Source organism: Albibacterium sp., from assembly GCF_035514885.1.
Classification (GTDB): domain Bacteria; phylum Bacteroidota; class Bacteroidia; order Sphingobacteriales; family Sphingobacteriaceae; genus Albibacterium.
Map to the genome: position 1 here is coordinate 691,241 of NZ_DATJCH010000012.1, position 57,671 is coordinate 748,911.

Here is a 57,671-nt window from a genome sequence, read left to right on the forward strand (position 1 = left end):
TCTGCATCAGAGAAAGCAATATCGGGAGTTACTTGTGTAATGGGTTGTTTGTCGAGGAAATCTTTCTTACAGGCTTGCAGGCTTAATAAAAGCACGGCTGCCATCCCTATATAGTTATTTAATTTAATTTTCATTTTCTTAAGATTTAAAATCCAACATTAATACCAATCATGAAGGTACGTGACTGTGGGTATGTACCATAATCTACACCCATAGAAGGACCGTTTGCACCGTACTGGTTAACTTCCGGATCAAAACCTGTATAGTCAGTAACTGTTAATAAATTATATCCGGTAGCGTATACCATCAATTTGCTAAGCTTAGTTTTAGCTAAGAATGAATCTCCGAAATTGTAAGACAGCGTTGCAGTTTTTAAACGCAGGTAAGAACCGTTTTCTACAAAACGACTGCTGGTTAGCGTGTTGTCTGTATTGTTAAGGTTAGCTCCCGGAATATTACTTATATCTCCTGCTTTTTTCCAACGATCTAAAACAGCTGTTGATTGGTTCTTAGAATCGTTCATGCTTTCTAAATCAATACGGGAAGCATTGAACATATCGTTTCCTTGAACTCCCTGGAAGAATAACGTTAGGCCCCAGTTCTTATAATTAAGGGTATTGTTGAATCCGTAAGTAAACTTAGGTTGTGCAGAACCAATGTATGTACGGTCATCGGCAGTAATGCCGGGTACACCATCGATATCTTTGTAAACAGCATTACCTGTTTCAGGATCAACACCTTCGAAAACATAACCGTAGAAAGATCCTAAAGGACGGCCTGCTTCAATTTTGATTGCAGAGGTACGTTCGTAAATTCCACCGAAATCTAATGATTTAGTGCTTGTTCCTAAACTGGTTACCTCGTTTTTATTGACGCTTAAGTTGATGTCAGAACTCCATGAGAAGTTATCACGTTGAATGTTACGTGTGCTTAACAAGAATTCAAATCCTTTGTTCTCCATAGATCCAACATTCAATGCTTGTGATGGGAAACCTGAAGATGGTGGCAATTGTACATTTACCAACAGGTTATCAGTTTTCTTAAGGTAAGCATCTGCAGTGAAGGATATACGGCCATCAAACATGGTTAGGTCTAAACCTAAGTTGCTTTGTGTTGTTTTTTCCCAGGTAAGATCAGGGTTGGCTAACTGTGCGAAAGAATAACTTCCTTGTGTAGTTAGGTTGTATAATGCTAAATATGCATAATCGCCAATTCCTTCATCGTTACCAACTTGTCCCCAGCTGGCACGTAATTTCAAATCGTCAAGATTGTCTAAATTCGACATAAAATCTTCACTTGATATACGCCATCCGGCTGATACTGACGGGAAATAACCGTAACGTTGGTCAGGTGCAAAACGTGATGAACCATCGGCTCTGAAGTTAGAGCTTAACAGGTATTTACCAAGGTAGTTATAAGTTACTCTTGCTAAGTAAGAACGTTTAGACCATTGTGCGCGTTGAGGCAAGGTTGGTACAACGGAAGTTCCTTCAGTTAATAATTCACCATTTTCGCCTAAAAAGCGGGTTACTTCTGTGTTTCTGTATTTCCAATCAGACTCTTGTAAAGACATACCTGCTGTAGCAGTAAAGGCATGGTCTCCAAAAGTTTTATTGTAATTTAATAGATTTTCGTTTAACCATACTTTATCGTCTGTATGGTTGGTACGGGCAATACCTTCTTGTTGTCTTCCATAATCGGTTGAGAATGGATTTAACCAGTAATCGTAATCATTTTTAGATTGGTTGATACTTATGCTTGATTTAAAAGAAAGGTCTTTTGTAAAATCGATTTCTGCAGAAAATGCTCCTAGGAAGCGTGTGTTTTTGTTAGAATTTTTAGCTGCAAATGCGTTGGCAATTGGGTTTTCCCAACCACCTTTGTAAGGATTTTGTGTATAGGTAATACCATCTTCTTCAAAGATTCCGATAGTTGGAGGAGTAGTTAAAGCAGAAAGGATGGTACCGCCACGTGCTACACCTGCGTTATCGCTTACATCTACTGAGTTGCTACGAGTAATAGCTACATTGGCTGTAAAACGTAACCAGTCTGTTGCACTTTGAGAACCGTTAAAGCTTGCTGTATAGCGGTTTAAAATGGAAGGTGCAACAATTCCTTTATCTTGTAAATAACCACCTGAAATATAGTAGTTACCACCTGTATTGGTAGCTCCGGAAACGGATGCCTGGTAGTTTTGCTGAACTCCGGTACCGAATGTTTCATCTTGCCAATCAACATTTTTAGAACCTAGATCGGTATAACCAAGTTCGGTCATTAAATCAAGGTACTGATCGCGGTTTAAAACATCTTGTTTTTTCCAAAGGTTAGAGATACCGGTGAAAGCGTTGAATGCTACTTGCGGTGTACCAACTGATTTACCTTTTTTGGTAGTGATCAGGATGACACCGTTGGCACCGCTTGATCCATAGATTGCAGCTGCTGAAGCGTCTTTTAAAACGGTGATCGTTTCGATGTCGTTTGGATTAAGGAAGCTTGCATCGCGAGAAGTAATTCCGTCAATAACATATAAAGGACTGTTGGATGCAGTTATGGATGTATTACCACGGATGCTCACTGCTACTCCTGAACCCGGTTTACCTGATTGAGAAGTAATTTGAACACCTGCAGCCTTACCTTGAATGGCTTGTAATGGATTGGTTACCGGTTGATTTTGAATTTCATCTGCAGAAATAGATGTTACAGCTGTAGTAATATCTTTTTTGGCCTGCGATCCATAACCGATAACGATTACATCGTTTAAGGTAGTGTTATCTTCGGTAAGGGTTACGTTAATAGTTTGCCTGTTATTTACAGGTTCTTCCAAGGTTTGGAATCCGATGAAAGAGAATACTAATGTAGCGTTTGAAGGAGCACTAATGCTGAAGTTACCATTGACATCGGCAGCGGTTCCTTGAGTGGAGTTTTTTACCTGTACGGAAACTCCGGGCAGGCTGAGTCCTGTTCCGTCTGTTACGGTTCCGGTAATGCTGATGTTTTGAGCATAGGTACTGGAAAATCCGTAACAGGAAAGGATCATCAATAAAGTTAAGATTCTTTTCATGTGTTTAAATAATTAATACTTCTTGTTTAATAATTGATATGCCTATGCAAAGCATGCATAGAACATATTTGTTTTTAATTGTTAAGTCAAAGTTATTTCAATTTTAATTCCTTAACAAGGATTTTGAGATATAAATTTTATGTAAACGACTGTATATTAGTTTGTTACAATAAAATTGATACGGTATAGGAACATAAATGATTCGAAGATTATTGGTTGATTATGAATGGGTTAAAGGGAGTTAGGAGAAAAAAAGGATTTGGTTTTAATACGGTTCAATATCTTTTTGTTTTAATTAATTTCAGAAGGGTTTTGTAGCCAAAAACGAGTTTCTGAAATTAATTAAAACTTATGGGGGCAAAAGGACTTTGAAAGTTTGTATTAAGGTGAAGGTAATTACTAGTAAAAAAAGAGTTTCTGAAAAGGATATTCTTCGTTTTGGACGCTCGAGTTTTCTGATTATTGTTTTCAGAACTTCGTTTTGTTTTGATAAAGCAACAACTCTCATATACTAATTTGATATTATTACTACGGTGAATGAAAAGGATATCCTTTGTTTTGGTCGCTTGGGTTTTCTGATTATTGTTTTCAGAACTTCGTTTTGTGTTGATAAAGCAATAACTCTCATATACTAATTCCAGCAAAACACCTCTGAAAACAATATCAGAAAACAACAACTAGAGAATATCCTTTTCAAGAACCAACTGGCTCCAACCATGCTTATCCGTTGATTTCAAAACCTTCCTTTCCTCCATTACTTTCTTAACACGCTTAGAAAAGGACCAGCAAGTGCTTTGGCGTATTGCAACAATCTCTGATAATTTATGCGAAGAGATTTTGCCTTTGGTAGTATATACCAGGAAGATCATATAGAATGATTTATTGATAGGGATACGCATATTGTGAAAAATGGTATAAGAGGTTACCGATTCATCGTAACCACATTTAGTACACCTCCTGCTATAGGGTGTACTTCCATTGAAATAATGCTCATTAGCACATTTACGGCAATGATAACCGTCTTTCCATTTAAGTTCAGCTAAGAATTCATAGCAAGTATCCGAATCGGGATAGGCTGCACTGAATTCCTCAAAATCAACGTCTGCAGAGAGTGCACGATCGCGGGAAATCTTTTTCACATTGGTGATTAATTCCTGCTTATCGTGTTTTAGCTCCTGATTATCAATCTGAAGGAGTTCATTCATGCGGGAAATCTCTTCAGATTGTTGTTGTAAAAGAATATTTGCTTCTTCAAGCTCTTGATTACGCTGCCTAACCTCACTTTTAAGTTCTCTGTTCAGAATATCTTTTAAGGCTACATTCTCGGTCATTTGTTTAAGAACTTGCTTTTGCATCTTCGCTTGTTCCCTCTTCAATATGCGCAGATTATCTCCAATAGCCAGTGAAAAGAAAATCATTTCAAATATGAAACAGAAGGTTAAGCTATAATAGCTGACAATTCCGAAGTTAAGGCTGGCTATTCCGAGCATAATAAACAGCTTAAAAATGAAGCCGATAAAAACAAAGCCATAACCAACGACAAAGAATCGCGCTGCGCGGTAGCCGCTAAAGTAAATATAAAGTCCGGCAAAGAAAGCGACACTTAAAGGAATAAACTCAATGAATTTATAATTGAAAAGGCTGCGATCAAAAAGCAGGCTGTAAAGAAAAAAAGCTACCCGGATAGCGATGGTATAAAGGATAAGTTTATCGATCCAAGGTGCCCGGTCTTTTAGGTTAAATAAAGCCCGTGTGAATAAAAGTACAAAGGTGCTGGCCGAGATTAATGTAAATGCAAAAGCGAGCTGGTTCCATTGTGGTGAATTAGGCCAAAGGTATTGATAAGCAATGCCATCAGAGCTCATTTCGTAGAGACTAACGCTCAGTAAATACAATACATAAAAGAGGTATTGCTTTTGCCGAACTGCTATAAAGAGTATGAGGTTGTATAAGCTAAAAACGAAAATCATTCCATAAAAAATTCCGAAAGAAAGATATTCGCTTAAAGCATAGGAGACAAAGTACTTGACCGATCGTAAAACAATAATGATGTCGGCGATTTGTGATGATTTGATCTTAAAATAATAGATACCATCGCTTGCATCGTGATTAAATTCAAGCGGTATTTCAAAGTTTTTGTGCTTAAAGAAACGTTTAGAAAATTCTTTGTGGTCCCCTATTTCAATTTTTCTGTAATTTCCGTCTGCTAAAGGAATGTAGGCTGTTATATCGTCAATTGTTTGATCAAAAAACTCCAGGATAAAGTTGTTCTCCAGTTCACTTGCCCTTTTTATACGAATCTTAAACCAGTAAGTTGTATTAAGTTCTAAGGTTTGAGGAGTACTGGAGACGCTGGGTTGAAATTTGGACTGAAAGGCATCATTCCTAATATCATCAAATGAATATTCTTCATTTGGGTCCATCAAGATTTCGATTTCATTATAGGAGAAGATATGTTGATCAAGATGATCCACAAGCTGCACAGGTTCTTGCGCCTTGCCTGAAAATGAAAGAAAAATTAAAATGGAAAGAAGTATGGGTTTAATGTAATTCAAGGTTGTTATGATTCAAACTTTCTAACTGTTTGGCTACTTTTGAAGAAACCGTAAACTTCTTTAAATGCTCTAAATGGCGATCATGATGAACATCGCTGCCGATATAATCAATTAGCCCTGCATCTAATAAACGAAAGGCAATGTCCTGTTCTCTTTTGCCATAATATCCGGTAAATGATAGTGCGTTACATTGTAAAAAGCACTTGCGATCAAGGAAGGCATTTAACTTTACTAAATTTCTATCAACATAGTGATAACGTTCAGGATGAGCTAATACTGGTTGATACCCATGTGTCTGCAACTGGAATAATATGTCTTCAATATTAGGTGGTAGTTCCAGAAACATTGTTTCAACCAGAAGGATGTTATTTTTGAGGGTTAACAAATTTCCTGTTTTGATTAAAGGCAAGAAATTCTCATCCATCATATATTCGGCCGCATAGGATATTGGAATGGTATAACCATTTCTATCAAGCTCTGCTTGTAATAGCTGCTTGGAAACATTAATTGTTTCTGGTGTATTGGGATGGATATCGCTTATAATATGAGGAGTAGCAATGAGTTTTTTATAACCCATTGCTATCATTCCGTCAATTAATCGCATAGAAGTTTCTACGTCGGGAGCACCGTCATCAATTCCCGGAAGAATATGCGAGTGCATATCAACTTGAAGGATTTCTCCTAAACGCAAACTCTCTTTTTTATTGAATATCGAGAACATCTTTATTGCTAATCCGGTATTAAATTACAAAAATAATTAGCAACAAAAGTATCGTTTTTATTAATGGTATAAAAATATTAAAAGACGAACTCCGGAACCTCCGAATCCCAATCATCGGTTATTTTAATATCAAAATCCATATTAGAATAGGGGGTAAATATTCTACCGGTTAACCTGGTACGCTTATTTGCCTGAAGGGTAACATCTGGAATATAACGTGTGGCGATTTCTTTACCTAGCTTGTCAAATGCTTTTAAAGTAACATTACTTATTTCTGCTTCGCTTCCTAATTCACTTTTTAGAATATAATAAACGGTAGCAGAATAGTCGGTACGACCAACATCTTCCGCTTGAATAATAATTGTTTTAAGGGTATTGTGTTGAATTGAATCATCGTTGGGGTCAAGATGATAACCTTTTTTAAGAAGTGGCATAAAATACTGTGCTGTATTCTCGACCGTGATTTCAATGCGAGATGCATTATGAGGTATTTCTTCCTTAAGGTCGATTTCTAAGCGGCCAACGAATCGTTTTAGCTGAATACTTTCAGTTTGAGGTTCAGCTCCTATGATATAGGAATTAGCAAAAGAGAAAGCATCTACAGGTCCAGGTAAGATTCTTAAACTGGTCTCCTGTTGGGAAGCACCATCTTTTCTTTTCACCTCAATATCACCATCAAGTTCAAGCATGGCTCCTGTAATAAAAACATTATAAGGAACAGAGGCACTAGGAGCAAAATAATTCTCATATTTGCCGAAATCGGAATCATCGCTAAATTGACGAACACTATCAACGACTGTACCCCTATAATATACTTTGAATTCTAAGGTGTTAATGTAATCACTTAAATTAATAGATGAAGAGGAAACCTGAGAAGAAAGAGAGGCATTCAAATGAGCTGCTTGGATCCGGTCGACAAATGGCAAGAGGTCTTGTGAAAATCCATCGACGGTAAATGATAGTAATTGTTTCTCTCCGTTGTTTTGATCTTCCGGAACAATAGCGTCTTTCGAACAAGCGGAAACCAGCAGCATAAAAATAAAAGCAGTAGTAAGTTTTTTTGACATAATATTTTATTTTAGTTCAAAACAAATATTGAGATTAGATCATTTATTTAACCAACTGCCAATCAGCTTCTAACGATCTTAGTAAATAAGCCGGTTCACAATTTTATTAACTGAATTAAATTGCGATTTTTGAAGGATGAAATTAGCTTATCGTAGTTTATTGCTGTTTATAGGAGTTCTTACGGCTTCACTATTTTCCTTGAATGCAAATGCCCAATTACTAAGAAACACGAATACTTTTACAAGGGCTGATTCCTTAAGGGGTTCTCTTAATAGTTTTCGAACAGCTTATGATATCCTTTACTACCACCTGGATGTAAAAGTTGATATTACGAATCGGTTTATCAGCGGCTCCAATCTGTTTCTATTTAAAGCAACAGAAGATTTTGACCGACTGCAATTTGATCTTTTTAGCAACTTGGAAGTCGAGAAGGTGGTTTATAATGGAAAAGAGTTGAGATTTGATCGTGAATTCAATGCTGTTTTTGTTGATTTCCCGACAGGAATACAAAAAGGAGCAATTGATTCTTTTCGTGTTTTCTATTCAGGGAACCCGATGATAGCAAAACGTGCACCATGGGATGGAGGCTTTGTCTTTTCAAAAGATTCTTTGGGCAAACCCTGGGTAGCAACCGCAAACCAGGGTTTAGGTGCCAGCAGTTGGTGGCCTAATAAGGATCATCAATCAGATGAACCCGATAGCGTTCTTATTAGTGTTCAAGTTCCAACCGGTTTAATGGATATATCCAATGGTCGTCTTCGAAATAGTGTCGATCTGAAAAATGGATACACACAATACGACTGGTTTGTTAGTCAGCCGATAAATAATTACAGCATATCTATGAATATCGGCGACTATGTACTTATTCGGGATAGCCTGCAAGGCGAAAAGGGTTTGTTGGATATCAGCTATTGGGTATTAAAACAAAACAAGGAGAAGGCCAAGAAACACTTCCCTCCTAATGTAAAATCTATGCTCAAGGCATTTGAATATTGGTTTGGTCCCTATCCATTTTACGAAGATGGTTATAAACTTATAGGTGCCCCTTATGTAGGAATGGAACATCAAAGTGCTGTTACCTATGGAAATAAATATGAAAATGGTTATTTGGGAAGAGATGCTTCGGGAACCGGATGGGGCTTAAAATGGGATTTTATTATAATTCATGAGAGCGGTCACGAATGGTTCGGAAATAACATAACGGCAAAAGACTTGGGAGATATGTGGATACATGAAGCCTTTACTAACTATTCAGAATCCCTTTATATAGAATATCTATATGGTAAAGAAGCCGGACAGGAATACATTCATGGAGATAGAAAGGGTATCTTAAATGACAGACCATTGCAAGGCCCTTATGGGGTAAATAAAGAAGGATCAGGCGATATGTATTTGAAAGGAGGCGTGTTTTTGAATATGATTAGAACCATCATAAATGATGATGAAAAATGGCGTGAGATATTAAGAGGGTTGAATAAAGAATTTTATCATAAAACGGTGGATTATCAGGATATCGAGAGTTATATATCTAAACAATCAGGCTTGGATTTCAGCAAAATATTTTCTCAATATATTCAACATAAGAATATCCCCATAGCGGAGTTTATCTGGGAGAACGGGAAACTTTACGGACGATGGATTTCAGATGTAGCGGGTTTTGATATGCCGATAAAGATTGGTTTGGTGGATAAAGAATATAAATTTATTAAACTGTCAACAGAATTTAAAGAAATAGAACTAAATGGCGTTAATTCAAGCAATTTCCGTGTGGATACATACAATTATTATGTAGGTTTGCTATTCGATTAAAACTATAATTTTGTATATTTGTTTTATGATACTAACTATTCTGAACATTATATTTTTTCTAAGTTTCCTGGTGTTTGGCTACTTAAATCTAAACGATAAAGACTCATGGCTTTGGGTGCCGATTTATCTAATAGCGGCGATATTGTGTGGCCTAGTTCCATTCGGAATGGTATACCCGACGGTCTATCTGATCGTGATGGCTTTTTATATTGTATATGCAATTATTCTATTTGTAGCTAAAGACGGAGTTTGGGATTGGATTACTAAATATAAAAGTCAGAGTCTTGTACAAAGTATGCAAGCTACAAAGCCGTATATTGAGCAAACTCGGGAGTTCTTCGGGCTTTTAATTGCTACAGGCGCTATAGCTATCAACTACTTTGCTGCCGTGTAATTTCTTATAATCTCAACAATCATGTTTAACTATAATTTTAATATTTTAAATAACCTATTTTTTTCCATCATTCAATCCAGTGTAGATTCTGAAACGCTTGCCTGGCTTCAGGAAAAGGCCGATTTAGCAAATGGAGATGAACCTTTTAGCAAGTTCATCATTGCGTTTTCTATTGTTTCCCGTAAAGTACCAAAGGTGGGAGTGGAAGTAAGTGATAAAGACGCTGCTGCAATCAATGAAGTAATACCTCATTTTTCAATTTCCAATTGGAGTCTTAAGAAGCTTTGTCGTGTTTGGCTTATTATGCAGATTGATGCAAGCGACCAGGCTTCTTACATCCGTAAGATTGATGAACTGTTTCGGGATGCCGATATGAATGAGCTGGCAACCCTTTATGCGGCTTTGCCTGTTTTGGCCTACTCAGGACATTGGGAAAAACAATGTGCAGTTGGTATTCGCAGCAACATAGGCTATGTGCTGGATGCTATTATTATGGATAATCCATATCCAGCAGAATACCTGAATGAAGATGCCTGGAATCAACTTATTCTGAAAGCTATCTTTACGGATAAAGATGTATCAAGAATCATTGGTTTAGAAAAGAGAGTAAACAAAGCCTTGGTAATAGCATTACGCGATTATGCTGATGAGCGGAATGCCGCAGGCCGGACAATAAATCCAAAACTTTGGGAGATTGTGGATTTATTTGAAAAAAAACATATTAACAACTAAAAAGGAAAGATTATGTGTTCTAATCATTCAATAGATAGAGATAAGAAGACTTATGGTGAGAATATACCATTGAGTTTAGAAGATATTAAAGGGATGCGTTTTTTTGATCCACATATCCATATGTCGTCACGTACTACGGATGACTACCAGGCAATGGTTGATGCGGGAATTGTTGCTGTTATTGAACCTGCCTTCTGGACAGGCCAGCCGCGTACAGGAATATCAAGCTACAGAGATTATTATAATAGTTTGATTGGTTGGGAGCGTTTTCGTTCGTCCCAATTCGGTATCAAGCATTATTGTACCATTGGACTGAACTCTCGTGAAGCCAACAACATAGAATTGGCAGAACGTGTGATGGAACTTCTTCCTTCTTTTATCTATAAAGAGGGTGTTGTGGGTATTGGTGAAATTGGTTTTGATGATCAAACACCTGCAGAAGACAAATACTATCGTGCGCAATTGGAATTAGCAAAAACAGCTTCTTTACCTGTGCAAGTCCACACTCCTCACCGTGATAAGAAACAAGGAACTACCCGAAGCATGGATATAGCCATAGAACATGGATTGGATCCTTATAGTGTTATTATTGACCATAACAACGAAGAAACCGTTAAAGAAGTTTTGGATCGTGGTTTTTGGGCAGCATTTACCATCTACCCCTTCACAAAAATGGGGAATGAACGTATGGTAGAAGTTGTAAGACAATATGGTTCTGAACGCATCATGATAAACTCGGCAGCAGACTGGGGTATCAGCGATCCTTTGGCAATACCTAAAACTGCAGCACTTATGAAAGCTATGGGAATTGATCAGAAAGATATTGAATTGGTATCTTACCGCAATGCAATTACAGCTTTTGCTCAAAGTGGACAAATTGACGAGAATGATTTTGCGGCAACAACAGAAATCGATCAGAGTCAGAAGTTTGCAGGAAATACCATTTTGAGGGGAGGACAACAGCCAAGGGTAGATAAATCTTCTATTATCATTAAATAAGAAAATTTAAACTCAGCACCTTGAAACGACTGCGTGTTTACTTACTGTTAATGCGTCCTGCTAATATTGTTACTTCGGTTGCAGATGTTTTAGCAGGAATAGCAATCTCAGGTATCTTTTTACAGGAAACCTTGGCTGATGGCACAATAGGAAATATAATATTATTATGCCTGGCAACCATTGGTTTATATGGCGGCGGCATTGTTTTTAATGATGTTTTCGACTATGAACTGGATCGTATTGAGCGACCGGAGCGAGTAATACCAAGCGGACAAATGTCTTTGAAGGGAGCGAGTGCTTTGGCTTCTTCCCTATTGGCTTTTGGAATCATCATGGCTTTATTAGTAAACATAACAGCTGCTTGGTTTGCTATTTTCATTTCCATTTCAGCACTTGTTTACAATAAATGGGGGAAGCATCATCCTTTATTAGGACCACCCAATATGGGACTGTGCAGAGGCTTAAATCTGCTACTAGGTGTGAGTATTTTGCCGGCAGCATTGGCTGGAATCTGGTATGTTGCCTTGGTTCCGATTCTTTATATATCAGCCATAACAATGATTAGTCGAGGTGAAGTTCACGGAAGTGGCAAAAGACCATTATATGGTGCACTTGCATTATACAGCCTTGTGATACTGATGATCCTGATTTTCGCATGGAATAAGGGTATGATAGCTTTTGTTGTTCCATTTTTAGCTGCATTTGCATGGATGATTTTTAATCCATTAATTAAAGCGATTGATACACCAACCGGACCTGCAATAGGAAAATCTGTTAAAGCAGGTGTAATGGCATTAATCTTAATGAATTCAGCCTGGGCCGCTTCAACAGGGGCTTGGAGCTTGGCGATATTTATTATATTTTTATTACCTCTATCTCTTTGGTTGTCTCGAAGATTTGCAGTGACCTAAAGAACGAATTTTTTATCATGAACTATATACAACAGCGTTTTAAAGTTAGTTTCGAATACAAAGTATTCTTTACAGAGGGGCTTTTCAGTTCTAAGAACCCGATTTTTAATGAGGTATTAAAAGAAGACCATCAGGAAAATTATTCTAAGAAAATATTATTCGTAATCGATGATAAAATCATCGAGAATTTCCCTGACCTGGATAAGCAGATCGATGATTATTTTGAAGGGAATGAATACGTACAATTAATCAAAGAAAAGATTGTTGTTGCTGGTGGAGAGGTCTCTAAGAACGATACGCAGTATTTGGAAAAGGTAGTTGATGCAGTGAACCGCAATCGCATTGACCGTCATTCATACATTGTTGGAATTGGCGGAGGGTCTGTACTTGACCTAACAGGTTATGCAGCAGCGATTTCTCATCGGGGAATTAAGGTTATCCGTATACCGACAACCGTTTTATCGCAAAATGATTCGGGTGTAGGGGTTAAAAATGGTGTCAACTACAAGGGCAAGAAGAACTTTTTAGGAACCTTCGCTCCTCCCTTTGCTGTATTTAACGATTATGAATTCTTAACAACGTTAGAAGACAGGGATTGGAGATCAGGCATTTCAGAAGCAGTGAAAGTGGCTCTTATTAAAGATAAAAACTTTTATCAGTGGCTGGAAGATCATGCGGAAGATTTAGTAAACCGCGACAAATCAAGTATGGAATATCTGATAAAAAGGTGTGCAGAGCTACACGTAGAGCATATCGGCGGTGGTGATCCTTTTGAATTTGGCTCTTCTAGACCGCTCGATTTCGGTCATTGGAGTGCTCATAAATTAGAGCAGCTAAGTAATTTTAGTGTACTACATGGTGAAGCAGTAGCGATGGGTATAGCGCTTGATAGTTTGTACTCTGCTTTAGCAGGTTTATTACCACAGCAAGATGCTGACAAAATTGTAAGACTTCTTTCAAAAATGGGCTTACCGGTTACACATGAATTAATGCACCTGGATGGGATAGATCATCCTATCTTTTTAGGATTGCAGGAATTTAGGGAGCATTTAGGCGGACAGCTAACCATTATGCTATTAAAAGAAATTGGAGTAGGTTTTGAAGTACATGAGCTTGATTTGGAATTAGTGATGAAGGCAGCACAAAAACTACAGAACTTTAATCAATCAGACCTAAAACTTTCTGCGCAATGTTAACAAGTGAAGGCCATCTGACTTATTGTACAAACATTCATGCGGGCAATGATTGGGCAGATCATTTTGCGAGCTTAAAAGAGAATTTTCCTCTAATTAAAAATGAAATCTCTCCAAATGCAGCAATGGCAATTGGGTTACGTTTATCCAATGAAGCTAGCTTAGCCTTAATCGACTCGCAAAAACTTGCAGAATTTGAACGTTGGTTAAGCAAAGAAGATGCATATGTTTTTACAATGAATGGGTTTCCATATGGAGAATTTCATAATACAGTTGTAAAAGATCAAGTACATACTCCAGACTGGACAACACCTGAGCGACTATCTTATACGTTAAGATTAGCAGATATTTTATTGAAACTTCTTCCGGAAGGCATGGACGGTGGAATATCAACCTCGCCTCTTAGTTATCGCTATTGGTTTGATACGGATGAAGCAAAGGAAAATGCGATAATCTCAGCTACCAAGAATGTTATTGCAGTGGTTGAGCATATGTATAAACAAAAGTTGGAAACAACGAAGGTTTTACACTTGGATATTGAGCCGGAACCAGATGGTATTTTAGAAACCGGACCGGAATTTATAAACTGGTATAATAAATACCTTTTACCTTTGGGTAAAGAATACTTTTCTAAGAGACTGGCTTTATCAAATGAGCAATCAGAAGCTATACTGAGAGATCATGTACGACTTTGTTATGATGTTTGTCATTTTGCATTGGGTTATGAAAACCACTTTGAAGTTGTAAAGCAACTAGAAGAAAATGATATAAAAATCGGTAAGTTTCAAATCAGCGCAGCTTTAAAAGCTGAAATGCCGGAAGAACCATCAGCCAGACTTTCTGTAAAAGATGCCTTTGCAGAATTTGACGAATCTACTTATTTACATCAGGTAATTGCACAAAAAAGTGATGGAAGCTTATTGCGCTACCGCGATTTACCTCCTGCCCTGGCAGATTCAAATGATTCGGACATAATAGAATGGCGCGCTCATTTTCATGTACCTATTTTTGAAAGTGATTTTGGCTTATTGCAGTCAACGCAACCAGATATACTTGAAGTCTTAAAGTTGCAGGAAGAACTAAATCTATGTGGGCACTTTGAGGTAGAAACTTACACCTGGGGAGTACTATCACCTGAATCAAAACTACCTATGCCTTCTTCTATCAGTCGTGAACTTTTATGGGTTCAACCTCTTTTAAATAAAGCCTTTTGAATTAAATAGCAGACTTGGGTTGGGAATAAAGAATTTAAATTAAAAAGAAATGCAGAAAACTGTTGTACTGAATATTGTTGGATTATCATCATCTTTAATTAGTGAGCATACTCCGTTTTTGACCTCTTATATCAAAAGACGAAAGTTACAAACTATTGAACCTATGCTTCCTGCAGTAACCACCGCAGTACAATCGACCTATTTAACAGGAAAGTGGCCGTCAGAACATGGTATTGTTGCAAACGGTTGGTATGATCGTGTTGATAATGAGGTTAAATTCTGGAAGCAATCTAATAAATTAGTATTAGCAGAAAGTATTTGGGATAAAGCAAAACGTGAAGATCCAAGTTTTACCGTGTCACAAATGTTCTGGTGGTATAATATGTATACCACAGCTGATTATACAGCTACTCCTCGTCCGAACTACTTGGCAGATGGCAGGAAAATTCCAGACTGCTATACTCGTCCGGGTGAGTTAAGAGATGAATTACAAGAGAAGTTGGGCCAGTTTCCGCTATTTCAATTTTGGGGCGCCGGGGCTAATATTAAATCATCGAAATGGATTGCAGAAGCATCTAAATTAACGGATGACAAATATGACCCTACTCTAACGTTGATCTATCTTCCTCACTTAGATTACTGCCAACAGCGTGTAGGTCCGGGACTTAGTGATATAGCGAGCGAATTAAACGAGATTGATGCAGTAGTAAAAGACTTGGTAGAGTTCTATGAGAAGAAAAATGCAAAGATCATCTTATTATCTGAATACGGTATTGCACCTGTAAGTAACCCCATCCATCTCAACCGTCTTTTCCGCAAAGAAGGTTTACTGCAAATCAGGATAGAGCGAGGGCTCGAGATTTTAGATCCGGGGGAATCCAAAGCATTTGTAGTTGCTGATCATCAGGTTGCACATGTTTATATTAACGACAAATCAGTTACGGAAAAAGTTAAACAACTATTAAAAGGTGTACCGGGCATTGAATTGATTTTGGATCGGGAAGAGCAAAAGAAGTATCATATCGATCATGAACGCTCGGGAGAACTGGTATTAATGGCTGATAAAGATAGTTGGTTTACTTACTATTTCTGGCTTGATGATGCAGTTGCACCAGATTACGCACGTTGTGTAGATATCCATAAAAAACCAGGATACGATCCAATGGAGGTTTTTATGACCTCAAAACTAAGAGCAGGATATAAACTTCTTAAAAAGAAATTAGGATTCCGATACGTATTAGACATTGTACCATTAGATGCCAAGCAAATTAAAGGTTCACATGGATGTATTAATACACCGACCGAATACCACCCTGTCCTAATTACAGAAAACGGATATGGAGAAAAGCCTGTTTCTGCGATAGAAATTCATGATATCATTTGGCAGCATTTGCACAGTTAAAACATTTATATATAATTATATATGGAAGCGATATTAGTACCAACCGATTTTTCAGATAATTCAAAACCGGGTCTCCGCTTTGCTATTCGTTTAGCAGCCAGGAATAAGGCCGCTCTTGTTTTCGCACATATTTTTCAACCAAAAAGGCCTTATACAGGAGATGCAGAAGCACTTAAAAAAGCGGATATTGCGAAAGCTCAATTGAAGCTAGAGGCATTTATAAGAAAAGTATACAATTCACTTAAAGTTGAGCCTGGCGAATATACTTGTAAAATACTGGAAGGATTTAAAGCTGATATCACCATACTTGACTATTGTCAGAATCATCCGGATATTAAACTAATCATCATTAGCACCCGTGGAGCCAGTTTCTCCAATAAGATATTAGGAACCAATACAGGTAATCTGATTACGAAATCTCCTATTCCGGTTATCGCAATACCAAAAGATTATCGCAATAAGCCTCTTCTCAATGTGTTATATGCCACCGATCTTGAAAATTTAGATGAAGAGTTTCAACGCGTATTAGATTTTGCGAAACCAAGAGGTTTATCGATTGAACTTCTTCATTTCTCCTCTCCTTCGACTCTTGCCTTGGAGAAAAATCTACGTAGGGATGTGCTTGAAAGTAAAACAGGATATCCGTTAACCATTCGGATAGAGAAAAACGACTCTCATCATCCTATGAGTAAAAATCTTCAACAGCAGATTGAAAAGATCAAACCTTCCTTAGTTGTTCTTTTTACTAATCAGAATCGGACTTTTTACGAACGTTTATTTTTATCCAGTATGTCGGAAGGCTTATCTTTTAAAAGCCAGACTCCGCTATTGGTATTTAAGAAATAAAGCTCTTTTAAACTATTTATCATCGAATTTTATATTTCCAAAGAATTCTGGTAAATGGAAATTTGGCTCAGGTGATGAAATGCGTGACCAGGAAATATAATGCGGTTCTGGAAGCAGATCGCCGCATTTATAGAAATTTGCAGAGCAGCCTAAGCCCTTAAATGATTGAAAGGTTTCATAGTTAAAAACCTCCAAAGGGATATATAGAGTTAAACTCCAGTTAACACCTTTCTTATCATTTGAGCTATTGATTCTCGAAAAGCTTTTTACATGTCCAACCAGATGATCAGGCAAACGCTTTCTTAAACTTCGCTCTGTAGTGCCATAGCCAATCAAACCAATACCTAGAGCATTAAATTCCAAGTTGTAATAATAGGAATCTTGAAAGGATATAAAAAACTCCACACAGCTATCTTCCCAAACACGGCCATTTGTCTGAAAAGTATTAATCCTAAGATGCGTTTCATTTACCTCAAACTTTAAGGCAATCGCTTGATCACTGTAAGCAATTTTAAAAGTTACACGCGGTTTATAGGGATAGTTTTTTTTCCATGAAACCTGATCAATGTGGTTAACCGGGCAATCTTCCAACAGAATATTAAGCTCCCTTTCATCAGCTTTTATATTCTTATAGTAAGGAATTAATAGCTCATCCTTTTTCATCGAATATCCATTAAATGCTTGGCAGCCATGGTATGGATAATATCATTCAGCTCCTCTCGGCGGTTTTCCACTTCAAAAGCTAGGCTTAATTGAGCACGAGTACGTTGCAGGTTGTGAGTCTTATGTTGAACTTTATAGTAAATATCTCCATCTAAATAATCTGTCAAGAAACGAACTGCCTGCATATAAGGAAATAGCAATACCCCTTCAATTAAAGATCTTATTTCATGAGTGCTTAGAAAGTGATGAGCATTCTCAAAGTATCCATCCGTATAGGCGGTGAACAAAGGAATATTTAATGTAATTTTACTCAAATCAGGTTCATCTTCAGCCGCATGGTTTATAATGGTTCGAATAGCATCTCCAAAGTCATAAGCCACATAGCCAGGCATAACAGTATCCAAATCAATAACACACAAGGCTTTATCGTTTTCATCTAATAGAATATTATTAAATTTTGTATCGTTGTGTGTAATTCTTAAAGGAATTTCTCCACGTTCTGCCATTTGTAAAATGGCACGCATTTGAGCTTCACGTTGGACGATATATTCAATTTCTTCTTGCACCTCATCTTTGCGCAATGCTTTATTTTGCTGAATTGCTTGATGGAAGTTTTCAAGCCGATAATCAATGTTACAGAAATTGGGAATAGTATACTTTAATTTATTACTGTCCAGATCGGTTAACTGTCCTTGAAACCTACCGAAAGCCCTTCCTCCTTCCTTGGCTTGGTGCTCTGTTTCCAAAACATCGTAGCTTTTTGTTGGCTCAATTAAAATATAAGCTCTCCAGTAATCCGTGTTTTCATCTCTATAATACAAGCTTCTATCGCGAGCCGGAATAACTGTAAGCACTCGCTTATCAACAACATCGGCCCCCTCTGCTATTAACTTAGTTCTTATATGCTCGGTTACAATCTGAATATTCTGCATTAAAGCTTCTACATCTTTGAAAACATAATGGTTAATCCTTTGCAATAAATAGTTAGGTTGATGAAGCTTATCGGTAAAAATCTGGAAGGTATCGTTAATGTGGCCTGATCCGACTGCTTTAAAAGCAACCGGATTTCCTTCTATAGAGAAATTCTCTGCTATTTTTAGTATTGAACTAACCTCTTTCTGATTCATAGCTTAATAACATTATTAAGATAAGCAATGTATGCAATATCTTAAATTGAAAGCTATTATTTATATCAAGAAGTAAAACAATCGATTGTTCAATTTTTTCTTAAATTAGGCAATCGATTGCGTGCCAATTAATAATATGTTTTTAATTAGGTTTGTTATACAGAGGACCAGTTAAGAAAAATCAATGGACAGAAGAAACTTTTTAAAAACAAGCTCTATTGCTGCAGTAGGTACTAGCATGCTGGATAGCAATAAATTATTCGCCAAAGAGAAAAGCGTGATTCGTTTAGGGTTTATTGGTGTAGGTATGCGGGGAAGAAATCACGTAGCGATTGCTTTAGAGCGTAATGACGTAGAGGTTGTCGCGATCTGCGATACCCAAGAAGACTCATTGGTACTCTGTCGTAAACAGTTTATAAATTCGAAGAAGAATGCACCAAAAGAATATACAGGAGGTGTAGACGCCTATAAAAGGATGTTAGATAAAGAGAAGCTGGATGCAGTAATTATTGCTACTCCATGGCAATTCCATCATTCTCAGGCTATAGATTCTATGAAATCTGGTGTATATGTTGGCTGTGAAGTAATAGCTGGCTTAACTCTGGAAGAACATTGGGACTTGGTAAAAACTTCAGAAAGTACGGGTATCCCATATATGTGTTTGGAAAACGTTGCTTATCGAAGAGATGTGATGGCTGTATTAAATATGGTTCGACAAGGGTTGTTGGGTGAGCTCGTTCATTTAGAAGGAGGCTACCAACACGATTTACGTGAAGTGCTATTTAATAATGGGAAGCAACCGTATGGAGGTGGTTTTGAATTTGGCGAAAAAGGATATAGTGAAGCCCAATGGAGAACACAGTTCAACATTGACTATGATGGAGATCTGTATCCAACACACGGTTTAGGCCCGTTGTTGAATTATGCTAATATCAACCATGGCAACAGGATAACCAATATTGTATCTTTTTCTACCAAGGCTGTCGGTTTATCAAACTACCTTAAAACAAAAGCTCCCGGGCATCCAAACACAAAGATAAATTTCAAAAATGGGGATGTTACCACTTCTCTTATGTCTTGCGCTAATGGAGAGGTTCTGGAAATTAAACACGATGTACATTTGCCACGCCCTTATTCAATCGGTCTTCGGGTGCAAGGAACGAATGGGATCTGGATGGATGTAAATAACGGCATGTATATAGAAGGTCAGTCAGCTAAAAGCCATCAATGGGATAAAGCCGACGAATGGATTAAAAAGTACGATCATCCGCTTTGGAAAAGGTATGAGGATAAGGCCACCGGGGCTGGTCATGGTGGTATGGATTGGTTTGTTGATAATGCCTTTTTTGAGTCAGTTAAAAAGGGCGTTCAAACTCCGATAGATGTCTATGATTCTGTTACGATGAGTGCTTTATTTCCACTATCTATTCAGTCCATTAAGGAAGGAAATAAAACTTTAGAGTTTCCTGACTTTACGAGTGGAAAATGGAAGATACAAAAACCAAAATTCGCCTTAGATGATAGTGTTTTTTAAGAAATAGCGTTAAGGCTTATCTGTTAGGAGATATCTAAATGGATAAGCCTTGAAGGGTATATAATGTGATCACCCTTATCTGTTTTTCCTTCTTTAATAAGATCAAAAAGAATTTCAGCAGCCTTTTCAGCTTGCTTACCAGGGAATTGCTCAATAGATGCCATGGGTTTATTCTCAATATGATTCCAGATAGGAAAGTTAGCGAAGCTGATAAAGAAAATGTCTTGATTAATTACCAGGCCTTTTTCCCGAACGATTTTCATCGCATCAAGAGTAACATAATCACTAAAGCAAATTACTGCCGACGGTCTGTCAACCAGAGCTATTAGCTCCTCTACTGCATTCAGATTACCCTTTTCTGAAAGGTTGGTGTGGAAGATATAATCTCTATTAACCTTAATATTATTTATTTTTAAGCCGTTAATAAAACTTTCTTCCCGCTGTTTACTTGCGAGCAAGCTTTTAGGCCCATTGATTAAAGCGATACGATTATGTCCGCAGCTCACAAAGGTATTAATTGCCTCTAACATACCGGTTTCCAGATCAGATACAATTCGGTAAACATCGCTTCTATCAGGAACACAGTCAAAAAATACAACCGGAATATTTGCCTTTTTAAAGGTCTCAATAAAGTCGAAATTGGTAGTTCTCTTACTTATGGAGATAATAACCCCATCTACCCGATGCTTTTTAAAAGATTCTAATATTCTTAACTCACGTGCCGCGTTATCTAAAGACTGCCCTAAAATTACGGTGTAATTATTGTCGGTAGCTATATTCTCAATAGCAGTAATGGCTGTAGAAAAGAAAGCTTCGGAAAGGCTGGGTAAAACAACACCAATTGTAAAAGTCTTTTGTTGCTTAAAAAAGATTGCTCGATTATCGGGTTCATAATTGAGTTCAGCAGCTAGCTTCTTAACCCGCATGGTAGTAACTAAGCCAATACTTGGATGGTCTTTTAATGCTCTGGAAACCGTAGAAGTAGATAATTTTAGCTGCTTGGCTATTTGTTTTAATGTTGGTATTTGCCCCTGTTTCATTTCCTTACTATTCACTTATAATCGGCTACAAGATAATAATTATTTAATGAAGGCTTAGGTTTGCTTATATGATGAGTTCCATCTTATCCTAAAAACTTGTAATATCCAGATAGCTGATACCTCTCTTCTCCCCTTCTTTGCGATCATTTTCATCCTTTCCAACTAAAGCCACTTCGCTAGCCGTTAAGTTATTCTCCTTAATAATATAATCTAAAGGGTCTATACCTGGTAACACTTTCAGTTCATCATAAAAATAAACTTTTAGTTTGCGGTCAAGGCCCTGCCAATCTAAATGCTTTAATTTATTTAACTGAATTAATGGATTCCCCTTTGTAAATATATAAACAGCTTTTTGGTTCTGAACTAGCTCATTTAGTAGTTCTAAGACTGTTGGGTACAGTAAAAGCCTAAGAGGCAATTGTGCAGTACTATGAAGTCTAGTAAAATTCTCCTCGTATTTGGCATCAATTCCGAAAACATCGGAAGCTTTTTTGAAAATACCTTCTGAACCATGTTGCAAATAAGATTTCTTTAAAAATTCAGTCAGTTCTGCTGCCGGAGGAAAGCTCTCTGTATATTCCAGGAAATTAGCAAAGAGGTAATAAACTTGTAAGATGTAGTCTTGTTGAGGATACAATACATCATCCAGTTCAAAAACAAAAACCTTTTTACTCGTATTGATATCTGAATAACTTAACATATCACTTCAATATCATATTCTTCAAACAAAAACTTTTCTGAAAGTACCATTTCAATTTCAGATTCTGACAGAAGCATCAAAGTGCTTGCATTCTTATCTAAACAGGCTTTTAAAAGCTCATGAATGAAAGTTTGAGCAGAAACCGGAGGTAGCTGAATAAATTTGCCTGAACTTAATAAAGGTTTCGGAACGGGTACAGAATCAGCAAAAAACACATTGCTACCAGAATACTCTTTAGCACGCTTTTGTGCAGCAGCACTCGTTCCCTGAGTTATGATAATGGTATTATTCGGTACTTGTTCCATCAGAAATATGCTCCGTTTGTTGTTCTCCATTGATAATCTTCCCATCCTTCATATGAATACTACGATCTGATATCAATGCGAGATCTTCGTTATGGGTAACGATAATAAAAGTTTGATTGAGCCTGTCTCTCAATTCTATAAATAACTGATTAAGTGCCTGTGCATTATCTGAATCTAAGTTACCTGATGGTTCATCAGCAAGAACAATAGATGGATTGTTAATTAATGCACGAGCCACAGCAACACGTTGCTGCTCACCTCCCGAAAGCTCGGAAGGTTTATGGTATAAACGATGTCTTAAACCAAGCATTTCCAACACTTCTTCTGCTTTCATCTCACTTTCCTTTTTTCCCTTTTTAGCAATGAATGCTGGCATGCATACATTCTCCAAGGCACTAAATTCAGGAAGCAAATGATGGAATTGGAATATAAAACCGATATTCTTATTTCGAAAATCGCTCAATTTCTTTGGCGATAAGTTATTGATTTCGATACCGTTAATCTCAACTGTACCCTGATCAGGTAAAGCAAGAGAACCGATAATATGAAGTAATGTACTCTTTCCGGCTCCGGAGACACCTACAATACTTACTATCTCTCCACGATTTACTTCCAGATCCACTCCTTTAAGAATTGGAAGCTTACCATAAGACTTATAAATATTTTTCGCACTTAACATCATGCGAAGATAATACTAATTTCTTTTTTGGTGGAAGATCATTTATTTTATATCTATAAATAGCATATCTCACACAAAATAAGCGTAAACAACGTTGATAAAACGGATTAAAAGAACTACTTTTACGGCAAATTTTTAAAGCATGAATATTCACGAATATCAAGGTAAAGCAATTTTAAAAAGTTTTGGAGTACGCATCCAAGAAGGTATTGTTGCCGACACTCCCGAACAAGCGGTAGAAGCAGCTAAACAATTAAAAGAGGATTTTAATTCTGATTGGGTTGTTGTAAAAGCTCAAATCCACGCCGGTGGTCGTGGAAAAGGTGGTGGTGTAAAATTGGCTAAGAACCTGGAAGAAGTTAAACAAAGAGCATCAGATATTATTGGGATGCAATTAGTTACTCCTCAAACTGGTCCTGAAGGAAAAAAAGTTGGCAAGGTTCTGATTGCTCAGGATGTTTACTATCCCGGAGAAAGTGAAACCAAGGAGATATACATGAGCGTGCTTTTAGATCGCGCTAAAGGACGTAACATCATTATGTATTCAACCGAAGGCGGGATGGATATTGAAGAGGTTGCTGAAAAAACACCCGAACTGATCTTTAAAGAAGAGATTGATCCTAAGGTTGGCCTGCAAGGTTTTCAAGCAAGAAAGATTGCTTTCAATTTAGGACTGACAGGTGAAGCAAATAAAGAAATGGTAAAATTCGTTGCGGCATTATACAAGGCCTACGATACAACCGACTCTTCCATGTTTGAAATTAATCCGGTCTTAAAAACATCTGACAATAAAATATTAGCGGTTGATGCTAAAGTTGATTTAGATGAAAACGCATTATATCGTCACAAAGACTATTTAGAAATGCGCGATTTCGCTGAAGAAGATCCAACAGAGGTTGAAGCAGGAAAATCTAATTTGAATTATGTAAAATTAGATGGTAACGTAGGATGTATGGTGAATGGTGCCGGATTAGCAATGGCAACCATGGATATCATTAAAATTGCCGGTGGTGAGCCTGCAAACTTCCTTGACGTAGGTGGTACTGCCAATGCTGAAACTGTTAAAGCGGGGTTCAATATCATCTTACAAGATCCAAATGTAAAAGCAATTTTGATTAATATCTTCGGAGGTATTGTTCGTTGTGACCGAGTGGCACAAGGTGTAATTGATGCCTACAAAGAAATTGGCAACATACCGGTTCCAATCATTGTTCGTTTACAGGGAACCAATGCTGAAGAAGCTAAAAAATTAATTGATGAATCTGGGCTTAAGGTTTACTCAGCTATTCAATTAAAAGAAGCTGCTGACCTAGTTACAAAAGTTCTTTCTTAAGCAACAGAAGTCAGCTTCTTAAATAAACATTTAAATAAACCTCCTACTCGGAGGTTTATTTGTTCTAAATAATACAACAATCTATTAAATCATGACACATACAAGAATAAAAGACCTATTAAACTCAACAGACTTTGGAAAGGAGTTTATTGCTAAAGGATGGATAAGAACATTTAGAAACAACCAGTTTCTTGCAATTAACGATGGTTCTTGCCTGGGTAATCTACAGGTTGTGATAGGAATTAATGTGTTTGATGAAAAAACAATAAAGAAGCTACATACAGGTGCATCCGTTGCTGTAAAAGGGGTTCTAATTGAATCACAAGGTAAAGGACAGCGTGTTGAACTGAAAGCAAGCGAACTGGAAGTCTTAGGAGAAAGCGATCCTGACAAGTTCCCTTTACAACCTAAAAAGCATAGTCTTGAATTCCTAAGAGAGATTGCTCATTTACGTTTCCGTACAAATACCTTCAATGCAATTTTCAAAGTAAGAAACGCATTGGCTTTCGCTGTTCATCAATTTTTTAATGAGCGTGGTTTTGTTTATATACATACTCCTATTATTACCGGATCAGATGCAGAAGGTGCAGGTGAAATGTTCCAGGTAACAAACCTCGATTTGGATAATTTGCCCAGAAATGAAGCCGGTCAAATTGATTATAAGGAAGATTTCTTTGGTAAAGCTACTAACCTAACTGTTTCAGGACAATTAGAGGGCGAGCTTGCTGCAATGGCTTTGGGCAATATTTATACCTTTGGACCTACTTTCAGAGCAGAGAATTCAAACACTACGCGTCACTTGGCAGAATTCTGGATGATTGAACCGGAAATGGCATTCTACGATATTCATGACAACATGGATTTAGCGGAAGAGCTGATGAAATATGTAATTCGTGTAGCTTTAGATCGTTGTCCGGAAGAAATTGAATTCCTAAGAAACAGACAGCTTGAAGAAGATAAACAAAAGCCTCAAGCTGAGCGATCTGAAATGGATTTGGTAGCGAAGCTTCAGTTTATATTAGAAAATGATTTCGAAAGGGTAACTTATACAGATGCCGTGGAAATCTTAAAACGCTCAAAACCAAATCAAAAGAAACAATTTAAGTATCTAATTGATGACTGGGGTGTTGATTTACAATCAGAGCATGAGCGTTATTTAGTAGAAAAACACTTTAAGAAACCTGTTATTCTAATTGACTATCCGGCAGATATTAAAGCCTTCTATATGCGTCAGAACGAAGTGGATGAGCATGGAAGAAGAACGGTTGCTGCCATGGATATTCTTTTCCCGGGCATTGGTGAAATTGTTGGTGGTTCACAACGTGAGGAGCGTTACGATGTTTTAACACAGCGTATGGCAGAGATGAACATCCCATCCAAGGAAATGGACTGGTTCTTAGATACCCGCAGATTTGGTACTGCACCGCATGCCGGATTTGGATTGGGTTTTGAAAGATTAGTGTTATTCGTAACCGGCATGGGAAATATTCGCGATGTGATTCCTTTCCCTCGCTATCCGAATAATGCTGAATTTTAAACACCCGATCTAAGATTTCATCTGTAATATTAATCACATTATTTATTACAGATGAAATCAAAATTGAGCAATCGCTGTTAATTATTAACGTAACAGTAAAAAGATAAAAAATGTTTATTAAGATTTACGAAGAGAATCCAAACCCCAAGAGCATATCTCAAGTGGTGGACATTTTAAGAAAAGGTGGAGTAATTATCTATCCGACAGATACTATCTATGGAATAGGATGCGATATTACAAACCCGAAAGCAATAGAACGCGTATGTCAGATTAGAGGATTGAAACCCGAAAAGGCAAACCTATCCTTTATTTGCAATGACTTAACTTCTATTTCATTATATACAAAGCCACTTGATAATACAACTTTTCGTCTTTTAAAGAAATCTTTACCTGGTCCATTTACTTTTATTTTCAATGCTAGTGGTCAGGTTCCTAAACTTTTGAGTTCAAAGAAAAAGACAGTAGGTATACGGGTACCAAACAATAACATTGCTCGGGAAATTGTAAGAGAATTAGGCAATCCAATCGTTTCTGCCTCCATACATGACGATGATGAATTGGTTGAATACTCAACAGATCCAGAATTAATTTACGAAAAATACAGTGAACTTGTCGATGTAGTTATCGATGGCGGTTATGGAGAAAACACACCCTCTACTGTAGTTGATTGTACAACCGGTGAATTCGAAATAATACGTCAGGGCGAGGGTGATCTTTCCCTTTACATATAAATAAAAAGAAGCAAAGGTAATTCACTTACCTTTGCTTCTTTTTATCCTTCTTTAATACTATTTATAAATTTAGGTATACGTTCTAGATAATCTTCATTTTCCAGCTGTCTCACAAATGCACTTCCAATGATAGCTGCATCTGCAGCCCCAGCCGCTTGCTTAAAGCTATCATGATTTGATATTCCAAAGCCAATAACAACAGGATTTTTTAAATTTAATGCCTTAATTCGCTGAAAATAACTCAAACGTTCTTCAGAAACCTTTAAATCTTTTCCAGTGGTCGCTGAAGAAGATAATAAATAAATAAAACCGGTACTCAGTGAATCAATTTTACGAATCCGCTCATCCGTAGTTTGAGGACTTACCAAAAAAATATTGCTGATGCAGTTATCTTTAAAAGTATCGGCATATAATTCCTCATATTCATACATCGGTAAATCTGGAATAATCGCACCGTCTACCCCTACTTCTGCACAAGATTTACAAAAACGCTCTACCCCATATTGCAAAACCGTATTGAAATAGCCCATCAAATAAACAGGAATGGAAACACGCTTACGAAGATCTTTCAATTGCTCAAAGAGAATTTCAAGAGTCATCCCATTTTGCAAAGCTACTTGAGAGCTATGTTGAATTACAGGACCATCAGCCAACGGATCTGAATATGGAAATCCGATTTCCAGAAAATCGGCTCCGGCTTTTTCAAGTTCCTCTGCGATATCCAATGTGCTTTCCAGGTGCGGATAACCCGCAGTGAAATAAATCGATAATATATCTTTATCTTTCTTATTACTAAATAATTGTGATAATCTATTCATGTTATTGTTAAACTAAAAATTAAAAAGAAAAGTATTTCATATAATTATCAAGGTCTTTATCTCCACGGCCAGAGAGACAAAGAATAACATCATCATCCTTCTCAAATTTCATTTTCTCCAGTTGCGCCAATGCATGTGCACTCTCAATAGCAGGAATAATACCTTCCAGGCGTGTTAGTAATAACCCCGCCTGCATAGCTTCATCATCAGTAATACTTACATATTTTACACGCTTATTTTCATGAAGAAAAGCATGTTGCGGGCCAATACCTGGGTAATCTAATCCTGCAGAAATAGAATAAGGCTCAATAACCTGTCCGTCGGGAGTTTGCATCAATATCGTACGACTTCCATGCAATACACCCTCCTTTCCTAAAACCGAAGTTGCTGCAGAATGACCACTATGAATTCCTTTACCTGCAGCCTCAGCAGCAATTAACTGAACGCTTTCATCATCCAGGAAATTATAAAACATACCAATAGCATTACTACCACCACCCACACATGCCATTACATAGTCGGGTAACTTACCTTTCTTATCTAATAATTGCTGTTTAGCTTCAGATGATATAATGGATTGAAATCGGGCTACCAGATCAGGATATGGATGAGGACCAACTACAGAACCGATTATATAATGAGTATCTACTGGATTATTAATCCAATCACGTAGAGCCTCATTCGTTGCATCTTTTAAAGTTTTACTCCCCGACTCTGCTGCAACAACCCTTGCACCCATCATCTTCATTCTTGCTACGTTAGGCGCTTGTCGTTCAATATCTACAGCACCCATATATACTACACATTCCAAACCTTTCAATGCACAAACGGTTGCTGTTGCCACTCCATGTTGTCCGGCACCAGTTTCAGCAATAATCCTTTTCTTTCCAAGACGCTGAGCCAAAATAATTTGCCCAATCGTATTATTAATTTTATGCGCACCCGTGTGGTTTAAGTCTTCCCTTTTAAGATAGATATTTGCACCGTACCGTTCAGATAGTCGTTCAGCCAAATACAAAGGAGAAGGCCGCCCTACATAATCACGCATTAACTGATCAAATTCAGCTTGAAAATCAGGACTATGCATAATCTTCAAATATTCTTGCCGCAACTCCTCAACATTTGGGTAAAGCATTTCAGGAATATAGGCTCCTCCAAATTTCCCATAGTACCCCTTTTCATTCACTTGGTATTTACTCATTATCTATTTTTTTAATGCTTGTTTTAACAATAATAAATTTTTAATTCCTGGTGCAGACTCAAAGCGTGAGTTTAAGTCGACTGCATACAATCGCTCATCTTTAAATGTATATGCATCTGAAAAATTATCCGGTCCGATACCACCACTTAAGAAATAAGGTTTATCGTATGAGTATTTTTTCAGCACATCCCAATTAAACACATTTCCAGAACCACCGTATATGGAAGTTTTCGTATCGAATAAAAAGTAATCTACATTCAATAAGTAAGCTTCTAATTGATTGAAATCAAATTCCGGATCAATTCCAAAAGCCTTAATAATCTCCAGGCCGGTACGTTCTTTTAAATCTTGACAAAATGCGGCACTTTCATTCCCATGCAATTGAATTGCATCAAATTGATATTTTTTAACGACTTCAACAATCGCGTCAACAGTTGCATTTACAAATACTGCCGTCTTTTTAACGTTCTTTAAACTTTTAATATATTCCTGATCTAGCTCCCCAACAAATCTTGAAGAAGATGGATAGAAAATAAAGCCTATATACTGAGGATTCAATGAAAGTACTTCATCAATATTAGCAGGTTTCATTAACCCACATATTTTTATTGCTGGCAAGGACCTCATAATTTCAACAAGGTTTTAAAGCTTTTTAAAGCCATTCCTCCAAACAAAGACTCCTCGGCCTCAAGGAAACACTCATGAAATGAAGCCTCTGGCTTAATGGTATTAATAGCGATGGCTGCATTGGCCAATACCACCCTATTTTGCACACCATTTCCTTCATTACTTAAAATTGTTTTAAATATAGCCGCAGCCTCTTCTACTGTATCACCACCTGCAATTTCTTTGGGATTAATTGCTTCAAAATCCAACTCCTTGAGTGTTCTTATTTGTTCTGCACTGTTGTTAATAATCTTAAAACTCCCGGTCAATGAAACCTCATCATAGCCATCCAATGCATGGATAATGCTAAATTGTTTATCTGTTTTCTGATAAATATAAGCGTATAAACGTGCTAGTTCTAAACTAAATACTCCGACAGACTGATAATGAGGATTTGCAGGGTTTATTAAAGGCCCTAACATATTAAAGAAGGTTTTTATACCTAATTCTCTCCGTATAGGGGCCACTGTTTTCATAGCTGGATGAAAAAGAGGTGCATGCAGAAAGCATATATTTGCTTCATCCAATGCGCGGTAAATTTCATCTTGATCATTACTAAATTGATAACCCAGATATTCCATTACATTAGAAGATCCGCATCCTGATGATACCCCATAATTACCGTGCTTCGCAACCTTATGTCCTGCACCTGCGACAATAAAGGAAGCAAGTGTTGAAATATTAAATGTGTTTTTACCATCACCACCCGTGCCACATAAATCAATCAATTTATAATCACGATAATCACGTTTTACACTTAAATCAAACATTGAGTCGCGAAAGCCTTCCAGTTCCTCTTCCCGAATCGCACGCATGCTGTAGGCCGTCATAAAAGATGCAATTTGCGAACTATTATACTTGCCGGTTGCAATATTTGTCAATATTTCATGAGCTTCTTTACGTGTAAAGCTTTTATGCTCAAAAAGGTGTGATAAGATTTTCTTCATTTCCATTTACGAAAAAAGGCTTGTCTTTATAGACAAGCCTCAATTATTATTTATAAATATTTTACATACGAGTCATGTCACAGAGGTTATCCTTTGTGCCACCACCAGCTGAAATATGATAATTTTCTATTCATTTATATGATTCCAAATATGAAGAATAATTTTTAAAAATACAAATGAGAAGAAATTTAGTATGTATCATTAATAGGTATCTATTAATTTATCCACAAAATGCATGATATATTGTATTATCACCTAAAAATGTGATATATTTATATATAAAATTTAGAAAGATGCATGCAGTAATAACCGGCGACATCATTAATTCGACTAAGGTAGATCCTAAAATCTGGCTTCCAGTCTTAAAAAATGTATTAAATCAAGTTGGCTCGTCTCCCAGAGAATGGGAAATATACAGAGGCGACAGCTTTCAGCTATTTATAAAAGACCCTTTACTTGCTTTAACCATTGCCATCCAAATTAAAGCAGCTATCAAAACCATCAAATCATTAGATGTACGAATGGCTATCGGCATTGGTAATATAGAGCATACTTCCAGCCAGGTTACCGAAGCCAACGGTCCAGCCTTTATTTATTCAGGAGAAAGATTTGAAAGTCTAAAAAAGGAAAAACTAAATCTTGTTGTTAAGTCTGAATGGCCTTCCTTCGACAGAGATATCAATCTGTTCTTAAAACTAGCTTTATTGATCATGGATCATTGGACAGAAAGTGCTGCCGAAATGATTAAAACCTCTTTAGAAAACCCCAATATGGCACAATCAGAGCTAGGCAGTATTATTGGAATAAAACAAAATGCCGTTAGCAGTCGGTTAAAAAGAGCTGCATTCGAAGAGATATCAGAAATGATTCAGGTGTATCAAATAAAATTAAAGGAACAGCTATGACTTTACTTCTCAAATTGATGCTTGCTCATCTTTTGGGCGATTTTCTATTCCAATCAAATAAATGGGTAAAAGCTAAAGAAATAGGAAAGATTAGAGCTTATCAGCTTTATTTACATGTTTTCATCCATTTCGCCTTAACCATGCTCCTAACCTGGGATTGGAGTTTCTGGCCATGGGCAACAGCTATTGGATCAAGCCATCTTCTTATCGATAGTATTAAGCTCTATTTACAACAGCAAAAGCACAAACGCATACTATTCTTTGCTGATCAGTTCTTACATATTCTGGTATTGTTGATTGTTTGGTATTTTCATGAAATCCATCCACTCCCTATAATTTCAATCAATCCAAACTACCTATTACTTTGGACTACCACCCTACTGTTGCTTACTAAACCATTATCCATCGCCATTAAAATATTTATATCCAAATGGACACCCAATACCGAAGACAAAGAGAATGACTCTTTAGAGGATGCCGGTCAATATATTGGCTACCTGGAGCGCCTGCTGGTATTTACGTTTATTATTACCAATCATTGGGAGGCCGTTGGCTTTCTAATAACTGCAAAATCTGTTTTTCGCTTTGGAGATTTAAAGGCTTCTAAAGAAAGAAAACTCACAGAATATGTACTTATTGGTACTCTTATCAGTTTTGGATCAGCTATTTGTGTAGCACTCCTCTTTCAGTTTATTTTACATTTAATTTAACCTTAATAACTTTTATTCAAATACAGTTCTATTAACTACCTTTGTCGAAATAATAACAGTCATATAATATTAAGTTAACTTTATCCCTCTATAACCCATTTAATATTTCAAGCTTCTCTGTAACACAAAATCACACCGAATGACTTTTATAATATTTCTTGTAGTTATCCTATTCATACTTGCTATTTCAGATTTAGTTGTCGGAGTAAGTAACGACGCCGTTAACTTCTTAAACTCTGCTATTGGTTCAAAGGCCGCACCTTACCGTGTAATTATTATAACCGCCATTGTTGGTATCTTATTAGGTTCTTTCTTTTCCAGTGGGATTATGGAAATTGCCCGAAAGGGAATATTTCATCCGGAATATTTCACATTCGATAAAATTATGTGGGTATTTTTAGCAGTTATGCTGACCGATATTATCCTATTAGATGTATTTAACTCTCTCGGCTTACCTACCTCTACCACCGTATCCATTGTTTTCGAACTCTTAGGCTCAGCTTGCGTAGTTGGTGTTCTATACTCGATTGAGAAAAATGATAATATTGCAGATGCTTTCAAATACATCAATTTCGAAAGTACCATATCTATAATAAGTGGGATATTTCTGTCAGTATTTATTGCATTTACCTGTGGGGTGGTCTTTCAATACCTCTTCAGACAGCTATTTACATTTGAATATACCAGTCGCCTGAAGCAATTCGGGGCACTTTTTGCAGGTTTTGGGATCACCTCAATCATTTATTTCCTATTAATAAAAGGACTAAAAGGCACAACTCTATTTAGTCCTAATAGCATTACATGGGTAAATAACAATATTACCACTCTACTTATTATTATATTCATCGTAATTGTTTTAATCTGTTTCCTGTTACAACATTATGCTAAAGTGAATCCGTTAAAGATTGTAGTTCTTGCCGGAACTTTTGCATTAGCAATGGCTTTTGCAGGTAACGACCTGGTGAATTTTATAGGGGTTCCTATTACAGGTTATTTAGCATTTCAAAACTGGGTGGCAAGCGGCGTTCCTGCCGGCGACCTCTACCAAACCTATTTAGCGAGCGATGATGTTATAGTGCCTAATTACATGTTGCTTACTGCCGGTATAATCATGTCTCTAACTATTTGGTTCAATGCAAAAGCAAGAAAAGTTACAGAAACAGAAGTAAATTTAGCTAGGCAAGACGAAGGCGAAGAACGATTTAAAGCAAACGCAGTTTCAAGGAGCATTGTGAAGTCATCTCTTATGCTTGGGAATTTAATTTCTGTTTTTCTGCCGCGTAATTCTTATAAAAACTACCGCTTAAATTTAGAGAAAAGTAAGATCCAAAAAGCAACCAATGTACAAGGTGAAGATTCTGCAGCTTTTGATTTAGTAAGAGCGTCCTCTAATTTAATTATCGCAAGTATCCTCATAGCATGGGCAACCTCCATGAAACTTCCTTTATCAACTACTTATGTAACCTTTATGGTAGCTATGGGTAGCTCACTTGCGGATCGTGCCTGGGGAAGAGAATCTGCAGTATATCGTGTTGCGGGTGTATTAAGTGTGATTGGTGGCTGGTTTATCACTGCTGTAATCGCATTTGTTGCTTCGGGTATATTCGCTTTTATACTTTACAAAGGGGAGGAAACCGGTACCATTATATTGATTTTAATTACCTTGGTTTACATTATATTCTCTCATATTAAGTTTGCACAGAAAGAGAAGAAAGCACAGAAATTAAAAGGTAAGTTTACAGCACTTGAAGCATCTGATTTAGATTTATTTGAGAGAAATAGAAGGATGGTAAACAATGTTTTGACTGAACTCTATCAAAATTATCATAGCACCATCACATCGCTTAATGCAAATAACACATCTCAACTGAAAAAAGTAAATGCAGATATGGATGAAATGGTGCAGTATGGTTTTAAAATACGCACAAAAAGTATAAAATACATTAAAGAACTGCAGACAACAGACAAAGAAACTGCTGAAGTAATTCTTTACAGTACAGATTTATTACAGGATATGATTCAATCTGCTAAGTTCTTAAGTGAAGAAAGCTTAGAATATATCAATAATCTACACCAGGCGCCACAAAAAAGTTTTATAAAAACAGTAGAGAAGTTAAACAATAAAATGGATGTCTTCTTTAAGCTAATTATAGAAAGTTTAAGTGACCCGAAGGCGATCGATTACGACGTTGTTAGAAAAAGTCGTGATGAACTTAGAGAATTTATCAACTCCCATTTAGATCGTCAGATCTCCGAAATTCAAAAGAGAAATCTAAGCACAAAACAAGCAATTTTACAAACAAATATCTTTTTACAAAGTCGTGATATCCTAGCAGTAATGCTTCGAATATCTAAAATGTATAGAAGATATCAAAAGTAATTATTACTATTTCTTAGAGGTTTTTGACTATTTTTTGATTAAAAACCGCCGAAAACCCTACTTTTTTGCATATTTTTCTTAAATTTGCGAATCTTCTATCAAGGACATTGATCCAATGATGCGTATACAACATAATGCGTCAGTCTAAAATTGGAATTTCAAAAGCCTGATTCTTTGCGTACATCACGCGTATTTTATCTTGCATTTTTGTTATCAAATTAACCTCTTGGTAGTTTTTTTTTAATTCCCTATGGGGAGCAAATTTATAAAATGATTGAAATAAAAGAATTTAATAAAACCAATCAATTAAGCACTTCAGAAAAACTTGAAATCTCATCATTTCTCTTTCACAATTTAGAAGAATACGGTGATCCGGAAACAGCCATCCAAAAGGCAATTGACTATGCCTTAGGAAAGAATGGCAGTTTGGGCGGTCATGTTTTTATTGCAAAAAATGAAAATGAATTAGTAGGTGCCACAGTTATCAATAAAACAGGGATGAACGATTATATCCCTGGAAATATATTAGTGTATATAGCTACACATAAAAAATTCAGAGGAAAAGGAATAGGAAAAAGTATAATGCAAAAAGCCATCGATCATGTTGAAGGTGATATAGCTCTCCATGTCGAAGCAAACAATCCGGCTAAGAAATTATACGAGCGATTAGGTTTCACAAACAAATACTTAGAAATGCGTTTAATAAAGGAGGTTATATAATGGCCTATCTAACTTTAAATAAAGAAAAACTTAAATACAATTATCAAAAGCTCGACAAATTCTTCACAGAGCATAACATATCCTGGTCTATAGTTGCAAAAGTTCTTTGTGGCAATAAGAAATACTTAGAACAAATTATTGACCTTGGAATCAAACAAATTTGTGATTCTCGTTTAAGTAACCTGGAGATGATCAAATCAATAGATCCGTCTGTAGAAACGATTTACATCAAACCTCCTGCAAAAGCAAATATTGCTCGAATCGTAGAATCTGCAGATATCAGCTTCAATACAGAATTTGAAACCATCAAATTACTATCCCTTGCTGCCAAAGAAATTAACAAAACGCATAAAATTGTTGTAATGGTAGAGCTTGGCGAGTTAAGAGAAGGTGTAATGCGTGAACAATTTGTAGACTTTTATTCCAAAGTCTTCACATTACCCAATATAGAGGTTGTAGGAATAGGTGCGAACCTTACGTGTATGTATGGTGTATTACCTAACCAAGATAAGCTCATTCAACTTTGTTTATATAAAGAACTGGTTGAAGCCAAATTCAAACGTAAGATATCTTATGTTTCCGGAGGAACCTCCGTAACAATTCCGCTTATAAAAGAAGGTTTATTACCTTCTGGAATTAACCATTTTCGTGTTGGAGAAACCTTTTACTTAGGCACAGATGTTTATCATAACACGGTACTGGAGTCGATGCAGAGCGATGTATTTAAGCTTTGTGCAGAAATTATTGAACTTACCGAAAAACCAATGATACCAACAGGGGAATTTGGACTAAACCTTATAGGTGAAACACCGGTTTTCGATCAGAAGAATGCAGGCGTAAGCTCTTACAGAGCTATTGTAGATGTCGGCCTTTTAGATATTGAAGTCAACCACCTTAATCCAATAGACTCTACAATGGAAATAGCAGGTGCTAGTTCTGATATGATTGTAATGGACCTAGGAAGCAATTCGAAACAATATAAAGTTGGAGACACCATTGAGTTTAGAGTAGATTATATGGGCCTTCTTCGATTAATGAATTCAACCTATATCGAGAAGATGTTTGAAGATGAAATTAAAGTTTTTGAACTTGCTTATCAAAACTAAAAAAGACTAATTTTCCCTATCTTTACGACGATAATTTAAACTCCTTTTACTATGGAAAAAGATCTTTCTTATCTTCATGATATCCGTAAAGAATATATTAAAGCAAATTTACACGAGGAGAACGTAGAAAAGAATCCTATCGATCAATTCTCTAATTGGTTTACAGATGCTATCAATGCCAAAGTAATGGAACCGAACGCAATGACTTTGGCTACTACTTCTGCCAATGGGCAAGCAAACGCCAGAACCGTATTGCTTAAAGATGTAGATGAAAGAGGATTTGTTTTCTTCACCAACTATACTAGTACGAAAGGGCAAGAAATAGCAAAAAATAACAAGATTGCCCTTTTGTTCTTTTGGCCTGAACTTGAAAGACAAGTACGTATCTTAGGAACAGCAGAAAAAACATCTTATCAGGAATCTGAAGAATATTTTCATTCAAGACCTGTTGGAAGTCAGTTAGGTGCTATAGTATCCCATCAAAGTGCTAGAATTGAAAATAGATCTATTATTGAAGAAAACCTGGAACGCTTAACAGAAGAATTTAAAGATACTGAAATTCCTTTACCTGATTATTGGGGAGGCTACCGATTAACACCACATTACTTGGAATTCTGGCAAGGTGGCGCTCAACGCTTGCACGATCGCATAGTGTATGAAAAAACGGACTCTTCCTGGGATATATACAGAATATCGCCCTAACGTTAATTCACCATAAATCCACTAATTGCACCTATTATTCCTCAAAGCTGCAAAATAGTCCTATATTCTGCAAAATAGTCTATTAATTTATACAGCAACGACGGTCTGTCATGGTTATACCCTTGCTTTACATAATAGCGGAGATAAGGAGTTGTTCCTGCGCTAGGTCTGCGTTTTTTTTGCTGAATTAACGTAGACGTAATGCAGAAATGGTTCAAAAATTTATCTGGTATATAAATCAAGCCCTTTTCCAATCCGAGAAATACTTAGATAAGGGAATCTAAAAACTTAGATCGACCCACTATTTAGTGAAAAGCAACATAAAAAAACTCAGTCAAAGAAAATAACTAGCGGAAAAATACTTTGGCACAGTTATTGACAATTGTCTAGTAGGTTTATAATTGGTTAGTAAAGGTTCCCATTCTCCCCGTTTGGGAGCCTTTCTTTTTTAACCCTACCCTATTAATAAAATCTCATGTAACAAAAAGACCTTTCCAATGTCAAAGTCATAGATAAATGGAGACCAAAGAAACCCGATTTAAGGAATTGTTTAATAAAAACTCAAAGATCATATATCATTTATGTTATGGATATACGGGTGACAGCGATTCTGCGAACGATTTAATGCAGGAGACATTTATTAAGGTTTGGCAAAATCTGGATGGATTTCGAAATCAATCGCAAATATCCACTTGGATTTATCGCATTGCTATTAATACCTGTTTGTCTTATTTACGGGTAGAAAAACGAAAGGCAACTGATGAGATTAGTGATTTCATATTAGAAAACACAGCAGAGCCCATATCGGAGAAAGAAGAACAGGTAGCATTACTATATAAGTGCATATCTCAATTAGAAGAAAACGAACGGATTATTATCACATTGGTTTTGGACGAAGTGCCCTACCCCGAAATAGCAGAAATATCTGGAATTTCAGAAGGAAACCTGCGTGTGAAAATTCACCGGATCAAACATAAGTTAACAGATATTTATAATCGGTATGAAAGACTTTGAGGCGATAAAACGACTGTGGCAAATACAACCCACCGAGCCAGTTAGTATCGAGGATGTATTTACAAAAATAAACGAGGAAAAACGAGGTTATGCCCGGAAGCTATTAAAACAAACGATAATAGTGGCTATAGCTTTGTTTCTTATATTTATGGTTTGGCTAACAGCTACTTTTATTACATGGACATCGCATTTAGCTGTCCTTATTGTTATGGGTTGTTTGATTTACTACTTCTCTATTCAGTTAGAGGATTATCTGAAGATAAATAAAACCGCATTTATCTTTAAAAAGCCTGATGAGTATATTGCTTACCTAAAAGACTATAAGAAATCGAGATTTAAATTAAACACTCAATCCTATCAAGTGTATATCACCTTCATTAGTATTGCGCTTGTTCTATTTGCATTCGAAATGTATTACGTTCTACCACTTTCATTATTATTGTTGTATTTAGCAATAAGCATAATCTGGATTTTACTGTGTCAATTTGTTTTCATGAAGCAGTTTAATAAAAAGGAAGAACAGCGACTGCAAGAAATCATTAACGATCTGGAAAGGTTAAGCCAGCAATTCTTGTAATAAGTCTGTAATATCTATGTAAGAAATGGTTTTTTACATAAACTCTTTTGCAAATACAAGAATGGATTGTATATTTGCGAAGTACATTCAAAAGATGTATTGATCATCACTCTTCAAGAGTCTTGATTTATAAAGAAGTGGCGAGAGACTGGCTCGATGAACCACTGGCAACCATCCGAAAAGAAAAGGTGCCAATTCCTGTCCCAAATTAATGGGAGTATATAAATTTTAAAGACATGCAAACACAAAACAACATCTACCAAACCGATCTTAGCATACAAGCTAAGTCTACATCGCTTTTAGCTTTCGTTATTCCTCGAATGCCTCAGATGTGCATATGCTCTGATGGCTGTTGTTGCTGTTAAGCCATCCCCAAGCAAATTCAAAAGGAAAGTTCTATACTAAAGATTTTTAGTAGGGATACCTTATAAAAAAACAAGCAATTTATTATTATTCATCTTTTAACTTATTATAAATTATTCAATCATTATGGCTACAGAATCATTAAAATTTGAGACTCTACAAGTTCATGCGGGACAAGTTCCTGACCCTACTACCGGATCAAGAGCTGTACCTATCTACCAAACAACTTCTTTCGTTTTCAATAGTGCAGAACATGGAGCTAATCTTTTTGCCCTAAAAGAATTCGGTAATATATATACCCGGATCATGAATCCGACTACAGATGTTTTTGAAAAGCGCGTTGCTGCTTTAGAAGGTGGTGTTGCTGCTTTAGCTGTTTCTTCAGGTATGGCTGCACAACTTATTGCATTAACCAATATCCTAGAAAGTGGAGATAACTTTGTGAGCAGTCCTAATTTATATGGTGGGTCGCACAATCAGTTCAGAGTAACTTTTAAAAGATTCGGCATTGAAGCTCGTTTTGCTAAAAATGATTCTCCTGAAAGCATTGAAGAAAAGATTAACGATAAAACAAAGGCTATTTTTTTAGAAACTATTGGTAATCCTAGTTTTAGTATTCCTGATTTTGAAGCAATTGCTGCTATTGCCAAAAAATATGATCTACCACTAATTGTTGATAATACTTTCGGAGCTGGCGGTTACTTATTCAGACCTTTAGAACATGGAGCAAACATCGTTTTACATGCAGCAACTAAATGGATTGGCGGACAAGGAAACAGCATTGGCGGTGTTATTGTAGATGGTGGAAATTACAATTGGGGAAATGGTAAGTTTAAACAATTCTCTGAACCATCTGAAGGTTATCATGGCTTGGTTTTCAGCGATGTATTTGGTGTAGATAGCAGTTTAGGCAATATTCAATTTATTATCCGTGCACGTGTTGAAGGTTTACGCGATTTAGGAACAGCTCTTTCACCTTTCAATGCATTCTTACTGATTCAAGGTTTAGAAACTTTATCTTTACGCGTTCAAAGACATGTCGATAATACCTTAGCTTTGGCAAAATGGTTGCAAAGCCACCCTCAGGTTGACAAGGTAAATTATCCAGGATTACCCGATAGCCCTTTCTATGCAAATGCAAAGAAATACTTAAAAAATGGCTTTGGAGGTGTTTTAAGTTTTGAAGTTAAAGGTGGAAAGGATAAAGCAACAGCATTTATTGATAATTTAAAACTAACAAGCCATTTGGCAAACGTAGGTGATACAAAAACATTAATTATTCAGCCTGCTGCAACCACACACCAACAATTGAGTGATGCAGATCAGCTTGCTGCTGGTATCAGCCCATCTATGCTTCGCGTATCTGTTGGAATTGAGCATATCGATGACATTAAAGCAGATTTTGAAAATGCATTTTCAAAAATATGAATTTAAAAAAGTTTCAATATAATAAGCCTTTTGTGCTGGAAAATGGGAAGCGTCTTGAAAACCTCGAGATTGCTTATACAACCTACGGTCGACTAAATGCTCAAAAGGATAATGTAGTTTGGGTATGCCATGCATTAACAGCCAATTCAAATGTAATGGAATGGTGGCCTGGCCTGTTTGGAGAAAATGATTATTTCAATCCTGAACAAAGTTTCATTATCTGTGCAAACACTTTGGGATCGCCTTATGGAACTACCAACCCATTGAGCATAAACCCTGCAACAAAGGAACCTTATTATTTGTCATTTCCACAATTTTCTACAAGGGACTTAGCAAGTGCTCATCAGCTATTAGCCGAGCACTTGCAAATTCCTAAAATATCCATTCTTATTGGTGGCTCTTTAGGTGGCCAACAAGCATTGGAATGGGCTGTTATGGAGCCCAACAGAATTGATAAGCTAATTGTTCTGGCTACGAATGCTCAGCATTCTCCTTGGGGGATTGCTTTTAACGAAAGCCAGCGTTTGGCTATTGCAAGCGATCGTACCTTTTATGCAAATACACCAAAAGGTGGATTAAAGGGATTGAAGACAGCGCGGTCCATTGCATTGTTATCTTATCGTGCTTATGAAACATACGGCTGTACGCAGCTTGAAACAGATGCTGATATAACAGATAATTATCGTGCCTCTTCCTATCAAAATTATCAAGGAGAGAAACTGATAAAAAGATTTAATGCCTATAGCTATTGGTTTCTAAGTAAAACGATGGATTCTCATCATTTGGGAAGAAAACGTAAAGGAATTATTGAGGCATTACAAACCATACAGGCCAAAACACTAGTAATTGGTATTCGGAGTGATATTTTATTTCCTCCGGAAGAACAGAAGTTTTTGGCTGAGCATATCCCCTATGCTCAATATGCTGAAATTGATTCTTTTTACGGTCACGATGGTTTTCTAATTGAAACCAAAGCGCTAACTGAGGTCATAAAAAAGTTTGTCAATAAGAATCATTCAACAACAAAACAATCAACGTCTATATTTATATAAATGGAAAAACGGTTAAGACTAGGTATCTTTGGTTTCGGTGTAGTCGGTCAAGGACTTTACGATATCATCAAAACAAAACAACTTAATCTCGAAATAAAGAAATTCGTTATTAAACATCCGGAAAAGAAAAGAACCCTGCCTCAGGAACTGTTTCATACCAATCCCAATGACATTCTTGAAGATCCGGAAATAAATACGGTTATCGAATTAATAGACGATGCAGAAGTAGCATTTGAGATTGTTTCTAAAGCTCTGAAAAACGGAAAGAACGTTGTCTCTGCCAATAAGAAGATGATTGGTACCCATTTGAAGGAATTAGTAGAACTGCAACAAGCAAACAATGTTTCTCTTCTATATGAAGGAGCAGTATGTGGCAGTATACCTATTATTCGTAATCTGGAAGAGTATTATGATAATGAACTACTCCATTCTATCAGTGGTATTTTCAATGGCTCTTCTAATTATATTCTTTCGAAAATATTTAATGAAAACCTGGAGTATGCTGTTGCTTTAAAACAAGCTCAGGACTTAGGTTTTGCTGAATCCAATCCGGTATTAGATGTAGGAGGTTTTGATGCAAAATATAAATTGGTAATTGCAGCTTCTCACGCCTATGGCTTATTTATTGATCCTGAAGAAGTTTTAAATATAGGAATTGAAACCTTAAATGATAAGGACGTTCGTTTCGCCAAAGAAAAGAACTTAAAGATCAAATTGGTTCCTACTGCTCGTAAAATTAATGATAAGCAAGTTATTTTGTATGTTCTTCCTAAATTGGTTGATAATGAGAATATTCTCTATCAGGTAGAAAATGAATATAACGGCGTGGTGGTTCAAGCAGCATTTGCGGATCAGCAGTTTTTCTATGGTAAGGGAGCGGGCGGCCATCCAACGGGCTCGGCAGTACTTTCAGATATTGCTGCATTGCGTTACGATTATCGTTACGAATATAAAAAGCATTTAACTACCGATGACTCTGATTTGGAAGGCTATAGCTCTAACTGGGATATAAATATATACCTGCGTTATGAAGATAATGACTTGATTGAAAAATTGAATTTTAAATCTATCAGTGAACGTTATGAAGCTGATAACTTTAAATATGTAATTGGTACAATCAATCTTTCAAAATTAATTGAAAATAAAGACCTTCTAAACCAAGAGGGTATATTTATCGCTGAGAAAGAATAACATAATGAGTTATCTTGAGCGTACTCTTTCTGGAGCTATGTTCAAGATAATTTATTCTTCTATTTTTTCTTCTTAGGCACCTTTGCTCCTTCCTCTCTGGCTTCTGATAGGCCAATTGCAATAGCTTGTTTCTTTGAAGTTACTTTATCTCCACTACCCGACTTCAATTTACCTTCTTTCATTTCGTGCATAGCTTTTTCCACTTTTTCGCTAGCCTTTTTTGAGTACTTTGCCATAGGTTTTATTTTTTATTTAGTAACAGTGCAATTCGATAGAATGTTTAATTATTCTTACATTTACGCTTAGATTTTTAAATTTTAAATTCAGAATGCAGCAATATCTTGATCTAATGAGAAAGGTGTACGAAGAGGGAACTGAAAAGCTTGATCGTACGGGAACGGGAACAAAGAGTATTTTTGGCTATCAAATGCGTTTCGATTTAAAAAAGGGGTTCCCCTTGGTTACTACTAAAAGGCTTCATTTAAGGTCTATTATCCACGAGCTTATCTGGTTTTTGAAGGGGGATACAAATATCAAGTATCTAAAAGATAACGATGTTCGCATTTGGGATGAATGGGCAGATGAGAATGGTGATTTAGGACCTGTTTATGGTTCTCAATGGCGCTCTTGGCCGAATCCTGATGGTGATAATATTGACCAGATTACACAAGTAATCAAACAATTAAAAACAAATCCTGATTCAAGGAGAATTATAGTTTCGGCATGGAATGTATCTGAAATAGACAAAATGGCTCTTCCTCCTTGCCATGCTTTTTTTCAGTTTTATGTAGCTCCTGCAGATCCATCTAAGGGCCAGAAAAAAGCACAACTTTCTTGTCAGCTATACCAAAGAAGTGCAGATATATTTTTGGGTGTACCTTTCAACATTGCGTCCTATGCTTTATTAACCATGATGATAGCCCAAGTTTGTGATATGGAAGCGGCAGATTTTGTGCATACTTTAGGCGATGCACATTTATACAGCAACCATTTAGAGCAAGCCCAAACTCAACTTCAGAGACAGCCCTATCCGCTTCCAAGCATGAAAATAAACCCAGAGGTGAAAGATATATTTGATTTCAAGTTTGAAGATTTTGAATTAGAGAACTATCAATACCATCCACACATTAAAGCACCTGTTGCAGTTTAAAAAGACCAGTATGATTTCTATAATAGTTGCAGCGGCACAAAATAATGCTATCGGTAATAATAATCAATTACTTTGGCATATGCCGGCCGATTTAAAGTTCTTTAAAGAAACGACGAGCGGGCATACGGTAATAATGGGAAGAAAAACATTTGAATCAGTGGGTAAACCATTACCTAACCGTAGAAATATAATTATTACCAGAAAAGCTGATTATGAGGTGTCAGGAGCTGAAGTGGTTCATTCACTTGAAGAGGCTTTAAACCTTTGTAATCCAGACGAAGAAAACTTTATTGTAGGTGGTGCCGAAATTTATTCACTAAGCATAGATCAATGTGATCTTATTTATTTGACATTAATTTATGGCGAATTTGAAGCAGACACCTTTTTTCCGCCTATATTGCAAGAATTCTGGCAATTAACATCAGAATCTTATCATGAAGCTGACGAAAAAAACCCGTTTGATTATAATTTTATGATCTACAAAAGAAAGAAGAAACATATATTATGACATTACGAAAATAAAACTTATCATTATTCAAATTTTTCATAGATTTGCCGACTTAACAAAACTATATACAATAATTTTTACAATTAAAAAACGATGCAAGGGAAAGGTATAATTCAATTTTTAATAGGAATAATAACACTTGCGTGTGTGTATTCTTTATCATTCACATTCGTGGCTCGCAGTGTGGAAAAAGATGCAGCCGCATATGCTAAAGGTGACATGCAAAAGGAAAGAGCCTACCTAGACTCTGTTGCAGACCTAACCGCATTTAATCTTGGCTTTGCAAAATACACCTATCAAGAAGCAAAAGAACGTGAAATTGCCCTAGGTCTTGACTTAAAGGGTGGTATGAACGTTACAATGGAGATTTCCTTGCAGGAATTGATCCGTAACTTAGCTGGTGATCCTAAAGACACCAATTTTGATGAAGCATTAAAGAACGCTGAAATTCGTACGAAGGAAAGCCAAGCTGATTTCGTTACTCTATTTGGAGAAGAGTTCAAAAAACTTAGTCCGAATGTATCCTTCGCTTCCTTCTTTGCTACTAAAGATAATGTTGCTACCATTAATGCACAATCAAGCGATGAAGAAGTATTATCATTTTTAAGATCTGAAGCCAACAGTGCTATTGACCGCTCGTTTAATATTTTACGTACTCGTATTGATAAATTCGGTGTTTCTGCTCCAAACATTCAAAAACAACAAGGAACAAATCGTATCCTGATTGAGTTGCCGGGAGTAACAGATGAGCAACGTGTTCGTAATCTATTGCAAGGTTCCGCAAAATTAGAGTTTTGGGAAACCTATGATAACTTAGAAATATTCTCTCTTTTAGAAAATATTAATACAACCCTTGCAGGTGCTTTAAAAAATCAAAAAACAACTACGGATAATCCCGTGGCAGATACAACTGCAGCTAGTGCTGATCAAGGTCAGTTAGCAGCTCTTACTGGTGGAAACACTGATTCCTTAAGCACAGAGAACGCTGCTGCAACACAAGATGCACAAAACAATCCTTTCTTTACAGTTGTACAACCGTCTGTAGGTTTGAATGAAGCTGGTCAGACATCTCTTAGACCCGGACCAATAATTGGTTATGTAGCACAAAAAGATACAGCACTTGTAAATTCTTACTTGCAAAACCCAAGTGTAAAAGCAATCATTCCTGCAAATGTTAAATTAGCATGGAGTGTAAAAGTTATTAGTAAAGAAGATAAAAGACTTGAATTATATGCATTAAAACCTTCTACTTCTGATGGACAAGCGGCTTTAGGTGGTAGCGTAATTGCTGATGCGCGTGCAGACTTTGACCAACAAGGTAATCCACAAGTATTCATGATGATGAATACGGAAGGTGCGCGTGATTGGAGAAGAATTACAGCAGCAGCTTCTGCAGATCCAAACAATAAAAAAGCAATTGCAATTGTTTTAGATGATGTGGTTTACTCTGCTCCTACTGTTCAGGACGAAATTCCAAGCGGTAACTCATCTATTTCAGGAAACTTTCAGATTCAGGACACACAGGATTTAGCAAACGTATTAAAAGCTGGTCGTTTACCTGCTCCTGCTAAGATCGTTGAAGAGGCAATTATTGGCCCAACACTTGGTCAAGCGGCTATTGATGCTGGTATTAATTCATCAGTGATTGGTTTAATAGTAGTATTGGTATTTATGGTTTGTTACTATAACAAGGCAGGTATCGTTGCCAATATTGCTGTACTATTTAACGTATTCTTTATCATGGGAATACTAGCATCTCTTGGGGCCGTGCTCACATTACCAGGTATTGCGGGTATTGTGTTAACAATGGGTACCGCCGTGGATGCAAACGTACTGATTTATGAACGGATCAGAGAGGAACTTCGATTGGGTAAATCTATCCGACAAGCATTGGCCGATGGATACAAACACGCCATGCCTTCTATCCTTGACTCACAGATTACTACATTCCTAGTAGGTCTCATCCTATTCATCTTTGGTTCAGGTCCAATTGCAGGTTTCGCTACGACCTTAATGATAGGTATTATCTCTTCACTATTTACTTCAATATTTATATCAAGAATAATATTCGAATGGATGTTAGAGAAGGATTGGAAAATCAGTGTTTCATATCCTTGGAGTAGCCATACCTTTTTAGGTGCAAATTATAAATTCTATAAAAACAGAAAAATTTCTTATACTATTTCTGCTATTGCGATTGCTATAAGCCTTGTCTTTATTTTCACCAAAGGATTTAACTTGGGTGTAGATTTTCAAGGTGGCCGGACATATGTAGCTGATTTTGAAAATTCAGTGAACCTGGAAGAAGTTCGCGACTATCTGAATACTTCTTTCGGTCAAGAAACAGAGGTTAAAACTTATGGAGGAAACGATAAACTACGTATTACCACTTCATACTTAGTTGAGGAAACCTCTGGTACTGCTGATGACGAAGTACTTGCAAAACTAAACGAAGGGCTTAATCAAGTTCAAAACAACGCACATGAAATTGTTAGTTCGCAAAAGGTAGGACCAACTATCGCTAACGATATTAAGATTTCAGCTATTTATTCAATGGTATTTGCAATCATAGGTATTGGAATATATGTATTAATCCGTTTTCGTAAATGGCAGTACAGTTTAGCTTCGGCTGCTGCTTTATTGCATGATGCCATTATATTATTGGGTATATTCTCTATTTTTGATGGTATATTGCCATTCTCATTGGATATGGATCAAAACTTTATTGCGGCAATACTAACCGTTTTAGGTTATTCAATCAATGACACCGTGGTTGTATTTGACCGTATGCGTGAATACTTAAATATTCCTTCTAATCGTAAAAAGAATCATGGAGAAATTATCAATGAGGCTATCAACAGCACTTTAAGTAGAACTATTATTACTTCATTAACCGTAATATTTGTAATAGGTGTCCTATTTGTATTCGGTGGAGAAGTAATCAGATCATTCTCATTTGCAATCTTAATAGGATTAATTATAGGAACTTACTCTTCAATCTTTACAGCTGCTCCGATTGTTGGAGATTTGACTAAGGATGAAGAAGATGAGGTTAAAGTAGTAACAGAAAAAGCTAAAGTAATAAAAGCTTAGAGATATCAAAGTCTGATAATAAAAGAGGATAGCCTATTGACTATCCTCTTTTTGTTTGATTTTTTTATTAGATTCTTAAAAGAAATCAATAATTAAAGAAAAACTCATTATATTTGTCACACTAATTATTGCTATGCATAAAGATACTTTTAACCGTTATTCATTATTGTTAGACTGTACCGCAAGACGCGTTAAACAATATGCTCAAGTACAATTTAATTTGGGTAAATACGGAGTTACGGTTGATCAATGGGCAGTTTTAAAAAACTTAAATCATACAACTAATATATCTCAAAAGGAATTAGCTAAACTTTGTGGAAAAGACCAGCCTACATTAACACGTATCCTTGATTTATTGGTAAAGAAAGGATTTGTAGAACGCACAGTTCACCAGAGTGACAGACGTTCTTTTATTGTACAATTAAGTGAAGAAGGTCGTAGTAAGGTTTCTGAATTGGAACCAAATGTTCGTGAAATAAGAATGAAAGCTTGGGAGAATCTTGATGAAAATGATTTTGATGATCTACAGCGTATATTAAATACTATTTATAATAATTTAGAATTAAACAATAATGATTAATACTGATATCTGCATCATTGGTGCTGGCCCAGTTGGTTTATTTGCTGTTTTCGAAACAGGCTTATTAAAAATGCGCTGTCATTTAATAGACGCGCTTCCTCAAATAGGCGGACAGCTTTCAGAGATCTACCCTCATAAACCAATTTATGATATCCCTGGCTATCCTACAATTAAGGCTCAAGAATTAATTGATAACCAGATGGAACAGATTGCTCCATTCCATCCTACCTTTACTTTAGGTGAACGTGTTGAGAAACTAGAAAAACTAGAAGACGGTTCGTTTATACTTACAAGTAATGAAGGTACTGTAATTTCTTGTAAAGTTGTAGTAATTGCGGGTGGTTTAGGTTCTTTTGAGCCAAGAAAACCGGCTGTTATAGGCCTAGAGGATTTTGAAGGAAAGGGCGTTAGCTATATGATTAAGAATCCGGAAGCTTATCGCGATCAGAAAGTAGTACTAGCTGGTGGTGGAGACTCTGCCCTTGATTGGACTATATTTTTAGCTGATATCGCAAAAGAAGTTACTTTGATTCACAGAAGCGATAGCTTTAGAGGTGCTCCAGATTCAGCTGAAAAGGTATTTAATCTTGCAAGCCAAGGAAAGATCCGCTTACTTTTACAATGCAACTTAAACTCGGTACACGGGAATGGCAGAATTAATAAAGTGGGAGTTCTTGACAAGAGTAAAACGGAGACGTTTATTGAGGCTGATTCTTTAATTCCATTGTTTGGATTAAGTCCGAAATTAGGTCCTATTGGAGAATGGGGTTTAAATATCGATAAATCAGCTATTGAAGTTAATACTTTTGATTTCAGCACAAATGTAGATGGTATTTTTGCTATTGGGGATATCAATACTTATCCGGGTAAACTTAAATTAATTCTTTGTGGATACCACGAAGCAGCATTGATGGCCCAAAGTGCCTTTAAATATGTATTCCCTAATCAGAAATTAAGCTTTAAATACACTACTGTAAACGGAATCAACGAATTTTAATAAATGGAAAACGATTTAATCAACATTTCGGTAGAAGATCAGGAAGGAAATGTACAAGATTTAGAAATCCCTACCGATATAAGTTTAAGCTTAATGGAGGTGTTAAAAGCCTCTGAATATGATATTTTAGCGACATGTGGAGGTATGGCATTATGTGCCACCTGTCATATTCAGGTACTAGATGACTTCGAGTTACCTGAACCAGGAGATGATGAAGCAGATATGTTAGACACTTTACATAATGCACAATCAGATAGCAGACTATCTTGTCAGATCCGTGTAACTCCTGCTTTGCAGGGTATGCGAATCAAAATTATCGGTGCTGAATAAATAAACATATTCTGTACTAACAAAACTAAAAAGGGAGAAACAAATGTTTCTCCCTTTTTAGTTAATAGATAGACTAAATTTAACTTATTTTACAGCGTCTATAACAGCTTTAAAAGCTTCTGGTTGATTCATTGCTAAATCTGCAAGAACCTTACGATTTAAGCTAATATTACTCTTAGACAATTTACCCATCAATTGAGAATATGAAATTCCATGTTGACGAGCACCTGCGTTAATACGTTGAATCCATAGTGCCCTAAACTCTCTTTTCTTGGTTTTACGGTCGCGATAAGCATACTGTAAACCTTTTTCTAATGTATTTTTTGCGATGGTGTAAACCTTACCGCGTGATCCATAATAGCCTTTGGCTAATTTAAGAATCTTTTTTCTTCTTCTTCTCGAAGCAACTGCGTTTACCGAACGTGGCATAATCTTAATTATTTTGGTTACTAGGTGCCATGTTTTGCAATGGACTTACGACCCTGTACCTGGTTTCTAATTTTTGTTAATTATTTTCCTATTGTAAGCATACGTTTAACATTACCCATATCACCATCTGAAACTAAGCTGGTTTGACCGAGATTACGTTTACGTTTTTTCGACATCTTAGTTAAGATGTGACTTTTGTATGCATTTTTTCTTTTAATTTTACCTGTTCCAGTAAGCTTAAAACGCTTTTTAGCACTGGAAGTGGTTTTCATTTTTGGCATAATTCTATTTATTTTTATCTATCTATTTTCTTTATTAATTACCATATCGGTAATATTATTTTTTAGGAGAATTCTTTGGTGAAAGAGTAATAAACATTCGTTTACCTTCCAATTTAGGAAGCAACTCCACCTTTCCCTGGTCTTCTAATGCTTGTGCAAATCTTAAAAGAAGAATCTCTCCTTGTTCCTTGTATACAATAGCACGACCTTTAAAATGAACATACGCTCTTACCTTTTCTCCCGATTCTAAAAACTTCTGTGCATGTTTAAGTTTAAACTCAAAATCATGGTCATTTGTATTAGGACCGAAACGAATCTCCTTTATAACCGTTTGCTTTGCATTCGATTTAATTTCCTTAAGTTTTTTCTTTTGCTCGTAAACAAATTTACTGTAATCTACTATCTTACATACTGGAGGAACAGCATTCGGTGAAATCTCAACTAAATCAAGGTCAAGCTCATCAGCCATTGCTATAGCTTCGCGAGTTGGATATATTCCTTGTTCTATGTTATCACCGACTAAACGAACTTCAGTAGCTCGTATAAGGTTATTAATCCTATGATCGGGTTCTTTCTTTTTAAAAGGTAGCCTTGGGCCCCTAGATCCTGGTCTTTTTAATGCCAAATTATTTCTTTTTAAACAGTTATTTCTTTTGTTAATTGTTCGCTAAAAGCATCTTTACTCATTGTGCCTAAATCACCATCTCCATGCTTACGCACGGATAAAGTATCAGTTTCCACTTCCTTTTCCCCTACTATGATCATATAAGGGATTTTTTTGAGCTCAGCGTCACGAATTTTCCGTCCAACCTTCTCATCACGCAAATCAATTAATCCGCGAATATCGCTATTATTCAGTGATTCCAAAAGTTTTTTCGCATATTCTTCGTATTTTTCTGATACAGGAAGAATGATAAACTGCTCAGGTGCAAGCCATAATGGAAACTTGCCGGCACAGTGTTCAATTAAAACTGCAATAAAACGTTCCAATGAACCAAATGGTGCACGGTGAATCATTACAGGTCGGTGTTTCATATTATCACTACCGGTGTATTCAAGTTCAAATCGCTCAGGCAAATTATAGTCAACTTGTATAGTTCCAAGCTGCCATTTTCTACCTAAAGCATCTTTTACCATAAAATCAAGCTTAGGGCCATAGAAAGCTGCTTCGCCTAATTCTACTACAGTTTTTAAACCTTTTTCGGCAGCAGATTCAATGATTGCAGTTTCTGCGAGATTCCAATTCTCATCGGAACCAATATACTTACTTTTATTTTCCGGATCACGCAAAGATATCTGCGCAGTATAATCATTAAAACCTAATGCTCCAAATACGTACAGAACCAGGTCAATAACCTTCTTAAATTCTTCTTTAACCTGATCGGGTCGGCAAAACAAATGAGCATCATCTTGTGTAAAACCTCTAACACGTGTTAATCCATGAAGTTCTCCACTTTGTTCATAACGATATACGGTTCCGAATTCTGCAAATCGAACAGGTAAATCTTTGTATGATCGAGGTTTTGTCTTGTAAATTTCACAATGGTGCGGACAATTCATCGGCTTCAATAAAAACTCCTCCCCTTCTTGTGGAGTTTTTATTGGTTGAAATGAATCTGCACCATATTTTTCATAATGTCCGGAAGTTACATATAAATTTTTATGCCCTATATGAGGAGTAACTACTGGTTCGTATCCTGCCTTTATCTGCGCACGTTGTAAAAAGTCGATCAACTTTTGCCGTAAAATTGCACCTTTTGGTAACCATAAAGGCAATCCCATTCCTACTTTTTCAGAAAATGCAAATAGCTCTAACTCTTTGCCTAATTTGCGATGATCTCGTTTCTTTGCTTCCTCAATCATCTTAAGGTATTCTACTAACTCACCTTGTTTTGGAAAACTAACTCCATAGATACGAGTAAGTTGCTTTCTACTTTCATCACCTCTCCAGTAAGCACCAGCTACATTTGTTAATTTAATAGCTTTAATAAAACCTGTATTAGGGATATGTGGACCACGGCATAAATCTGTAAAATTACCTTGCTTATAAAAAGTTATGGTCCCATCTTCTAAATCCTTAATCAAGTCAAGTTTGTACTCGTCTCCTTTATTAGTAAAATAAGTTTCAGCTTCTGCCTTACTTACTGACTCTCTGATGTATTCAGATTTAGTTCTGGCTAATTCAAGCATCTTCTTCTCGATATTCGGCAACTCATCTGATGAAAATTCATAATCACCAAAATCGACATCGTAATAAAAGCCTGTTTCAATTGCCGGACCAATACCTAATTTTACACCTGGATAAAGAGCCTCTAATGCTTCTGCCATTAAATGAGCAGATGAATGCCAAAAGGTAGATTTTCCATGTGTGTCGTTCCAGGTTAAAAGTTTTACATGTGCATTATTTTCGATTGGACGACTAGCATCCCACACTTGACCATTAACTTCGGCAGCTAAGACATTTCGGGCTAAGCCCTCTGAAATAGATAAAGCAATCTGATATGCATTGGTTCCTTTAGGAAATTCTTTTATAGAACCGTCAGGAAGAGTTATTTCAATCATTAACAAATATGATTTTTTTAGTTTCTAATAATACAAATATAAGTAAAAAGCATTGATATTAGCAGAGGCAACAAGTTGAACTTATTAAATATTTGCCCATCCATGGGTGAGAACATCTACGATATGCATTGTTTTTAAAGGGATCTTATGCTGATCAATATATCCTTGCAGATGCAATAAACATGATGAGTCTGTCGATATTATATAATCTGCATTCATCTCTAAAGCATTATTGATTTTCTGTTCGGCCATAGCAGAAGATATACCGCTGAATTTTACAGCAAAAGTTCCTCCAAAACCACAACATACATCCGTATCCTTCATCTCGACCAGGTCTAATCCATCTACGTTTGCTAAAAGTTGTCGAGGTTCGTCTTTTATATGACAATCACGTAATCCTGAACATGAATCATGGTAAACCGCTCTGCCTTCCAACTCTGCTCCAAAATAATCTTTCTTTAAGACGTTAACGAGAAAATCAGTTAACTCATAAATATTGCTTTGGATAGATCTGCAATGATTATGCACCATTGTATTGGTAAACAGTTCATTATAACCATGCTTAACCATGCCGGTGCACGAGGCCGATGGTGACACTATTGGATAATCGCCTGAAAAATCGCCAAGAAACTTTGATCCTATTGTTTTTGCTTCATCAAAGAAGCCAGCATTATAAGCAGGCTGTCCACAACAAGTTTGTTCGGGGTTATAAATAACTTTACACCCTGCCTTTTCAAGAATTAGAATAGTGTTAAACGCTGTCTGCGGATATAACTGATCGATAAAACAAGGTATAAAAAGCTCTACTGTATTGCTCTTAATCATAGGTAAACAAAGTTATGATAATAATTAATATGGAAAATAGTTTTATATCAATTAAGAATATCATTCTATGCCAAAGCTGCAGATCTAGGAATACGGAACAATAATATCAATCCTATTAGAAAAAATAAAACTAGAAATAGAGCCGATAAACGAATGTTATGAGTGAGTTCTTCTATAAAACCAAACGAAAATAAACCAATTACGATAGCAATTTTTTCAGTCACGTCGTAAAAACTAAAAAATGATGCATTATCTTCTGTATCAATAGGTATCAATTTAGAAAACGTTGACCTCGAAATTGACTGGGTTCCTCCCATTACAAGGCCAACTAACATAGCCAAAATATAGAACTGCATTTCATTTCTGATAAAGAAAGCTGAGACGCATATAAAAATCCAGAGAATGACTACGATCATCAACACTTTAATATTTCCAATTCTACTTGCTAACCATGACATCAGGTAGGCTCCGGCTATTGCAACTATCTGTATTAATAAAATTGTAACAATCAACTTTGAAGTACCTAAGTGAAGAACCTTCTCTCCGAATGCAGCTGCTACAAGCATAATGGTTTGTACACCCATTGCATAAAAGAAGAAGGCAAACAAGAAGCCCTTTAACGAAGGCAGTGATTTTATATTAATCCATACTTTCTTAAGCTCAAGAAAACCTTTTTTAATGACATGATGATTTAATCTGTTTTTATTCTGAGGTTTATTCGGTAACTTCCTAAAAGATATTTGAGAAAATAGAATCCACCATACACCAACTAGTAAAAATGATAGTCTTGCTGGGAAAGATGGATCCTCTATACCAAACCATTCGGGCTTAAGTACAAACAAAAAACATATTAATTGTAAAATAACGCTTCCAATATATCCGTATGCAAAACCCTTAGCGCTAACCGAATCTTGCTGATCAATCGATGCAATTTCAGGAAGATAGGAGTTATTAAACAACACTCCTCCAATATAACCCATCGCGGCTAAGCTTGAACAGATGATACCCCACTCCAATGTCTCGAGTTTAAAGAAATATAAACCCATACAAGCAAAACCACCGATATAGGTAAATATCTTCATCATTGCTTTTTTATTCCCTTTATAATCAGCTATTGCCGAGAACATGGGCAATAGAATTACCATAATTAAGTAAGAGAATGCTAAAGAATAATTTGCTAATGCTGTATTAACAAATGAGAAACCAAAAAAACTAACCTCATCACCATACTCTTCAGTAAGTGTAATAATTGTATAATAAGCTGGAAAGATAGTAGATGTTATAACCAGGTTATAAGCGGAATTGGCCCAATCAAACATTGCCCAAGCTTTGATTGTTGGCTTATCGTTTTTAATAATATTTTCCATTATTCATTTTTATCTCTCCTGAATCTATTAATTTACGTATAAAATCTAATCTATCTTTCTCCTCTCCTACACTTAAACCATTTACTAATTCATCGATAGTTAAAGGACCATTTAAAAGCAGGTTCTTAATTTCTGCTATCATTATCATATGGGTATCTTTCAGGTTTCCCTGTCTTCTTGTTTTTATACAGAAATCACAAATCAAACAATCACTAGAATTCAGCTCACCAAAATATGCTAACAATTTACGACTACGACATTGATCTTCAATTAAATAATTGAAGATACCATCCAGTTGCTGCCTCATTATATCTTTACGTTCAGCAATATACTTATGATTAATCTGCAAATGGTTACTGTCACTCCTTGGTCTTAGGAATTGTATCTGCGGACTATCTGTACGTTGCAAATAAGAGATAACTTTAAACTCTTCCATTTTTTGCAAAAGACTAATTACATGATGAGCAGAAACATTAAGCTTTCTGGCCAAATCTGCTTCTTCTATATTGACATAATAATCAAAAGCTGCACCGTAGGTTCTAAGGATTGTTTTTATTAAAACATCCATATTTGCTTGCTCAACTTGAAAGCGATATAATTCATTTGCATCTATTTCAAATCGAATCCTAGAGGGAAGAAACACACTCTCCGACAGACTAATCCATTCATCATTCTCTAAGAATTTCAATGCTGCAATTGCTTTAAGCGCATTCAATTGAAATCGGTTACAAAAATCTCCTATATTAAAATCAACTATCAGGCCTTCTCCTGCCCCATAGGCTAACTGATAGTAATTTCCTAAATGAAAATAAATTTGTGCAATCTCTTCTACAGTAGGAAAACTCATATTAAAAGTTTTCTCCAATTTAATTCTATCAGCCTCATGATATAGTAACACGGCAAATGATTTTTTACCATCCCTTCCTGCGCGCCCAGCTTCTTGAAAATAAGCTTCTAAAGAATCCGGTAAATCCATATGAATAACAAACCTCACGTCTGGTTTATCTATCCCCATGCCGAAGGCATTTGTCGAAACCATAACCGAGGTGTCTCCCTTCATCCAATTACGTTGCTTTTCTATTCTGTCAGGAGTTTTCAAACCAGCATGGTAATAGTCTGCATTTATTTGATTTAATAGCAGATAGCGCGAAATTTCTTGAGATTCTCTACGATTTCGCACATATATGATACCTGAACCATTAACCTTTTTAATTATTTTCAATAGGCGGCTCATTTTGTTTTCTTCAAACAACACCATATAACTAAGATTCTCTCTAAAAAAACTCTTCTTAAAAACCTGGCTACTTCCTACCCTAAACTCTAACTTGTCTTGAATATCTAGAATAACACGTCCAATAGCTGTTGCTGTTAATGCTACAATTGGAACTTCTGGATGAATTGATCTGAGAACTTTAACCTGTAAGTAAGCAGGTCTAAAATCATACCCCCAATGAGAAATACAGTGAGCTTCATCTATAGCATATAAATTTACATTCATATACCGAATTCTCTCCTGAACTAATTCACTTCGCAAACGTTCTGGCGACAAATACAAGAATTTCACATCGCCATAGATACAATTGTCTAAAGCAATATCTACTTCCCTTTTACTCATTCCAGAAAATATAGAAATTGCTTTGATCCCCCTCTTTTTTAAGTCTTCAACCTGATCGTTCATTAAGGCAATAAGAGGGGTTACAACAATGCAAATTCCTGGCTTTGCCATGGCCGGAACTTGAAAACATATTGATTTACCCCCACCAGTGGGTAATAATGCAAGAGCGTCATTGCCATCAAGGACATAATTAATTATGTCTTCTTGTAATGGTCTAAACGCAGAAAAATGCCAATATTTTTGTAAAATCTGATGAATGGTCATAGATACTCTTCGCCTCTATTATGCTTACCAAACATAAGCAAAATTATTTTTTAGAATATATACAGGGACACTTATGATTTCTGCTTCCTTCTCTATTTCTTTTATATACCAATCGCTATTACTGGCGTCTACAATAATCTTCTTAAATTGAACATTATTTCGAACTTTTTGAAGTTCAATTCGGGCATTATTTCTAATGTAAATCAAATCAATCATAATGGAATCAGCTAAAAATTGATCCTCCGAATAGATCAGCAAACTCTTATTGTTAAATTGAATTATATTATCGCTGATCAATAAGTTATTTCCTCTAAATGAGTCTCCTTGATTAATTAGTTTCATTTGAGATGAATATCCTGAAGCATCTATATCAGACTTTACAGAATACTGAAACCGGTTACTATTTTTTAGTAAAGTGTCTGTAAAAAGAACTGTACCGTTTTCGTCAAAAAAACCTATCGCAAGGTTTCTGTAAACATTATAAATCCTTATCTCGTTCAAGGTCTGGCTCTTGATTAATTTAACGACTCTTCCACATAATAATAGCAATGAACACCCAATAATGAGATACATAGTATTTCTCTTTTTAAAGATTAGAAATGAGATACATCCAAACAACAAGATATACATGATAAAATATTGCCATGGCACTATCCAGATTCCTTTTATAACAGCATAAGGCAATTGCTCAATTACAAGAAGTATTTTATTCATTACCACTATTAAGTTTTTGAGTATCCAAGAGAACCAATGATGGATTATACCAAAGGGTGTCAATAATACAAGGATACCTAAATAAAGCACCCAGGTTGCAGGCAAAATTATTAAGATATTAGCCGGTAAAAAATAAACCGGAAAAACATGAAAGTAAAATAAAACTAATGGGAAAGTTGCTAATTGAGCTGAAACAGAGATGGCAGTATAAGACCATAATATTGATAGTATTTTATTCTTAATAACTACCCATGCATTTAACTTGGGATAGAGGTATACAATGCCCAGAACTGATAAATAAGATAATTGAAAGCCTATATCGGAAATAAAATTAGGATTATAAAGCAACAGAAAAAAAGCAGAAGCAAAAATAGTATTGTAGATATTGTTTTTTCTGGCAACAGTCAATGCAACTATTCCAAAGCTTATCATGATGGATGCTCTTAAAGCAGATGGAGACAGACCAGTAATGAATGCATAAATCCATATAAGAGTAATCAAAAATAAAGCTCTTACTATTTTCAAAGAACCTCGTCTCATCCAAAATAACAAGGTTGAAAACACGAAGAATATAATTCCAACATGAAGCCCGGAAACTGATAAAACATGAATTGTACCAGTG

Annotated in this window: 54 protein-coding genes and 1 riboswitch (2 of these 55 running past the window's edge); of the genes, 30 read left to right on the forward strand and 24 right to left on the reverse strand. The window is 36.2% G+C overall.

Annotation, left to right across the window (positions count from 1 at the left end; genetic code table 11):
• From VL047_RS07035 to VL047_RS07055, 5 genes are all read right to left on the reverse strand, one after another.
• Positions 1 to 134: the start of a RagB/SusD family nutrient uptake outer membrane protein gene (locus VL047_RS07035; RefSeq protein ID WP_325359391.1), read on the reverse strand. Its footprint begins 1,279 nt before the window's first position; only the first 134 of its 1,413 coding nucleotides appear in the window; its start codon is at positions 132 to 134; its stop codon lies beyond the left edge, outside the window.
• A gap of 11 nt (positions 135 to 145) precedes the next feature.
• Complete coding sequence (locus VL047_RS07040; RefSeq protein ID WP_325359392.1) at positions 146 to 3,061, reverse strand: TonB-dependent receptor; 2,916 nt, start codon at positions 3,059 to 3,061, stop codon at positions 146 to 148.
• A 677-nt stretch (positions 3,062 to 3,738) separates the two neighbouring features.
• Positions 3,739 to 5,616, reverse strand: a complete 1,878-nt coding sequence (locus tag VL047_RS07045) for a 7TM diverse intracellular signaling domain-containing protein (RefSeq protein WP_325359393.1) — start codon at positions 5,614 to 5,616, stop codon at positions 3,739 to 3,741.
• A complete protein-coding gene (locus VL047_RS07050; RefSeq protein ID WP_325359394.1) occupies positions 5,603 to 6,337 on the reverse strand; it encodes a tyrosine-protein phosphatase in 735 nt (244 codons plus the stop codon). The genes VL047_RS07045 and VL047_RS07050 overlap by 14 nt, the downstream gene beginning before the upstream one ends.
• A 77-nt stretch (positions 6,338 to 6,414) precedes the next feature.
• Positions 6,415 to 7,404, reverse strand: a complete 990-nt coding sequence (locus tag VL047_RS07055) for a hypothetical protein (RefSeq protein WP_325359395.1) — start codon at positions 7,402 to 7,404, stop codon at positions 6,415 to 6,417.
• A 136-nt stretch (positions 7,405 to 7,540) separates the two neighbouring features.
• Here VL047_RS07055 and VL047_RS07060 point away from each other — a divergent pair, with 136 nt between their 5' ends.
• From VL047_RS07060 to VL047_RS07100, 9 genes are read left to right on the forward strand one after another with little or no spacing between them, the layout of a single operon-like run.
• Entirely contained in the window at positions 7,541 to 9,214 is a 1,674-nt protein-coding gene (locus tag VL047_RS07060; RefSeq protein ID WP_325359396.1) for a M1 family metallopeptidase, read from the forward strand.
• 25 nt (positions 9,215 to 9,239) lie between these two features.
• The gene (locus VL047_RS07065) at positions 9,240 to 9,608 is read left to right on the forward strand and encodes a transmembrane 220 family protein (protein WP_325359397.1); all 369 of its coding nucleotides are present in this window, start codon (positions 9,240 to 9,242) and stop codon (positions 9,606 to 9,608) included.
• A gap of 21 nt (positions 9,609 to 9,629) precedes the next feature.
• On the forward strand, positions 9,630 to 10,340 hold the full coding sequence (locus VL047_RS07070; RefSeq protein WP_325359398.1) for an EboA domain-containing protein: 711 nt from the start codon (positions 9,630 to 9,632) through the stop codon (positions 10,338 to 10,340).
• A gap of 12 nt (positions 10,341 to 10,352) precedes the next feature.
• Complete coding sequence (locus VL047_RS07075) at positions 10,353 to 11,339, forward strand: TatD family hydrolase (RefSeq protein WP_325359399.1); 987 nt, start codon at positions 10,353 to 10,355, stop codon at positions 11,337 to 11,339.
• 20 nt (positions 11,340 to 11,359) lie between these two features.
• Positions 11,360 to 12,250 carry a UbiA-like protein EboC gene (gene eboC, locus VL047_RS07080; RefSeq protein WP_325359400.1) on the forward strand — a complete coding sequence of 297 codons (891 nt, stop codon included), beginning with the start codon at positions 11,360 to 11,362 and terminating at the stop codon, positions 12,248 to 12,250.
• A 17-nt stretch (positions 12,251 to 12,267) separates the two neighbouring features.
• Positions 12,268 to 13,446 (forward strand): 3-dehydroquinate synthase, encoded by a 1,179-nt coding sequence (locus VL047_RS07085; RefSeq protein ID WP_325359401.1) that lies wholly within the window; start codon positions 12,268 to 12,270, stop codon positions 13,444 to 13,446.
• Positions 13,440 to 14,657 (forward strand): metabolite traffic protein EboE, encoded by a 1,218-nt coding sequence (gene eboE / locus VL047_RS07090; protein ID WP_325359402.1) that lies wholly within the window; start codon positions 13,440 to 13,442, stop codon positions 14,655 to 14,657. The genes VL047_RS07085 and eboE overlap by 7 nt, the downstream gene beginning before the upstream one ends.
• Positions 14,658 to 14,706: 49 nt before the next feature.
• A complete protein-coding gene (locus tag VL047_RS07095; RefSeq protein ID WP_325359403.1) occupies positions 14,707 to 16,059 on the forward strand; it encodes an alkaline phosphatase family protein in 1,353 nt (450 codons plus the stop codon).
• Positions 16,060 to 16,080: 21 nt separating this feature from the next.
• Positions 16,081 to 16,905, forward strand: coding sequence for a universal stress protein (locus VL047_RS07100; protein ID WP_325359404.1), 825 nt, complete (start codon positions 16,081 to 16,083; stop codon positions 16,903 to 16,905).
• A gap of 12 nt (positions 16,906 to 16,917) precedes the next feature.
• Here the strand turns inward: VL047_RS07100 and VL047_RS07105 are convergent, their stop codons facing one another.
• Positions 16,918 to 17,568: a carbohydrate-binding family 9-like protein gene (locus tag VL047_RS07105; RefSeq protein WP_325359405.1), complete on the reverse strand. Its 651-nt coding sequence runs from the start codon at positions 17,566 to 17,568 to the stop codon at positions 16,918 to 16,920.
• Complete coding sequence (locus VL047_RS07110; RefSeq protein WP_325359406.1) at positions 17,565 to 18,695, reverse strand: aminoglycoside phosphotransferase family protein; 1,131 nt, start codon at positions 18,693 to 18,695, stop codon at positions 17,565 to 17,567. Before VL047_RS07110 ends, VL047_RS07105 begins: the two co-directional genes overlap by 4 nt.
• A 184-nt stretch (positions 18,696 to 18,879) precedes the next feature.
• Here VL047_RS07110 and VL047_RS07115 point away from each other — a divergent pair, with 184 nt between their 5' ends.
• Positions 18,880 to 20,229, forward strand: coding sequence for a Gfo/Idh/MocA family protein (locus VL047_RS07115; protein ID WP_325359407.1), 1,350 nt, complete (start codon positions 18,880 to 18,882; stop codon positions 20,227 to 20,229).
• A gap of 23 nt (positions 20,230 to 20,252) precedes the next feature.
• Here the strand turns inward: VL047_RS07115 and VL047_RS07120 are convergent, their stop codons facing one another.
• From VL047_RS07120 to VL047_RS07135, 4 genes are all read right to left on the reverse strand, one after another.
• Positions 20,253 to 21,269 (reverse strand): LacI family DNA-binding transcriptional regulator, encoded by a 1,017-nt coding sequence (locus tag VL047_RS07120; protein ID WP_325359408.1) that lies wholly within the window; start codon positions 21,267 to 21,269, stop codon positions 20,253 to 20,255.
• 88 nt (positions 21,270 to 21,357) lie between these two features.
• Positions 21,358 to 21,969 (reverse strand): HAD family hydrolase, encoded by a 612-nt coding sequence (locus VL047_RS07125; protein ID WP_325359409.1) that lies wholly within the window; start codon positions 21,967 to 21,969, stop codon positions 21,358 to 21,360.
• A complete protein-coding gene (locus VL047_RS07130) occupies positions 21,963 to 22,274 on the reverse strand; it encodes a hypothetical protein (protein ID WP_325359410.1) in 312 nt (103 codons plus the stop codon). The genes VL047_RS07125 and VL047_RS07130 overlap by 7 nt, the downstream gene beginning before the upstream one ends.
• Entirely contained in the window at positions 22,255 to 22,953 is a 699-nt protein-coding gene (locus VL047_RS07135; protein WP_325359553.1) for an ABC transporter ATP-binding protein, read from the reverse strand. Before VL047_RS07135 ends, VL047_RS07130 begins: the two co-directional genes overlap by 20 nt.
• Before the next feature lie 142 nt (positions 22,954 to 23,095).
• Here VL047_RS07135 and sucC point away from each other — a divergent pair, with 142 nt between their 5' ends.
• The 3 genes from sucC to VL047_RS07150 all read left to right on the forward strand — a co-directional run bounded on the left by sucC (position 23,096) and on the right by VL047_RS07150 (position 26,554).
• Positions 23,096 to 24,286, forward strand: a complete 1,191-nt coding sequence (gene sucC, locus VL047_RS07140) for an ADP-forming succinate--CoA ligase subunit beta (RefSeq protein WP_325359411.1) — start codon at positions 23,096 to 23,098, stop codon at positions 24,284 to 24,286.
• Positions 24,287 to 24,377: 91 nt separating this feature from the next.
• Positions 24,378 to 25,823 (forward strand): asparagine--tRNA ligase, encoded by a 1,446-nt coding sequence (gene asnS, locus VL047_RS07145; protein WP_325359412.1) that lies wholly within the window; start codon positions 24,378 to 24,380, stop codon positions 25,821 to 25,823.
• 110 nt (positions 25,824 to 25,933) lie between these two features.
• Complete coding sequence (locus VL047_RS07150; protein ID WP_325359413.1) at positions 25,934 to 26,554, forward strand: L-threonylcarbamoyladenylate synthase; 621 nt, start codon at positions 25,934 to 25,936, stop codon at positions 26,552 to 26,554.
• 41 nt (positions 26,555 to 26,595) lie between these two features.
• Here VL047_RS07150 and trpA read toward each other — a convergent pair whose 3' ends face one another.
• From trpA to trpD, 4 genes are read right to left on the reverse strand one after another with little or no spacing between them, the layout of a single operon-like run.
• Positions 26,596 to 27,372, reverse strand: coding sequence for a tryptophan synthase subunit alpha (gene trpA / locus VL047_RS07155; protein WP_325359414.1), 777 nt, complete (start codon positions 27,370 to 27,372; stop codon positions 26,596 to 26,598).
• A gap of 19 nt (positions 27,373 to 27,391) precedes the next feature.
• On the reverse strand, positions 27,392 to 28,573 hold the full coding sequence (gene trpB, locus VL047_RS07160) for a tryptophan synthase subunit beta (protein ID WP_325359415.1): 1,182 nt from the start codon (positions 28,571 to 28,573) through the stop codon (positions 27,392 to 27,394).
• A gap of 3 nt (positions 28,574 to 28,576) precedes the next feature.
• Positions 28,577 to 29,200, reverse strand: coding sequence for a phosphoribosylanthranilate isomerase (locus VL047_RS07165; RefSeq protein ID WP_325359416.1), 624 nt, complete (start codon positions 29,198 to 29,200; stop codon positions 28,577 to 28,579).
• Positions 29,197 to 30,186 (reverse strand): anthranilate phosphoribosyltransferase, encoded by a 990-nt coding sequence (gene trpD / locus VL047_RS07170; protein ID WP_325359417.1) that lies wholly within the window; start codon positions 30,184 to 30,186, stop codon positions 29,197 to 29,199. Before trpD ends, VL047_RS07165 begins: the two co-directional genes overlap by 4 nt.
• A gap of 293 nt (positions 30,187 to 30,479) precedes the next feature.
• Between trpD and VL047_RS07175 the strand changes: the two genes are divergently transcribed.
• The 11 genes from VL047_RS07175 (at position 30,480) to VL047_RS07225 (ending at position 42,334) form a co-directional block, all read left to right on the forward strand.
• A complete protein-coding gene (locus VL047_RS07175; protein ID WP_325359418.1) occupies positions 30,480 to 31,091 on the forward strand; it encodes a SatD family protein in 612 nt (203 codons plus the stop codon).
• Positions 31,088 to 31,801 (forward strand): DUF3307 domain-containing protein, encoded by a 714-nt coding sequence (locus tag VL047_RS07180; RefSeq protein ID WP_325359419.1) that lies wholly within the window; start codon positions 31,088 to 31,090, stop codon positions 31,799 to 31,801. Before VL047_RS07175 ends, VL047_RS07180 begins: the two co-directional genes overlap by 4 nt.
• Positions 31,802 to 31,940: 139 nt before the next feature.
• A complete protein-coding gene (locus tag VL047_RS07185; protein ID WP_325359420.1) occupies positions 31,941 to 34,181 on the forward strand; it encodes an inorganic phosphate transporter in 2,241 nt (746 codons plus the stop codon).
• 270 nt (positions 34,182 to 34,451) lie between these two features.
• Positions 34,452 to 34,901 (forward strand): GNAT family N-acetyltransferase, encoded by a 450-nt coding sequence (locus VL047_RS07190; protein WP_325359421.1) that lies wholly within the window; start codon positions 34,452 to 34,454, stop codon positions 34,899 to 34,901.
• Positions 34,901 to 36,007 (forward strand): alanine/ornithine racemase family PLP-dependent enzyme, encoded by a 1,107-nt coding sequence (locus VL047_RS07195; protein WP_325359422.1) that lies wholly within the window; start codon positions 34,901 to 34,903, stop codon positions 36,005 to 36,007. The genes VL047_RS07190 and VL047_RS07195 overlap by 1 nt, the downstream gene beginning before the upstream one ends.
• Before the next feature lie 51 nt (positions 36,008 to 36,058).
• Complete coding sequence (gene pdxH / locus VL047_RS07200; protein ID WP_325359423.1) at positions 36,059 to 36,709, forward strand: pyridoxamine 5'-phosphate oxidase; 651 nt, start codon at positions 36,059 to 36,061, stop codon at positions 36,707 to 36,709.
• 516 nt (positions 36,710 to 37,225) lie between these two features.
• Entirely contained in the window at positions 37,226 to 37,723 is a 498-nt protein-coding gene (locus VL047_RS07205; protein WP_325359424.1) for an RNA polymerase sigma factor, read from the forward strand.
• Positions 37,710 to 38,300: a hypothetical protein gene (locus VL047_RS07210; RefSeq protein WP_325359425.1), complete on the forward strand. Its 591-nt coding sequence runs from the start codon at positions 37,710 to 37,712 to the stop codon at positions 38,298 to 38,300. The genes VL047_RS07205 and VL047_RS07210 overlap by 14 nt, the downstream gene beginning before the upstream one ends.
• 124 nt (positions 38,301 to 38,424) lie before the next feature.
• Positions 38,425 to 38,528: riboswitch (SAM riboswitch) on the forward strand.
• Positions 38,529 to 38,789: 261 nt separating this feature from the next.
• The gene (locus tag VL047_RS07215; protein WP_325359426.1) at positions 38,790 to 40,091 is read left to right on the forward strand and encodes an O-acetylhomoserine aminocarboxypropyltransferase/cysteine synthase; all 1,302 of its coding nucleotides are present in this window, start codon (positions 38,790 to 38,792) and stop codon (positions 40,089 to 40,091) included.
• Positions 40,088 to 41,143, forward strand: a complete 1,056-nt coding sequence (locus tag VL047_RS07220) for a homoserine O-acetyltransferase family protein (RefSeq protein ID WP_325359427.1) — start codon at positions 40,088 to 40,090, stop codon at positions 41,141 to 41,143. Before VL047_RS07215 ends, VL047_RS07220 begins: the two co-directional genes overlap by 4 nt.
• Positions 41,144 to 42,334 (forward strand): homoserine dehydrogenase, encoded by a 1,191-nt coding sequence (locus VL047_RS07225; protein WP_325359428.1) that lies wholly within the window; start codon positions 41,144 to 41,146, stop codon positions 42,332 to 42,334.
• A gap of 59 nt (positions 42,335 to 42,393) precedes the next feature.
• On the opposite strand, the gene VL047_RS07230 is transcribed toward VL047_RS07225, so the two are convergent.
• The gene (locus VL047_RS07230; protein WP_325359429.1) at positions 42,394 to 42,570 is read right to left on the reverse strand and encodes a DUF6496 domain-containing protein; all 177 of its coding nucleotides are present in this window, start codon (positions 42,568 to 42,570) and stop codon (positions 42,394 to 42,396) included.
• A gap of 92 nt (positions 42,571 to 42,662) precedes the next feature.
• On the opposite strand from VL047_RS07230, the gene VL047_RS07235 reads away from it, so the two are divergent.
• The 6 genes from VL047_RS07235 to VL047_RS07260 all read left to right on the forward strand — a co-directional run bounded on the left by VL047_RS07235 (position 42,663) and on the right by VL047_RS07260 (position 48,992).
• Entirely contained in the window at positions 42,663 to 43,484 is an 822-nt protein-coding gene (locus VL047_RS07235; RefSeq protein WP_325359430.1) for a thymidylate synthase, read from the forward strand.
• 10 nt (positions 43,485 to 43,494) lie between these two features.
• Positions 43,495 to 43,992 (forward strand): dihydrofolate reductase, encoded by a 498-nt coding sequence (locus VL047_RS07240; RefSeq protein ID WP_325359431.1) that lies wholly within the window; start codon positions 43,495 to 43,497, stop codon positions 43,990 to 43,992.
• Positions 43,993 to 44,085: 93 nt separating this feature from the next.
• Positions 44,086 to 47,085, forward strand: coding sequence for a protein translocase subunit SecDF (gene secDF, locus VL047_RS07245; RefSeq protein ID WP_325359432.1), 3,000 nt, complete (start codon positions 44,086 to 44,088; stop codon positions 47,083 to 47,085).
• 133 nt (positions 47,086 to 47,218) lie between these two features.
• The gene (locus VL047_RS07250; RefSeq protein ID WP_325359433.1) at positions 47,219 to 47,665 is read left to right on the forward strand and encodes a MarR family transcriptional regulator; all 447 of its coding nucleotides are present in this window, start codon (positions 47,219 to 47,221) and stop codon (positions 47,663 to 47,665) included.
• Complete coding sequence (locus VL047_RS07255; RefSeq protein ID WP_325359434.1) at positions 47,658 to 48,662, forward strand: NAD(P)/FAD-dependent oxidoreductase; 1,005 nt, start codon at positions 47,658 to 47,660, stop codon at positions 48,660 to 48,662. Before VL047_RS07250 ends, VL047_RS07255 begins: the two co-directional genes overlap by 8 nt.
• A 3-nt stretch (positions 48,663 to 48,665) precedes the next feature.
• Positions 48,666 to 48,992 (forward strand): 2Fe-2S iron-sulfur cluster-binding protein, encoded by a 327-nt coding sequence (locus tag VL047_RS07260; RefSeq protein ID WP_325359435.1) that lies wholly within the window; start codon positions 48,666 to 48,668, stop codon positions 48,990 to 48,992.
• An 84-nt stretch (positions 48,993 to 49,076) separates the two neighbouring features.
• Here the strand turns inward: VL047_RS07260 and rplT are convergent, their stop codons facing one another.
• The 8 genes from rplT to VL047_RS07300 form a co-directional block, all read right to left on the reverse strand.
• Positions 49,077 to 49,421, reverse strand: a complete 345-nt coding sequence (gene rplT / locus VL047_RS07265; RefSeq protein WP_325359436.1) for a 50S ribosomal protein L20 — start codon at positions 49,419 to 49,421, stop codon at positions 49,077 to 49,079.
• Between the two features lie 80 nt (positions 49,422 to 49,501).
• On the reverse strand, positions 49,502 to 49,702 hold the full coding sequence (rpmI, locus tag VL047_RS07270; protein WP_325359437.1) for a 50S ribosomal protein L35: 201 nt from the start codon (positions 49,700 to 49,702) through the stop codon (positions 49,502 to 49,504).
• 55 nt (positions 49,703 to 49,757) lie between these two features.
• Entirely contained in the window at positions 49,758 to 50,327 is a 570-nt protein-coding gene (gene infC, locus VL047_RS07275) for a translation initiation factor IF-3 (RefSeq protein WP_325359438.1), read from the reverse strand.
• 11 nt (positions 50,328 to 50,338) lie between these two features.
• Positions 50,339 to 52,264 carry a threonine--tRNA ligase gene (thrS, locus tag VL047_RS07280; RefSeq protein ID WP_325359439.1) on the reverse strand — a complete coding sequence of 642 codons (1,926 nt, stop codon included), beginning with the start codon at positions 52,262 to 52,264 and terminating at the stop codon, positions 50,339 to 50,341.
• Positions 52,265 to 52,348: 84 nt separating this feature from the next.
• Positions 52,349 to 53,089, reverse strand: a complete 741-nt coding sequence (locus tag VL047_RS07285) for a (Fe-S)-binding protein (protein ID WP_325359440.1) — start codon at positions 53,087 to 53,089, stop codon at positions 52,349 to 52,351.
• 65 nt (positions 53,090 to 53,154) lie between these two features.
• Positions 53,155 to 54,456 carry an MFS transporter gene (locus VL047_RS07290; RefSeq protein ID WP_325359441.1) on the reverse strand — a complete coding sequence of 434 codons (1,302 nt, stop codon included), beginning with the start codon at positions 54,454 to 54,456 and terminating at the stop codon, positions 53,155 to 53,157.
• Positions 54,440 to 56,335, reverse strand: a complete 1,896-nt coding sequence (locus VL047_RS07295) for a RecQ family ATP-dependent DNA helicase (RefSeq protein ID WP_325359442.1) — start codon at positions 56,333 to 56,335, stop codon at positions 54,440 to 54,442. Before VL047_RS07295 ends, VL047_RS07290 begins: the two co-directional genes overlap by 17 nt.
• A gap of 24 nt (positions 56,336 to 56,359) precedes the next feature.
• Positions 56,360 to 57,671, reverse strand: partial view of a ComEC/Rec2 family competence protein gene (locus VL047_RS07300; protein ID WP_325359443.1) — the 3' portion only. The gene runs 794 nt beyond the window's last position; the window shows 1,312 of its 2,106 coding nt (coding positions 795-2,106); its start codon lies beyond the right edge, outside the window — the gene reads right to left on this strand; its stop codon occupies positions 56,360 to 56,362.

Coding starts and splice junctions, on each gene's coding strand:
- VL047_RS07065 (WP_325359397.1), top strand. CDS start 9,240: ATGATACTAACTATTCTGAACATTATATTTTTTCTAAGTTTCCTGGTG.
- trpA (WP_325359414.1), bottom strand. CDS start 27,372: ATGAATAGATTATCACAATTATTTAGTAATAAGAAAGATAAAGATATA.
- sucC (WP_325359411.1), top strand. CDS start 23,096: ATGAATATTCACGAATATCAAGGTAAAGCAATTTTAAAAAGTTTTGGA.
- VL047_RS07205 (WP_325359424.1), top strand. CDS start 37,226: ATGGAGACCAAAGAAACCCGATTTAAGGAATTGTTTAATAAAAACTCA.
- pdxH (WP_325359423.1), top strand. CDS start 36,059: ATGGAAAAAGATCTTTCTTATCTTCATGATATCCGTAAAGAATATATT.
- VL047_RS07150 (WP_325359413.1), top strand. CDS start 25,934: ATGTTTATTAAGATTTACGAAGAGAATCCAAACCCCAAGAGCATATCT.
- VL047_RS07295 (WP_325359442.1), bottom strand. CDS start 56,335: ATGACCATTCATCAGATTTTACAAAAATATTGGCATTTTTCTGCGTTT.
- VL047_RS07040 (WP_325359392.1), bottom strand. CDS start 3,061: ATGAAAAGAATCTTAACTTTATTGATGATCCTTTCCTGTTACGGATTT.
- asnS (WP_325359412.1), top strand. CDS start 24,378: ATGACACATACAAGAATAAAAGACCTATTAAACTCAACAGACTTTGGA.
- VL047_RS07180 (WP_325359419.1), top strand. CDS start 31,088: ATGACTTTACTTCTCAAATTGATGCTTGCTCATCTTTTGGGCGATTTT.
- VL047_RS07135 (WP_325359553.1), bottom strand. CDS start 22,953: ATGTTAAGTGCGAAAAATATTTATAAGTCTTATGGTAAGCTTCCAATT.
- VL047_RS07050 (WP_325359394.1), bottom strand. CDS start 6,337: ATGTTCTCGATATTCAATAAAAAAGAGAGTTTGCGTTTAGGAGAAATC.
- trpD (WP_325359417.1), bottom strand. CDS start 30,186: ATGAAGAAAATCTTATCACACCTTTTTGAGCATAAAAGCTTTACACGT.
- VL047_RS07130 (WP_325359410.1), bottom strand. CDS start 22,274: ATGGAACAAGTACCGAATAATACCATTATCATAACTCAGGGAACGAGT.
- trpB (WP_325359415.1), bottom strand. CDS start 28,573: ATGAGTAAATACCAAGTGAATGAAAAGGGGTACTATGGGAAATTTGGA.
- eboE (WP_325359402.1), top strand. CDS start 13,440: ATGTTAACAAGTGAAGGCCATCTGACTTATTGTACAAACATTCATGCG.
- VL047_RS07095 (WP_325359403.1), top strand. CDS start 14,707: ATGCAGAAAACTGTTGTACTGAATATTGTTGGATTATCATCATCTTTA.
- rpmI (WP_325359437.1), bottom strand. CDS start 49,702: ATGCCAAAAATGAAAACCACTTCCAGTGCTAAAAAGCGTTTTAAGCTT.
- secDF (WP_325359432.1), top strand. CDS start 44,086: ATGCAAGGGAAAGGTATAATTCAATTTTTAATAGGAATAATAACACTT.
- VL047_RS07055 (WP_325359395.1), bottom strand. CDS start 7,404: ATGTCAAAAAAACTTACTACTGCTTTTATTTTTATGCTGCTGGTTTCC.
- VL047_RS07165 (WP_325359416.1), bottom strand. CDS start 29,200: ATGAGGTCCTTGCCAGCAATAAAAATATGTGGGTTAATGAAACCTGCT.
- VL047_RS07230 (WP_325359429.1), bottom strand. CDS start 42,570: ATGGCAAAGTACTCAAAAAAGGCTAGCGAAAAAGTGGAAAAAGCTATG.
- VL047_RS07070 (WP_325359398.1), top strand. CDS start 9,630: ATGTTTAACTATAATTTTAATATTTTAAATAACCTATTTTTTTCCATC.
- VL047_RS07235 (WP_325359430.1), top strand. CDS start 42,663: ATGCAGCAATATCTTGATCTAATGAGAAAGGTGTACGAAGAGGGAACT.
- thrS (WP_325359439.1), bottom strand. CDS start 52,264: ATGATTGAAATAACTCTTCCTGACGGTTCTATAAAAGAATTTCCTAAA.
- VL047_RS07185 (WP_325359420.1), top strand. CDS start 31,941: ATGACTTTTATAATATTTCTTGTAGTTATCCTATTCATACTTGCTATT.
- VL047_RS07120 (WP_325359408.1), bottom strand. CDS start 21,269: ATGAAACAGGGGCAAATACCAACATTAAAACAAATAGCCAAGCAGCTA.
- VL047_RS07240 (WP_325359431.1), top strand. CDS start 43,495: ATGATTTCTATAATAGTTGCAGCGGCACAAAATAATGCTATCGGTAAT.
- VL047_RS07215 (WP_325359426.1), top strand. CDS start 38,790: ATGGCTACAGAATCATTAAAATTTGAGACTCTACAAGTTCATGCGGGA.
- VL047_RS07085 (WP_325359401.1), top strand. CDS start 12,268: ATGAACTATATACAACAGCGTTTTAAAGTTAGTTTCGAATACAAAGTA.
- VL047_RS07105 (WP_325359405.1), bottom strand. CDS start 17,568: ATGAAAAAGGATGAGCTATTAATTCCTTACTATAAGAATATAAAAGCT.
- VL047_RS07250 (WP_325359433.1), top strand. CDS start 47,219: ATGCATAAAGATACTTTTAACCGTTATTCATTATTGTTAGACTGTACC.
- VL047_RS07195 (WP_325359422.1), top strand. CDS start 34,901: ATGGCCTATCTAACTTTAAATAAAGAAAAACTTAAATACAATTATCAA.
- VL047_RS07225 (WP_325359428.1), top strand. CDS start 41,144: ATGGAAAAACGGTTAAGACTAGGTATCTTTGGTTTCGGTGTAGTCGGT.
- VL047_RS07190 (WP_325359421.1), top strand. CDS start 34,452: ATGATTGAAATAAAAGAATTTAATAAAACCAATCAATTAAGCACTTCA.
- VL047_RS07100 (WP_325359404.1), top strand. CDS start 16,081: ATGGAAGCGATATTAGTACCAACCGATTTTTCAGATAATTCAAAACCG.
- VL047_RS07285 (WP_325359440.1), bottom strand. CDS start 53,089: ATGATTAAGAGCAATACAGTAGAGCTTTTTATACCTTGTTTTATCGAT.
- VL047_RS07220 (WP_325359427.1), top strand. CDS start 40,088: ATGAATTTAAAAAAGTTTCAATATAATAAGCCTTTTGTGCTGGAAAAT.
- VL047_RS07115 (WP_325359407.1), top strand. CDS start 18,880: ATGGACAGAAGAAACTTTTTAAAAACAAGCTCTATTGCTGCAGTAGGT.
- VL047_RS07175 (WP_325359418.1), top strand. CDS start 30,480: ATGCATGCAGTAATAACCGGCGACATCATTAATTCGACTAAGGTAGAT.
- VL047_RS07060 (WP_325359396.1), top strand. CDS start 7,541: ATGAAATTAGCTTATCGTAGTTTATTGCTGTTTATAGGAGTTCTTACG.
- VL047_RS07075 (WP_325359399.1), top strand. CDS start 10,353: ATGTGTTCTAATCATTCAATAGATAGAGATAAGAAGACTTATGGTGAG.
- VL047_RS07110 (WP_325359406.1), bottom strand. CDS start 18,695: ATGAATCAGAAAGAGGTTAGTTCAATACTAAAAATAGCAGAGAATTTC.
- VL047_RS07210 (WP_325359425.1), top strand. CDS start 37,710: ATGAAAGACTTTGAGGCGATAAAACGACTGTGGCAAATACAACCCACC.
- VL047_RS07290 (WP_325359441.1), bottom strand. CDS start 54,456: ATGGAAAATATTATTAAAAACGATAAGCCAACAATCAAAGCTTGGGCA.
- VL047_RS07260 (WP_325359435.1), top strand. CDS start 48,666: ATGGAAAACGATTTAATCAACATTTCGGTAGAAGATCAGGAAGGAAAT.
- VL047_RS07125 (WP_325359409.1), bottom strand. CDS start 21,969: ATGTTAAGTTATTCAGATATCAATACGAGTAAAAAGGTTTTTGTTTTT.
- VL047_RS07255 (WP_325359434.1), top strand. CDS start 47,658: ATGATTAATACTGATATCTGCATCATTGGTGCTGGCCCAGTTGGTTTA.
- rplT (WP_325359436.1), bottom strand. CDS start 49,421: ATGCCACGTTCGGTAAACGCAGTTGCTTCGAGAAGAAGAAGAAAAAAG.